Origin of the sequence: Ensifer adhaerens, assembly GCF_001270265.1 — a bacterium.
GTDB lineage: Bacteria > Pseudomonadota > Alphaproteobacteria > Rhizobiales > Rhizobiaceae > Ensifer > Ensifer adhaerens_B.
This window is the reverse complement of record NZ_LGAP01000014.1, coordinates 1-55,639: the sequence shown is the minus strand read 5'-3', so window position 1 is coordinate 55,639 and position 55,639 is coordinate 1. Positions and strand designations below refer to the sequence as shown.

Below are 55,639 nucleotides of genomic sequence, written 5' to 3'. Positions count from 1 at the left end.
GAAGTGACGTGTTCCGGCCGTGTAATGGCGGAGCCGACGACCACAGTGAAGGCGCCGGCCCGCAGGGCACGCGATGCCTGTTCCGGCGTCCGCACGCAGCCTTCCGCCACGACGAAGGGCGTAAGCTTGCGCATGGCGGCGATGAGCGCGAAGTCCGGTTCGGTCGGCTCGATCGGTCCGGTGTAGCCGGCGAGTGTCGAGCCGACGATTTCGGCGCCTTCACGCAATGCGTGCTCGGCGTCGCTGCCAACAGAGCAATCGGCCATGGCGATTTTTCCCGCCGCGTGGATGCGCTCGATCAGGCGCTTGGTCTCGACCGGGCGCGTCCGTTGGGTTGCGTCATAGGCGATGATGTCGGCGCCGGCTGCGGCCAACGCCTCGACGTCGTCAATGAGCGGCGTGATGCGAACGGGTGAGGTCGTCAGATCGCGCTTGACGAGGCCGATGATCGGCTGGTCGGTTGCCTGGCGAACGGCACGCACGTAATCGGCGGACTCGATCCTCAGCGCCGCCGCGCCGCCGTCGAGCGCTGCCAGGGCGAAGCCGACGACCATGGCTGCGTTGTCCATGACGCCGCCCTTGACCGGCTGGCAGGAAACGATCAGTCCGTTCTTGAGGCTTTGGATCTCGAATGTCACGCCGGCTCCTCTGGCGAGGGATGAGAAGTCCTGCGACCTCCACCTCTCCCCGCGCGCATTTTCTACTCGGCCGCGTCATGGCTGGGGGCTGGTTCAGCCCGGCACCGTTGCGACCCGATCAGGCCATTACGGTAGCAGGGCAAGACCAGATTGCAACAGGAATTAAACTGGTATTATCGCATCAATTCGATGACGAAGTCGTAGACGTCGCCGCGATACTTGGTCTGGGTGAATTCGACGATCTGGCCGTCGGCGAGGAAGCAGCGGCGTTCCATGATCAACAGGCTGGTGCCTTCGGGGGTGGCGAGCAGGCGGCGTTCCTCCTCGCTTGCCGGCTTTGCCTGCATGCGCTGCAGCGCCCGGACGGGAAGGGCGCCATGGGCGGCCAGATACTCGTATAGTGACGCGCCGATCGCCTCCGGATGAGGTACGAAACGGGCGGGAAGTGCCGCAGTTTCGATGGCAATCGGGGTGTTGTCGGCGGTGCGCAACCGCCGCAGGCGAACGATCTTTTCGCTGACGGGAATACCGAGCGCCATCATCTCGGCCGGTGACGGGCGGCTGATTTCCCGCGAAATCCATACGCAGCCGGGTTCAAGGCCGCGTGACCGCATGTCTTCGGAAAAGCTGGTCATCGTGGCCAAGGATTTTTCGACACGCGAGGAGACGACGGTTTTCGCACCCTGCCGCCGGTCCAGCAGCCCTTCGGCGACCAACCCTTCGATAGCTTTCCTCACTGTCACTCGAGATATCGCGAGACCCTCACTCAGGTCGCGCTCGCTTGGAATGACGGCACCATGCCGCAGAACGGAGGCGCCGATCGCCGCTTTGATCGCCTCCCCAAGCCGGCGGTAGAGCGGCTCGCCGCTCTCGCCGGACATGGTCTGCAACAGAAAGTCGAGAGTTGCCTGATCGCTCATGGAGACACCTGCTTGAGATGTCTCCTTATGCAATATTTTTCTCAGGTGTTAAACTGGTATTATTGTCGTCGCCTGTTTTTACCTTGAAACGCATGTCGCTAGCCCGGTTCGGACCGTTTGCGATCTCAGACTTAGCGCCGCGCTTGCGGCGGCTGCACTATTGCAGCGACGATCGCGCGAACCAGCGGCAGCACGAGCAGCAGGCTTGGAAACGCCACCAGCCACGAGATGCCCCAGGCTTTCATCCACAGGGAGAACAGACCGGCCCTGAGGCCGGTATTGGCTGCGGTCGAGACGGCCGAGACGAGGCTGGACATCAGAATCGAAACACCAGCGGCATGGCGATGGCGTTGTAGCGATGAGGAAGTTTCTTCGTTGGGCGGGCTCGTGTTCCGAGATTTCAGGAGTGGGGCCGAGGGCGGGGCCTGCTGCCGGCCGCTAGCTTTCGATGAAGGCCCGCAGGCTCCGGGGTTCCCGCCCAAGAGCGGCCCTGAGCGACAGGCCGCGAAGCCCGGCTTGAGGTGGCACAACGCCGGCTTGAGCCTTCAGGCGTGCTGCGGGTCGGTGCGCCGGCGCTGTTTGCCCCGCGCTTCCTGATGCCGATCGTTGCCGAATACATGCGGCAGCATCGGAAGGTCGAGGTTGAACTCGACCTTTCCGATGCATTTGTCGATCTCGCAGACGGCGGGCTCGACATGGTGGTGCGGATTGGAGACCTCGCCGACTCCGGCCTGATGGGAAAGCGACTGGGAGTTGTTCGCCGTGTTGTCTTCGGCACGCCATCCTATTTCGCAAACCATGGCCGGCCGAAGCATCCGCAGGACCTCAAGCAGCACAATTGCGTCGTTCGTTCCGGCGGCGACCGACCCGGCGCATGGATGTTCACGATCGACGGCAAGCCGCGTGAGATCAAGGTATCCGGCCCGCTGCGGGTGAGCGCCATGACCGCGGTCTACGCTGCCGTCAGCGAGGGGCTCGGTCTCGGCTACTCTCCGCTATGGCAGATCGAGCATCTGATCGCGGAGGGCCGGGTCGAGATCGTGTTTGACGAGTTTGATCCTGCGCCTGTTCCGATCCATGTGCTGTGGCGCGAAGGCAGGGCGCCCACCGCAAATGTCCGCACATTCATCGACCTCCTGAGCAAGCGGCTCAAGCTCGATCACCTCTGATAGCGGCGGTGGCCTTGCCGCCCATTTTTCGAACTTCTTGGCACCGGCGACGCACAGGACGATGGCGCCGGTAACAGTGAGCATGGCCCCGCTGACCGGTTCGTGGAGAAGCGCTGCGGCAAGGGCCAGGCCGAAGAACGGCTGCAGCAGTTGCAGCTGTCCGACGCCGGCGACGCCGCCGAGCGCCAGCCCGCGATACCAGAAGATGAAGCCGATCAGCATGCTGAAGACGGAGACATAGGCAAGTCCGGTCCAGGCGGCGCCGTTCACCAGTTCGAACGACGGCGGGTTGGTGAAGAGGCCGATGCCGACCATGATCGGCAGCGACAGCACCAGCGCCCAGCAGATGACCTGCCAGCCGCCGAGTTTGCGCGACAGGCTCGCCCCCTCGGCATAGCCGAGACCGCAGACGACGACTGCGGCAAGCATCAGAAGGTCGCCGATCGGCGAGGCCGAGAAGCCCTGCATCAGCGCAAAGCCGGCAACCAGCGCGCTGCCGAGGCAGGAAAACAGCCAGAAGGCCGGATGCGGCCGCTCGCCACCGCGAAGCACGCCGAAAACGGCGGTCGCCAAAGGCAGCAACCCGATGAAGACGATCGAATGGGCCGATGTCACATGCTCGAGCGCCAGCGCGGTCAGCAGCGGGAAGCCGAGAACAACGCCGAAGGCGACGATCGCCAGCGACACCAGATCGGCGCGCGTCGGCCTGGGCTGGCGAAAGACAAGCAGCAGGCAGAGCGCAAGCGCACCCGCAATCGCAGCCCGGGCGACCGTCAGGAATACCGGGTCGAAGTCCATGACGGCTGCCCGTGTCGCCGGCAGCGAGCCGCTGAAAATCAACACACCCAGAAAGCCGTTTATCCAGCCGGTCGTCGTTCTGTCCATTGTCGTCTCCTTTTTCACCTGTATCGGCCCGCTGCGATGGTTCTTCCAGAGACAATGCGGTACAGTTGCGCCAAACTGTCCTGCATGAAGGTCCAATACAGATGGCGTTTCAACTAACCGAGACCGGCGGCGAGACCTTGCTTGAGGGCGTCATGGGCACGATCCGGCAACGCATTGCCGGGCGGTCGTTGACGCCGGGCGCCAAGCTTCCCTCCATTCGGGCGCTTGCCACGACAATGCGTGTTTCCAAATCGACGGTCGTCGAGGCCTATGAGCGGCTGGCCGCAGAAGGTGTTATACGGTCGCGGCCCGGCTCCGGTTTTTTCGTTTCGGCGCCTCTGGCGCCGTTGTCACTCGCTGAGGTCGGTCCGCGGATCGACCGCGCAGTCGATCCGCTCTGGGTTTCGCGTCAGGCCCTTGAAACGGATGCCAAGGTGCTGAAGCCCGGCTGCGGCTGGCTGCCGGCGTCCTGGATGCCGGAGGCGGCGCTCAGGCGGGCGCTGCGCTCGATCGCGCGCGCGGATGCGACCAGCCTGACGGATTACGGCACGCCGCTCGGCTTGCGGCCGCTCAGGCAACTGTTGGCGCGACGGCTGGCCGAGCATGGTGTCGAGGCATCCCCCGACCAGATCATCCTGACCGAGTCTGGCACCCAGGCGATCGATCTTCTCTGCCGGTTCCTGCTCGAACCCGGCGATGCCGTCATCGTCGATGATCCCTGCTACTTCAATTTCCAGGCGCTCTTGCGGGCGCATCGCGTCAATGTCGTCAGCGTGCCCTATACGCCTGTAGGTCCCGATCTCGATCGGTTCGCCGAGGCGCTGGAGGCCTATCGTCCTCGCCTCTACATCACCAATTCCGCCGTCCACAATCCGACCGGCGCCACGCTCTCACCTGTTGTTGCGCACCGTCTGCTGCGGCTTGCCGAACAGGCAGGGTTGACGATTGTCGAGGACGACATCTTCGCCGATTTCGAGCATGCGCCGGCACCGCGGCTTGCTGCCTTCGATGGCCTCGACCGTGTCGTGCAGATCGGCAGCTTCTCCAAAACGCTCTCCGCCTCTGTCCGTTGCGGCTACATCGCAGCACCGCGAGGCTGGATCGAGGGGCTGACCGATCTCAAGATCGCGACCACGTTCGGCGGTCCAAGCCTTGCCGCCGAACTCGTGCTGACGCTGCTTCGAGACGGCAGCTACCGAAAGCACATGGAGGCCTTGCGTTTGCGCCTCACGCGGACGATGACCGAGACGGCCGCGCGCCTGGCGGCGGTCGGGATCACGCCCTGGATCGAGCCGCAGGCCGGCATGTTCCTCTGGTGTCGGCTTCCGGAGGGTCTTGATGCGTCGGAGCTGGCGCAGAAGGCGCTGGCACACGATATCGTTCTCGCACCCGGCAATGCCTTCAGCCATTCCGGCTCGGCAGCCGGGTTTCTGCGCTTCAACGTCGCCCAATCGACCGATGAGCGCCTGTTTCGCGTGCTCGCGGCGATTGCTCACTGATCACTCATGTCCACGGGGCCGTTTTGACGGAGCCGCGAGGCGGTGCTTGTTTTTCGAGCAGGCTTTCGGACGCCTGTCGTTGTCGATCCGACAAAGTCGCCCCAACCGTGTCGCTCCTATTCGCCAGTGTTTACGGCACTCCGACCGGCCCGTGCCGCAAAGTGCGGCTTCCCGTGCCTATTTTGTGTGCAATTCGCTTCATCCTTAGTCTTGGAGTGCTGCTCGGTCCGCTGCCGGGAATGCCGCGAGTATTGATTTTTTGTTCTTTGGCGGCGCAAACGCGAACTGGCACGATTAATGCTTTCTTGTGAGTACCGGTTGTTGAGCAATGGAATTGGATTGCCGGACCGCTTCGGAACTTAGCCAGATCATGGCGCCATGTGAGAGAACGCAATGACAAAGTATAAGCTCGAGTATATTTGGCTCGATGGGTACACACCGGCCCCGAACCTCCGCGGAAAAACCCTGATCAAGGAATTCGATGCCTTCCCGACGCTGGAGCAGCTTCCTTTCTGGGGCTTCGATGGAAGCTCGACGATGCAGGCGGAAGGCAAGAGCTCGGACTGTGTCCTGAAGCCTGTGGCCGTCTATCCCGACAGCGAACGCAAGAACGGCGTTCTGGTGCTCTGCGAAGTCATGATGCCCGATGGCAAGACGCCGCATCCGTCCAACACCCGCGCCACCGTGCTTGACGACGAAGGCGCCTGGTTTGGCTTCGAGCAGGAATACTTCTTCTACAAGAACGGCCGCCCGCTCGGCTTCCCGGAAACCGGCTTTCCCGCACCGCAGGGTCCGTATTACACCGGCGTCGGCTACAGCAATGTCGGCGATATCGCCCGCAAGATCGTCGAAGAACATCTCGACATCTGCCTGGCGGCCGGCATCAACCACGAAGGCATCAACGCCGAAGTGGCCAAGGGCCAGTGGGAATTCCAGATCTTCGGCAAGGGCTCCAAGAAGGCCGCCGACGAAATCTGGCTGGCGCGCTACTTGCTGCAGCGCCTGACTGAAAAATACGGCATCGACATCGAGTATCACTGCAAGCCGCTCGGCGACACCGACTGGAACGGCTCGGGCATGCATGCCAACTTCTCGACCGCTTACATGCGCGACGTCGGTGGCAAGGACTACTTCGAGAACCTGATGTCGGCTTTCGAGGACGCCTGCGCGGACCACATCGCCGTCTACGGCCCTGATAACCACATGCGCCTGACCGGCAAGCACGAGACGCAGTCGATCCACCAGTTCAGCTACGGCGTGGCTGACCGCGGCGCCTCGATCCGCGTTCCGCACAGCTTCGTCAACAACGACTACCGCGGTTATCTCGAAGATCGTCGCCCGAACTCGCAAGGCGACCCCTACCAGATCGCCTCGCAGATCCTGAAGACGATCTCGACCGTTCCGACGGATGTCGAAAAGCAGATGAAGGCGGCCTGAGCATGTGTCATGGCGTGCTGTAGCGGCACGCCATGCACGCTCCGCCAGCAAGGATATGCGATCGGCAACGGTTGCAAACAAAACGCCCCGCTCTCAATGAACTGACCCCCGAAAGTTGGACCTCCAACTTCGGGGGTTTTTGCATGAGCAAACACAGCACGGCGTTCAAGCGTTCTGTTGTGGCTTTTTATCTGAGCGCCGAACGGAGCTACCGGGAGGTGGGAGCGCGGTTCGGTATTGATCATTCGACGGCTCGCAAGTGGGTCCGTCTTCATGACGAGCATGGTTCGGCGGGCCTGTCGAAGAAGGTCAGTGCCTATGAGGCTGTGTTCAAGCTGTCGGTTCTGCAGCGGATGTGGGATGATGGGCTCTCTTACCGGCAGACAGCCGCAGTCTTCAACATTCGTAATGCAAGCTGCCTTTCGGATTGGGAGAGGCGTTATGAACAGGGCGGGATAGAAGCCCTGGCCCCGCGTCGGAAAGGAAGGCCGCGATCGATGCCCGAGCCACCAACCATCTCCGGCAAGACGAATGCTCCGCTGAACGATGACACCAGAAGCCGCGAAGAGCTTCTGGCGGAGTTGAACTATCTGCGCATGGAGAACGCTTACTTAAAAAAACTCGAGGCCTTAACGCGGGAGCATCAAGCACCGACAAGGCGCAAGCCGTCCAAGCGTTAAGGCCGTCCTATCCTTTCGAGGCGTTGCTGAAGCTTTCGGGCCTTGCGCGCAGCACGTTCTATTATCAGCAGAAGGCCCTGTCCCTGGCCGATCGGCATTCGGCACTGAAGGCGAGGATCAGATCGATTTTCGACGCCCACAAGGGCCGCTACGGTTATCGCCGTGTGACGGCAGCGATCCGTGGTTTCGGGGCGACAGTCAATCACAAGACCGTCCAGCGGCTGATGGTCGAGATGGGACTGAAGTCGATGGTTCGGCCCAAAAAATACCGCTCCTATAAAGGCCAGAGCGGGCACGTGGCTCCCGATCTGATCCAGCGCCAGTTTAGTGCCGAGCGCGCGAACCAGAAATGGGTGACGGACGTCACCGAGTTCAGCGTCGCCGGCGAAAGGCTCTACCTCTCACCGGTCATGGACCTCTACAACGGCGAGATTGTCGCCTTCGAGACGGCAAGACGTCCCGTCTTCAAGCTGGTTCAGGACATGCTGGCCAAGGCATTCGATCAACTTGGCGACACCGAAAGACCGATCCTGCATTCCGATCAGGGATGGCAATACCAGATGCCTGCCTGGCGGCGCATGCTTCAAAGCCGCAACATCACCCAGAGCATGTCACGCAAGGGCAACTGCCTCGACAACGCCGCCATCGAGAGCTTTTTTGCCACTCTCAAATCCGAGTTCTTCCACCCCAATCGCTTTGACGGCATCAGCAGCCTCAGACACGGTGTCGAGGATTACATCCACTACTACGACAACCACCGCATCAAACTGAAACTCAAAGGGCTGAGCCCTGTGCAATACAGAACCCAGCCCTTAAGTCGTCCCAGCCTGTAAACCGTCCAACTTTACGGGGTCAGTTCACAAGCGGGGCGTTTTGTTTTGCCGTCCTGGGAGGATAGCCGTGTGAAGGGCGGGAGCCGGTTCAGGCGGCGCGGACGAAGTGGTCGGTGTCCACTTCGACGATCTTGTCCTGCGTCATCGCCGACTTGCGCCTGATCTCTTCCACATCCTGAGGACGCAGCCGAACGCTCGGGTCGTCGAAGCGGATATCGGGATCGGGCACGGCGGAGAGCAGCAGCTTGGTATAGGGATGGGCGGGATTGTCGATCACCTTGCCGACATTGCCCCACTCGACGATCTGGCCGGCATACATCACGGCGATATCCTCGGCGACATAACGGGCGGTGGCGATGTCGTGGGTGATGTAAAGCAGCCCGAGTTTCATCTGCTGCTTCATCTCGCTGAGCAGATTGAGCACGCCGAGGCGAACGGAGACGTCGAGCATCGACGTCGGCTCGTCAGCGACGATCACTTCCGGCTTGGCGGCGAGCGCACGGGCGATGTTGACGCGTTGGCGCTGGCCGCCGGAAAGCTCGTGCGGATACTTTGGTGCGACGATGTCGGGGTCGAGCTTCACCTGTTGCAGCAGCGCACGCACCGTCGCGTCGATCTCGGAACGCTTGATATCCGGGCGGTGCAGCAGCAGCGGCCGCTTCAGGTGGTAGGCGATGGTATGGGCCGGGTTGAGCGAGGCGAACGGATCCTGGAAGATCATCTGCACCGCGCGGCGGTAGCGGACCGTCTCGGCGGGGCTAGCGCCGTCGACCGGCTCGCCCTTGAAGAGGATCTTCCCCTCCGTCGGCATATATTCGCGCATCGCCATGCGGGCGCAGGTGGTCTTGCCGCTGCCTGACTCGCCGACGAGCGCAAGCGCCCGGCCGGCATGGAGCGAGAACGAGATCGAACGGGCCGCATGGACTGCGCCCGGCCCATGGCCGAATGTCTTGGTGACCCGGTCGAGGGCAAGGATCGGGGTTGGCTGGCCGGTCATAGCAAAACACCTCCATGCAGGGACGGGAAGGAGGCCCAGAGTTGTTTGGTGTAGTCGTGCTGCGGCGACCCATAGATCGCCTCCGCCGTGTTCTGCTCGACGAGCTTGCCGGCGAGCATGATGCCGATGCGGTCGCAGAACTGCACCATCAGGCCGAGATCGTGGGTGATGAACAAGACGGCAAAGCCGAGGCTGCGCCGCAACTCGTTGATCCGCTGCAGGATTTCGCGTTGGACGACGACGTCGAGCGCCGTCGTCGGCTCATCCATGACCACCAGTCGCGGGTCGAGCGCCAGGCAGATGGCGATGACGATGCGCTGACGCATGCCGCCGGAGAACTGATGCGGGTAGTCGCGCATGCGGTCCGGTGCGATATCGACCAGCTTCAGCATTTCGGCGGTGCGGTCGCGCGCCTGCGTGCGGTTCATGCCCTTGTGGGTCTTCAGCACGTCATAGAATTGCTGCTCAATGCGCAGCACCGGATTGAGCGAATTCATCGCGCTCTGGAACACCATGGCGACCTCGCGCCAGCGGAAATCGCGAAGGCCTTTGTCATCGAGATCGAGCACGTTGCGGCCATTCAGCAGAATGCTGCTTTCACGCCGGATCAACGCCGGCGGCTTGTGCAATCGGCTGATGGCAAAGGCGATGGTGCTCTTGCCGCAACCGGATTCGCCGGCAAGGCCGAAGACCTCGCCGGGGGCGACGTCGAAGCTGACATTGTCGACGGCGCGAAAGTCCTTCTCCTCACCGATATAGTCGATCGTGAGGTTTTTCACCGATAGCAATGGCGCGGTCACAGGCGACCCTCCCCGGAGCGGATGAGAGCGGACCAGCGGCCGAGGCGATTGCCGGTGCGCAGCCGCGGATTGGCGATCTCGTCGACGGCAAAGTTGAGCAGTGACAGGCCGATGCCGAGAAAGGCGAGCGCAAAGCAGGGCGTGAGAATGTCCCACCAGGCGCCGACCGAAAGCGCCGACGCCTTCTGCGCGGCATAGAGCATGGTGCCCCAGGAGACGACCTTCGGGTCGCCAAGGCCGAGAAACTCGAGTGTCGCCTGGGTGATGATCGCGAAGATGACGCTACCGATGAAGTTGATACCGACGATCGAGATCAGGTTGGGGAAGATCTCGAAGGTCATGATGCGCCAGCGTGGTTCGCCCATCATCTCCGCGGATTTGACGTAGTCCTTCTGCTTGACGGAAAGCGTCTCGGCGCGGGTCACGCGGGCGCCCCAGGCCCAGGACGTTCCGCCAAGGATCAGCGCGATGACCCAGGGGCTTGCCTGGCCGATGAAGGCGGCGAGAACGAGCAGCAGCGGCAGGTTGGGAACGACCAGCACCATGTTGGTGAAGAAGCTGATGACCTCGTCGGCCTTGCCGCCGCGATAACCGGCAAGAATGCCGAGCGCCGTGCCGACCAAGGTGATCAGCAGTCCGGCGCCGAAGCCGACGGCAAGCGAGGTGCGGGCGCCGTAGATCAGCCGCGTGAACACATCCTGGCCGATGCGGGTGGTGCCGAGCCAGTGGGCAAGCGACGGCGCCTGGTGCGGCCGACCGACGCGGGCGCCCGGATCATAGGGTGTCAGCAGCGGTGCCGCGATTGCCACAAGGAGGATGAAGGCGATGATGGCGACGCCGACCAGAGCCTTGCGGTTGCGGATCAATCCGAAGGGTTGGGTTTTCATCTCACGCCCTCTTCAGCCGGGGGTCGAGCAGCACATAGCTGACATCGACGATGAAATTGGCGACGAGCATGGTCGCGGTCATGATCAGCAGTTGCCCCTGGATGACCGGATAATCTCGGGCGAGGATCGCCTGATAGAGAATGTTACCGAGGCCCGGATAGTTGAACACAACTTCGGTGACCAGCGAACCGCCGAGGATCGTGCCGATGGCGATGGCAAGGCTCGATACGGTCGGCAGCAGCGCATTGCGCGCCGCGTACCAGAGCATCACATGGCTGTCCGAAAGCCCCTTGGCGCGGGCCATGATGATATAGTCCTCGCCGAGCAGGTTGATCATGTTGTTGCGCATGGTGACGGCGAAACCGCCTGTTAGCACCGTGCAGAGCGTCAGCATCGGCAGGATGCCGTGATAGAGCACGCTGCCGAGATATTGCAGCGTAAAGGCCGGGTCGAGCGCCGGATCGGCGGCGTAGCCCGTCGGGAACCAGTTGAGCGTGAAGCCGAAGAAGAACACGACGATCAGCGAGGTGACGACGGCCGGAACCGAGGTTGCGAAGATCGCGCCGACCGAAACGATGACGTCAAACAGGCTGCCGCGGCGCCAGGCCGCGAGAATGCCAAGGAAGGTTCCAAGCGTGAAGCTGACGATCGTCGCCGTGCCCATCAGGCCGACCGTCCAAATCAGGGCGTTGCCGAGAACCGTCGTCACCGGCAGCGGGAAATACTTGATCGAGCGGCCGAGATCGCCGCTGAAGATGCTGCCGAGATAGGTCAGATATTGCTGCCAGAGCGGGCCGTCGACGAAGCCGAAGGTGAGTTTCAGCGCCTGCAGGCTTTCGGGCGGAAGTTCCGCACCCGCGCTCGAAAACATGATCTGCACGGGGTCGCCCGGCATCAGCCGCGGCAGGAAGAAGTTGATCGTTGCCGCCGCGAGGAAGGCTGCCAGATAAAAACATAGGCGGCGAAGCAGGAAAGCCATGGGGACTCCATCGACTGCGCCTTGACCCTGTTACCGGCAGGCAAGGCGGCAGAAACGCTTTGAAACGGCGCAAGCCTTTATCCTGGAGCAGATCTGCTGCAGAGGCCGGCGCGAAAACGGGAGCGGCCCGGTGATGAGCCGCTCCCGCCAGTCCTGGGGGTATTAGTTGACCGGCTCGAGCGCGAGCAGATGCAGCAGGCGCGCCGGATTGGTCCGCGAGATCGACGGATTGACGAACGGGGTCTCAGCCGTCACCCAGCCTTTGAAGCGCTTGGTGTTGTACTGGTACCAGTTCGGATTGTTGAAGACCGGCATGATCGGCAGGTTCTCGGCGACGATGCGCTGAGCCCTGTTCATGGCTTCCTTCTGCTTGGCGAGGTCAGCCGTGTGGGTGAACTCGGTCAGAAGCGTCTCGACGTCGGCATTGAACCAGCGCTGCGCGGTGAAGCGCGTCTTGCCCCTGTCCGAAGCGCTGAAGGCGCGCTTATAGGGATAGTAGGGCGAGGCGGACGCCGGCAGGCTGTTGATCGCCGCGTCGAACGTACCGTTGATGAGGTTGCCGGTCCAGACGGCTTCCTCTGGCGTTTCGATCTTGGCATCGAGGCCGACGGCCTGCAGGCCTTCGACGGCAATCGTCACCGTATCGATCCAGTCGGTCCATGCGCTCGGCACGATGATCGAGAAGGAGATCTTGCTACCGTCCGGATTGTCGCGGAAGCCGTCGCCGTCCTTGTCGACATAGCCGGCCTCGTCGAGCAGAGCCTTGGCGGCATCGGCGTCGTATTTGCCATAGGTGCCGAAGTCGGTCGCGACCGACGGATCAGCCCAGCTCTTATAGAGTTCGCCCATGCCGGCCGGGTCTTCGTTGAGCGTCGGATAGCCGTAGCCGGCCACGTCCACCATGGTGCCGCGATCGAGCGCCATGCTGGCCGCGCGGCGGAATTTTACGTCGTTGAAGGCCTTGCGGTTGTTCTCGTTGGCGGTTTCCTGGTTGAACAGGAAGGCCACCATGCTGCTCGGCGAGTACCAGAAATGGTAGTGTTCCGGGTCCTTGGCGACGTAGACATTCTCGATATCCGGGATGAAGGAAACACCCCAGTCGAGGGTGCCGGACGCGGTCGCGGTCAGGATCTGGTTGTTGTCGGCCAGCTGTGGGAAGCGCATGCAATCGACCTTCAGCGTCGCTGCATCCCAGTAGTGCGGGTTGCGGCACTGGTCATAGGTCTGGCCGGTGAAGCGCGGGATTTCCGTCATCGGACCGCTGCCGACCGGTGTCTCGTTGGCAAAGGTCACCGGCTCGGCGATATCCTTCCAGACATGCTCCGGCACGATCGGCAGCTGCGCCAGCTGTTCGCCGGCAAGCGAGCTCGGGTTAGCGAGCGTGAAGCGCACGGTCTGGCCGTCGACGGCCTCGACGCCGGTGATGAAGGTCCAGATGCTGACGAAATCGAGCGCGGGGAACTTCTTCAGGTAGTCGTAGGTGAACTTGACGTCGGCGGCCGTCAGCGGCTTGCCGTCCGACCATTTCAGGTTGGGGCGCAGCGTGAACTCGATGCTCTTCAGATCGTCGGCAAGCTTGAAGCTTTCGGCGAGGCGGAAGACCGGCTTGTTGTCGTCAAAGCGATTGAAGACGACCAGCGGCTCATAGATGAAATCGAGCGCGCTCTGACGCGCCGATGTCTGGTTGAACGGGTTGAAGTTGCGAACCCAGGTCGTGGCCGGCTCGATGTTGACCGTCAGGACCGACTGCGCCATGGCCGGTGCAGCGAAAAGGGTCAACGCGGTCGCTGCCCAGAGAATGGATTTTTTCATGATTTCTCCCCCCTTGCTTGGTGAAAGGCGTCCCGTCAGGCGACGAGGACGCTCTTGAACATTTCTTCGACTTCGGCGTGCGCCGCGCGAACATCGACCTTGAGCTTGCCGATCCGGCTCTGGCCGGCGGCGATGCGTCTCTGGGCGGCCTCTGTCAGCGGGCGGGCAGCCTTGGCGGCGGCCTCGCTCTCGGCAAGATCGCCGTGGCTGTGAAGTGCTACGTCCGAGCCGGCGTCGAGCACCTGCTTCACCCGCTCTGGCAGGGAGCCGCGTAGCGATTCCATGAAGATGCAATCGGAGACCAGCACGCCCTCGTAGCCCATGTCCTTGCGGATGACTTCGTGCATCGTCGGCGAGATCGAGGCCGGCAGCTCGTTGTCGTAGGCGGAGTAGACGACGTGGGCGACCATCGCCCAGGGCGTATCCTTAAGGGCAACGAAAGGCTTGAAGTCGGTTGCGACGAGCGTTTCGCGCGATGCGTCGACGACCGGGCGTTCCTTATGGGAATCGCGTGTCGCGCGGCCGTGGCCGGGGATGTGCTTCATCACAGGCATGTTGCCGGTCTCCAGCAGACCATCGACCACCTCGCGGCCGAGGGCGGCGATGAAATCCGGGTCCGAACCGAAGGAGCGCGCACCGATGACGGAACTGGTCGTTTCGAAGACGAGATCGAGAACCGGCGAGCAGCCGCTGGTGAGGCCAAGTTCGGTCATCATCGTTCCCATCGCCTGCGACGAAAGACGAAGCGCCTTTTTGCCGAGGGCAGGGTCATGGCGGGCAAGTTCGGCGAATTGACCGAAGCTGCGGAAAAGCGGCCAAGGACCGGCGTCGAGATGCTGAACACGGCCGCCCTCCTGGTCGGTGAAGACAGGCGCGTCTTCGCGGCCAACGGCCTCGCGGAAGCGTTCGATCAGGACCCTGACCTGACCGGGCTCGCGCAGGTTGCGCCGACCGACGAAGAGGCCCAGTGGATTGGTCTCGCGAAACAGGGCGAATTCGTCGCCCGAGAGTGTCGGGTTTGGAAGCCCGACGAAAAGGGCGAGCGGCGTCGATGCCATGGGAAAGCTCCGATGTTCAGGTGATTATTTGGATGGACTACGAAGCATGCCTTCGTAGATGCCTTTGTCGGCGGCGGGGATGGCAACGGCGCCGATGGTGTTGGCGTAGAAATCGACCGGACCGGCATCGCCGACGAAGGCATAGGCATGTCCAAGCGTCTTCATGGTCTCCAGCGATGCGGTCAGCAGATCGACGCCAATACCGCGGCCACGACTTTCGCCGGCGACCCCGGTCGGGCCGAAGAAGCCGCGCGCCGTCGTGTCGTAGCAGGCAAAGCCGAGCAGCTTTCCATCCTCCACTGCGATCAGGCAGGCGATCGGCCGGCGGGAGAACGCGACGGAAACCTCGCTTGCCCAATTGTCACTGAAGTTCTGCCTTACCCATTCGACGACGACATGCATTTCGGGCGGAAGCGCCGGGCGAATGCGAATGCCGGCCGCGTCGGTTTTCCGCTTGAGATTGGCGAGCGTCGGCGAATACAAGCTCACAAGCAAGTCCGGCACTCCTGATCCTCCGTATATTCCTTTATTAAGGAATTGATCCCTTTGTAATGCAATATGTGTCCTCATCTCAGGCTGGTTGTCAACCGGCAATCGTGGCGATGGGGCGCGACGGCTTGCGCACCACGATGACGGCGGTGAGAACGTTTGAAGGCACATAGTATTGTCGCGCTACAGCGCGTCGGCTTTGGCGAATGGTCCAGCGGCGAAACGACGAATCGTCGAGTTGCTCCCAAAAACCAATGGCTTCGAAGTCGACAAGGCGTGCACGGCTGGCATCCTCCTCAAGGTGCCGTCACCGGCGATCGTTCTTTCATTGTTCTCCTCATATTGTGATTTACGAAAATACTAAGTTTGGCCTTTGTTCTCTCTTCCCCAAAGAACCACTGTAATTCCTAGGGGAAATATCCCTTTGAATTGACAGATGTTATTTTTATTCTTGATTATAAAAGTACAGTTTGTTCCGCTTTATTTTCTGTCACGGGTTGTTACTATGCTTTCGGATCAACAAGATCGGGAGCCTGACGTGTCAGAGGTACCTCCACAGCACGTGACCGAGCAGGAGCCGCGATCTCGCCGGCGTCAGGAGCTTCTGACTTTCCTTGTCCTGGCCTTCGGCATCTGGCCGCTGGTTGCCGTCGGCGTGGTCGGCGGTTACGGCTTCATCATCTGGATGCTGCAAATCGTTTACGGCCCTCCGGGCCCGCTCGGGCATTGAGGTGATCGATGGGGGCGATGACAACCAGACGCGGATTATTCCTGGGCCGGCAGGCGGAGCGAAGGCGCATCCTGCCGCCGGGCGTCACGCTTGAAAGCTTGACATCATGTACCGGTTGCGGCCGTTGCGTAGAGCAGTGTCCCACGCACATCATCTCGCTTACGGACGAGCGTCCGTCGCTCGATTTTTCAGGCGGTGAATGCACGTTCTGCGGCGATTGCGCACGGGCCTGCCCGGAGCCGGTATTTGTGTTGGAGGGCGCGGCGCGCCTTGCCCATGTCGTTGCCATCGCCGACGGCTGCCTGGCGAAAAACAACGTCGCCTGCCAATCCTGCCGCGATGCCTGTCCTGAGCAGGCGATCCGCTTTCGGCCTCGGACCGGTGGGCCGTTTCTGCCGGAGGTGGACGTCGACAGTTGCAGCGGGTGTGGTGCCTGCGTCGGGGTCTGCCCGGTCGGCGCCATCGGTATTGCCCAGCGACTTGAGGAGAGCGTTCATGCCTGATGTCCCCCGGCAATATCATATCTCAAGCGCTGTCGTAGTCGCTCTTCCAGCGATGAAGGATGCCGTGCTTGCCGCGCTGGCGCGCATGGAAAATGTTGAGGTCTACGGGCATGAGGGCGGCAAGATTGTCGTCGTCATCGAGGGAACGAATACCGGCATGCTTGGCGAATGCTTGTCGACGATCTCCACGCTTGAGGGCGTGGTGGCGGCCAACATGGTGTTCGAACATGTCGAAACGGAAGGAGTGATGGACGATGACCACCGAACTGACGCGGCGTGACATTCTGAAGGCGCACGCGGCCGGCATCGCCGCCGCTACCGCCGGCATTGCATTGCCCGCAGCCGCTCAACCTGTGCCCGGAGGTATCAGCGCGCTCGAGATCAAGTGGTCGAAGGCGCCCTGTCGCTTCTGCGGCACCGGCTGCGGCGTGATGGTCGGGGTCAAGGAGGGGCAGGTCGTTGCGACCCATGGCGACATGCAGGCCGAGGTCAACCGCGGCCTCAACTGCATCAAGGGCTATTTCCTCTCCAAGATCATGTACGGCTCCGACCGGCTGAAGACGCCGCTGCTGCGCAAGCTGAACGGCGCCTACAGCAAGGACGGCGAGTTCGAGCCAGTGAGCTGGGACGAGGCCTTCAACGTGATGGCCGAGCAGTGCAAGAAGGTGCTGAAGGAAAAGGGACCGACGGCTGTCGGCATGTTCGGTTCCGGCCAGTGGACGATCTTCGAGGGCTATGCGGCAACGAAGCTGATGCGGGCTGGTTTCCGCTCGAACAATCTCGACCCCAATGCCCGCCATTGCATGGCCTCGGCGGCCTATGCCTTCATGCGCACCTTCGGCATGGACGAGCCGATGGGCTGCTACGACGACTTCGAGCATGCGGACGCCTTCGTGCTCTGGGGCTCGAACATGGCGGAGATGCATCCGATCCTGTGGACCCGGCTTGCCGACCGTCGGCTTGGGCAGCCGCATGTGAAGGTGGCGGTGCTGTCGACCTTCACCCACCGCAGCATGGACCTCGCCGACATCCCGGTGGTCTTCAAGCCCGGCACCGATCTGGCGATCCTGAATTACATCGCCAACTACATCATCGAGAAGGGCCGGGTGAACGAGGACTTCGTTCAGAAACACACCACCTTCATGCGCGGCGTCACCGACATCGGCTACGGCCTGCGTCCGGACAATCCGATCGAGGTCAAGGCGGCCAATTCATCCGACCCCGGCAAGATGGAGCCGATGGACTACGAGGCGTTCAAGGCCTTCGTCTCGGAATACACCCTGGAGAAGACGGCCGAACTGACCGGCGTCGATCCGGCTTTCCTAGAGGAACTGGCCGAGCTTTATGCCGATCCGCAGCGCAAGGTCATGTCACTGTGGACCATGGGCTTCAACCAGCATGTGCGGGGCGTCTGGGCGAACCAGATGGTCTACAACATTCACCTTCTGACCGGAAAAATCTCGGAACCCGGCAACAGCCCGTTCTCGCTGACAGGCCAGCCGTCCGCCTGCGGCACGGCGCGCGAGGTCGGCACCTTCGCCCATCGTTTGCCCGCCGACATGACCGTGACCAATCCGGAGCATCGCAAACACGCCGAGGAGATCTGGCGCATCCCGCATGGGATCATCCCGGAAAAGCCTGGTTATCATGCCGTCGAGCAGGACCGGATGCTGAAGGACGGAAAGCTCAGCTTCTACTGGGTCCAGGTCAACAACAACGTCCAGGCCGCCCCCAACACCAGCAACGAAACCTACCAGGGTTATAGAAATCCGGAGAATTTCATCGTTGTCTCGGATGCCTATCCGACGATCACGGCGATGAGCGCCGACCTCATCCTTCCGGCGGCGATGTGGGTGGAGAAGGAAGGCGCATACGGCAATGCCGAGCGGCGGACCCATGTCTGGCACCAACTGGTGCAGGCACCGGGCGAGGCCCGCTCGGACCTCTGGCAGATGGTCGAATTCTCCAAGCGCTTCATCACCGACGAAGTCTGGCCGGCCGAAATCCTCGCGGCCAATCCGCAGTTTAGGGGCAAGACCCTGCATGACGTCCTGTTCCAGAACGGCGAGGTCGATCGTTTCCCGTTGAGCGAAGTCAGCGGCGACTACGCCAACAACGAGGCCGAAGCCTTCGGCTTCTATCTCCAGAAGGGGCTGTTCGAGGAGTATGCCACCTTCGGTCGCGGCCATGGGCACGATCTGGCGCCCTACGACCGCTACCATGAGGAGCGTGGCCTGCGCTGGCCAGTGGTCGACGGCAAGGAGACGCGCTGGCGCTATCGCGAGGGCTACGACCCCTATGTCAAAGCCGGCGAGGGCGTCAAATTCTACGGCCGCCCGGACGGCAAGGCGATCATTCTCGCCGTGCCCTACGAGCCGCCAGCGGAATCGCCCGACGAGGAGTTCGACCTCTGGCTGGTGACGGGTCGCGTGCTCGAACACTGGCATTCCGGTTCGATGACGATGCGCGTGCCGGAACTCTACCGTGCGTTTCCCGGCGCCCGCTGTTTCATGAACGCGGACGACGCCCGCAAACGCGGCATCAATCAGGGGGCGGAAGTCCGGATCGTGTCGCGTCGCGGCGAAATCCGCTCGCGCATCGACACGCGTGGACGCAATCGCATGCCGCCCGGCGTGATCTTCGTGCCCTGGTTCGATGCTAGCCAGCTGATCAACAAGGTGACACTCGACGCAACGGATCCCATCTCCAAACAGACGGATTTCAAAAAATGCGCAGTCAAGATCGTCTCCGTCGCTTGAAGCGACCAGAATGGTTGGTTGTTGCCATCGGCCTCGCGCTGTTTGCCGCGACGACGGCGATTGCCCAGGTCGTCCAGCAAATGGTGCCGCAGCTTGAAGGTCCGACACCGCAGATGGAAACCGGGGCGGCCGCGACCTTGCCGAAATGGGTGGTCGACGACAAGCGCAAGATGCGCGCCTATCCGGACCAGCCGCCGATCATCCCGCATTCGATCGAGGGCTATCAGCTTTCGGTCAATACCAATCGCTGTCTCTCCTGTCACAAGCGCGAGTTCACGCAGGATAGCGGCGCGCCGATGATCAGCGTGACGCATTACATGACGCGCGATGGGCAGATGATCGCCGACGTTTCGCCGCGGCGCTATTTCTGCACGGCGTGCCATGTGCCGCAGGCGGATGTTCGCCCGCTGGTCGACAATGTCTTCAAGGACATGAGCGAACTCGGCGTCAAGCCGGCCGGAAGCGAGTGAGCCCATGGAGCGGATCCGAAGACTTATCCTCTGGGCGTGGCGACTTGTCAGCACGCCGGCGGGAACGCTGAGCCTTGGCTTTCTGACGCTGGGCGGCTTCATTGGCGGCGTGATGTTCTGGGGTGCCTTCAATACGGCGCTGGAGATCACCAATACCGAGAAGTTCTGCACCTCCTGTCACGAGATGAAAGACAACGTCTATGAGGAGCTGACGCGCACGATCCATTTCTCCAACCGTTCCGGCGTGCGCGCATCCTGTCCCGACTGCCATGTACCGCACCAGTGGACCGACAAGATCGCCCGCAAGATGCAGGCGTCGAAAGAGGTCTGGGGCAAGATCTTCGGCACCATCAACACACGCCCCAAATTTCTCGAAAAGCGGCTCGAGCTGGCCCAGCACGAGTGGGCCCGGCTAAAGGCGAACGACAGTCTGGAATGCCGCAACTGCCATTCCTCCGTTGCCATGGACTTGCAGAAGCAGACGGAGCGTGCGGCCAACATTCACACGCGCTATCTGCTGTCCGGCAAGGCGACCTGCATCGACTGCCACAAGGGCATCGCACACGAACTGCCGAACATGCAGGGCATCGATCCCGGCTGGAAGATGCCGAAGGAGCTTGAAGGCACAAGCACGACGGGCATGACGCCGATCGACGATCTTCGCCGAGCGATGATGGCGCTTCACGCCAGCAATCTCTGATCGTCGCTTCCGGCAAAAGCGCCGAGAAGGGATTGATCCCTCAGGCGGTTGGCCGGGTGATGATGAAGAGCGCCGGGAGCAGCATTGCCCCGGCGACGACCGCCGCGAGGGACAGGCTCGGTTTGCTGACGATGCAGAAAAAGACGAAGCTCGTGACCATCAGGGCGATGGCGGCGGTCTTTGCCCGTGCCGGTATCGCACCTTTATCCCGCCACAGCCGCAAGGAGGGGCCGAAGTTCGGGTGCTCCAGCAGCCAGCGTTCAAGTCGCGGCGACGCGCGCGCAAACAGGCCCGCCGCCAGGAGCAGAAAGGGTGTGGTTGGCAAGACGGGCAGAAAAATGCCGGCGACGGCAAAGCCGACCATCAACCATCCGAGACCAAGGCAGAGCAGCCGAAGAGGAAGTTTCATATGTGCTCTCCGCGCCAGTTCAGTTTTCGGAACACGTTGATATCGCCGCCGCTTCGTTTTGGCCGGGTACCGGATCCTGCGGCCAGCGCCGAAGCGCTTCCGCCCCCAGCTCGGTCAACGCATAGACGCCGCGGTCGACACGTTCGAACCATCCATAGACGTTGCCGAGCAGGATCTTGGCCGCATCGGGCGCGGCTTCGCGCAGGTCACGCGGTCGCAGCTGCCCGTTCTGCAACGCCGCAGCGCAGGCAAGCGCCTGTTGGCGGTAGGCGGTCATGATCGGCGCACGCGAGCCGCCGCCGAGCGTCGGATCGCCCTTGCGACGACGGTGCTCCTTGATGAGGCGCGCTCTCTTTTTCAGGTTCTTGCGCGGCATGGCAGCGGATGCTGCGACAATCACATCGACCGCACCATTGTCGGCGACGGCGAGCATGCCGAAACCGAGCCGGCGGCAGAGATCGCGAAAGCGGCGGTCGCTCTCCCGTCCTTTGCCCTTGGCCGAGACACGCGCTGCGATCCAAACTTCGTCACCGGCATTGGCTCGATCCACTGCCTGTAGCACCAGTTCCAGATTGAACGTCAGCTTGAGCTCGCAGATGACGACGAGCGGTGGCTCGTCGTCGTTGAGCGCAAGGATATCGCAGCCCCCGACCTCGCCCTTTACGGAGTATCCCGCTTCTTCGAGGAAGCGCTTGATCGGAAGATAGAGTGTTGTCTCCAAGCGGATGGGTTCCTGGCAAGATCGGAGGCGGTTCGTCTTGGCAAACGCCGCCATCGTCGTTTATTTCGGCAGGGCAGAGCGGTTGCCCCGCCATGCAGATACCCCCGATCCGGAACTTTGTCATCCGGTTGGCTGTTCGCAGCGCGGTGGTACGTTGTGCTTCGTCTTAACTTTATGGTGTGCTAATATTGCTCTGTGGGAGGCCTTCGCCGGAAGGCGCCCGGTATCCGAGGCTTTGACGACAGATGTTGCGAATCCTCACGTTGTTACTGTCGCTGATTTCGATATTCGTGTTTCCAGCTGCGTCCGCGCCAGAAACCGAGCGGGTTGTCTTGGTGCTGCATCTCAAGGGCGCGATCGGCCCGGCAACGGCTGAATATATCAGGCGTGGATTGCAGAAGGCCAATGATCGGCACCTGCCGCTTGCCGTTCTTGAAATGGATACGCCCGGTGGTCTCGATACCTCGATGCGCGAGATCATCCAGGCGATTCTCGCATCTTCGGTGCCGGTGGCGAGTTTTGTTGCCCCAAGTGGAGCGCGCGCCGCAAGCGCCGGTACCTATATCCTCTATGCAAGCCATATCGCCGCCATGGCGCCGGGAACCAATCTCGGAGCTGCGACACCTATAGCCATCGGCGGAGACATGTTCGGCGGACAAAAGGATGAGCGCTCCGACGAGAGCGACAAAGACACAGCCGCTAAGCCGCAGCCAACGCAGACCGCGAGCGAAGCCAAGCTCGTCAACGATGCTGTGGCCTATATCCGCGGACTTGCCGAGTTGCGGGGGCGCAATGCCGATTGGGCCGAGCGGGCCGTCCGCGAGGCGCAAAGCCTGTCGGCAGCGGCTGCCGTTCAACAGAAGGTCGTCGATTTCACTGCCGTTTCCGTCGACGATCTGCTGAAGCAGGCACAGGGACGGACTGTCCACATCGGGGAAACGGATGTGGTGCTCGAGACCGCAGGTCTCATTTCAGAGGATTTCGTGCCGGATTGGCGCACGCGCCTGCTTGCGGTCATCACTGATCCGAACATCGCGATCATTCTGATGATCATCGGCATCTACGGACTGATCTTTGAGTTCCTGACACCCGGATCCGTCGTGCCCGGCACCGTTGGCGGGATCAGCCTGCTGCTCGGTCTTTACGCACTGGCCGTCCTGCCGGTCACCTATGCCGGCGTCGGGTTGATACTGCTCGGCATGGGCCTGCTGGTTGCGGAAGCACATGCTCCCTCTCTCGGTGTGCTCGGCGTGGGCGGCGCCCTGGCGCTGGTGCTCGGCGCGGCAATTCTCTTCGATACCGAGACACCGGGGCTGCAGGTGTCCTGGCCCGTTCTGACCGGGCTTGGCATTGCCAGCCTCGGCTTCAGCGCATTGGTCGGTCGTCTTGCCTTCGGTTCCCGCCGTCGTGCGGTCGTCACCGGCGGTGAGCAGATGATCGGAATCCCGGGCAAGGTCGATAGTTGGGCCGGCGCCAGCGGCTATGTGCTCGCCCACGGCGAACGGTGGCAGGCCGTCAGCAGCCAGGCGTTGGACGCGGGAGAAAATGTGAAAGTTATAGGCCGTAACGGGCTGACGCTTGAGGTCGCGCGCGACGAGGCAAAGACCTGACGCACGCGGTAGAAGGAGCAAAAATCATGGACATCCTCGGGAGTCTTGCTCCCTATCTCGCGATCCTGTTTTTCGTCCTGATCGTCATCGCCTATGCGATCAGGATTCTGCGTGAATACGAGCGCGGTGTCGTCTTTACCCTCGGCCGCTTCACGGGCGTGAAAGGGCCGGGGCTCATCCTGCTTCTTCCCTATGTCCAGCAGATGGTGCGGGTGGATCTGAGAACCCGCGTGCTAGACGTTCCAAGCCAGGACGTCATCTCGCACGATAACGTTTCGGTCCGCGTTAGCGCAGTCATCTACTTCAGGGTGATCGATGCCGAAAAATCGACGATCCAGGTCGAGGATTTCATGATGGCGACGAGCCAGCTCGCCCAGACGACGTTGCGCTCGGTGCTTGGCAAGCACGACCTCGACGAGATGCTGGCGGAGCGCGACCGGCTGAATGAAGATATCCAGAAGATCCTTGACAGCCAGACCGATGCCTGGGGCATCAAGGTGGCCACGGTCGAGATCAAGCATGTCGACATCAACGAAAGCATGGTCCGCGCCATCGCACGCCAGGCCGAGGCCGAACGGGAACGTCGCGCCAAGGTCATCAACGCGGAAGGCGAGCAGCAGGCGGCGACCAAGCTGCTCGAGGCCGCCGAAATCCTTGCCCGGCAACCTCAAGCCATGCAACTGCGCTATCTCAGCACCTTGAACGTGATCGCTGGGGAAAAGAACTCGACGATTGTGTTCCCGTTCCCGATGGAGCTCGTCAATCTGTTGATGACCAAGGCCGACAAGTCGGCGAGCTAATCGCGTTCGGAGCGTCGATCGTCAGGCTGCCTTGCTTTCCAGTTGTGCGACCTTGAGCAGGTCTTCGATCGCACCCGGTGCCGCGACCAGGACGGCGCTTCCCCGGGTCAGGGCTTCGCCCTGTGTCGGGAAGGGCAGCGACCAGCCGCCCGCTTCGTTGACCAGGCAATAGCCGGCCAGGCAATCCCAGGCATGCATGTAAGGCTCGTAGTAGCCGACGAGCCGACCGGCGGCTACATAGGCAATCATCAGCGCGCCCGAACCGTTGCGCATGAAATTGCCGCCGGCTGCAAGAAGGCGCTCGACGATGCCTGCGACCTCGGCCGGCGTCACGTGATTGTTGGCGCCAAGGCCGGTCACCGCGTCGCGGATCGTCCGTGTCGCGTCGAGGCGCAGGCTCTTGCCGTTGAGCGTCGCACCGAGGTCGGCCGCGGCCGCATAGAGTTCATCGTGGCACGGCGACTGGATCACGCCGATCACGGGTTTGTCCGCATGCAGCACGGCGATCGAGATGCACCAGTTGGGCATGCCGTTGACAAAGGGTGTGGTTCCATCGATCGGATCGATCACCCAGGTAAAGCCCGAAGTGCCGCTGACAAGGCCGTGTTCCTCGCCGAGCGCGCCGTCGTCGGGGAACGCGGCGCTGATGCGGTCACGGATCAGCGTCTCGACGTTCCGGTCGGCGATCGAGACGACGTCATGGGCGTCGGCCTTGGTCTCGATCACCAGCGTCTCGCGCTGCAGGAAGTAGTCGTGTGCAAGCCGTCCGGCTTCTTTGGCAATGGTCTTTGCGAGCGCGAAGCGGGATTCTAGGCCCGCGATTGGCGATGTCATGCAATGGTCCTTCCTGTGTCGGTCTCGAAAAATTATACGTCAATCAAAGCAAGGCCGCGGTTGCGGAAGCCGATGGCGACTTCGGTCGCGGGAGATAACATCTCCTCGATCGCCTCATCGACTACGAATAGCAACCCCGTCGGCGTTTCAACCTCATACTCGATGTGGCCGCCGAGATAGGCCGCAGTGCTGATGGTGCCGGGCAGCGCCGCGCCTGTCGCCGGCGTCAACGTCACAGCATTGGGGCGCACGGCGAGCTTCGACGGACCCGGCTGGGCATTGCGCGATGGCAGCCGATGTTCGAGCGCGCCGACGCGGATGGTGGCAAGGCCGGCTTCTGAGGCGGTGATCTCGCAAGGCAGCACATTGGCCTCACCCATGAAGTCGGCGATGAAGGCGGATGCCGGTGCCTCGTAGAGTTCGCGCGGCGCGCCCTCCTGGGCAATCTCGCCATCCTTCATCACGATGATCCGGTCGGAGACGACAAGCGCCTCGTCCTGGTCGTGGGTGACGTAGACCGCGGTAAAGCCGAGCCGCTGCTGCAACTCACGGATTTCCGTGCGCACCCGCCGGCGCAGCCGCGCGTCGAGATTGGAGAGTGGTTCGTCAAGCAGCAGCACCTGCGGCTCGAGCACCAGCGCGCGGGCGACGGCGACCCGCTGCTGCTGGCCGCCGGACAGTTCGGCTGGCAGCCGCTGGCCGAGGCCGCCGAGGCCGACGAGCTTCAGGCCTTCTTCGGCCCGATCGCGTGCCTCCTTCTTCTTCATGCCGGAGGATTCCAGGCCGTAGGCGACGTTGTCGAGCGAGGTCATGTGCGGGAAGAGCGCGTAGGACTGGAACACCATCGATACGTCGCGCTCATTGGCCGGCAGCATGGTCACGTCCTTGCCGCCGATCAGGATCCTGCCGGCGGATGGATGCTCCAGACCGGCAAGCATGCGCAGCGTGGTGGTCTTGCCGCAGCCGGACGGACCGAGCAGGGTGACAAGGGTGCCGGGTTCGATAGTCAGCGAAAGGTCGTGGATGGCGGTGAAGGCGCCGAACTGCTTGCGCACGTTCTGGAAGACGACCGAGCCGGTGCGTGGGGTGCTCATGCGGGGTTCTCCTGGGAAAGGGTCTTGGTGACAGCGCGGGCCGGAGCCGCGCCGAAGACGCGGTTCTCCCTTCGAAGCTTACGCTCGCCGACAAGCAGTTGCAGGCCGGTGATGACCGTGATCATCACCACGATGAGGGCCGACGAATAGGCGATCGCCACGCCGAACTCGCCGTTTTCGACGAGGCCGACGATATAGGAGGTCGCCATGTTGTATTCGGCGCTGACGAGGAAGACGACAGCACTGATCGACGTGATCGCCCGGACGAAGGAGTAGACGAGAGCCGCAACGATCGCCGGACGCAAGAGCGGCAGGATCACCTTGCGCAGCGTGCGGAAGCTGGTTGCCCGCAGCGTCAGCGATGCCTCGTCCAGGCTCTTGTCGAGCTGGCTCATCGCAGCGATACCGCCGCGAACGCCGACCGGCATGTTGCGGAAGACGAAGCAGGCAACCAAGATCAACGCCGTGCCGGTCATTTCGAGCGGTGGCAGGTTGAAGGCGATGATGTAGCTGATGCCGATAACTGTGCCGGGAATGGCAAAGCTCAGCATCAAGGCGAACTCGAAGATATCTCGGCCGGCAAAACGCTGTCGGACGATCAGGTAGGCGGTCAACAGTCCGACCAGGGCCGTCAGCGGCGCCGAGATCAGCGAGATCTCCATCGTCGTCCAGAAGGAGTTCCAGGCGACACCGGTCCAGGCGATGGCGCCATCGGTGATCGAGATCGAGAATGCTTTGACGTAGTGTTCGAGCGTCAGCGAATTGTCGAGACCCCAGGTCTTCACGAAGCCGCCGAACAGGATCATGCCGTAAACGACGAGCGTGAAGATCATCCACGGAATGACGACGGCATGGACGGCGATCGACAGCGGACGCGGCAGGGCGATATGGGATCCGGAATCGCCCTTGCCGGTGACGGTCGAGTAATTTTTGCCCGCGAGCCAATAGCGCTGGGCAAGGAAGGCCGACAGAGTGAAGCACAACAGGATGATGGCGAGCACGGCGGCCCGTGACGGGTCGTTCTGCGCACCGACGACGGCGAAGAAAATTTCGGTCGAAAGCACGCCATGGCTGCCGCCGAGCACGAGCGGATTGCCGAAATCGGCCATGCTCTCGATGAAACCGATCAGGAAGGCGTTGGCGAGGCCCGGCTTCATCAGCGGCAGCGAGACGTTCCAGAATGTCCGCCAACGGTCGGCCCGCAACGTCTGCGATGCCTCTTCCATCGACGGGCTGACGCCCTCGACGACGCCGATCAGCACGAGGAAGGAAATCGGGGTGAAGGAAAGGACCTGCGCGATCCAGATGCCGGTCAGGCCGTAGAGCCAACGCCCCGGTTCGATGCCGAAGGCGTCGGACAAAAACTCCGTAATGACACCGGCGCGACCGAAGAGCAGGGTCAGTGCCAGACCGATGACGAAGGGCGGCGTGATGATCGGCAGGATCGTCAACAGGCGCATGCCCTTCTTGAAAGGAAAGCGGGTGCGCGTTGCGACAAGCGCAAAAGCGAGGCCGAGCACGGTCGAGCCGGACGCAGTCATCAGTGCCAGCCATAGGGTACGCCAGGCAACGCCGCAGCGCTCGCCGCCGGTGATGCAGCCAAGGCTCCAGATCGAACCGTCCTGGATGTTGCGCAGGAATCCGTCCGGCTTGAACGAACCGTCAAAATCCTGAACGGAGGCTGCAAACATGCTGCCGACGGGATAGAAGACGAAGACGACGACGAGGCAGACGAGCAGCGAGATGGATGCGACAATGAAGGCATCGCCCTTCATGACGCCGCGCTCCGCCAGTCCAAATGCGAAGATGAGGATGAAGGCGAGGGAGGCGAGGACCGCGCCGGCGCCCATCGAGGGCTGTCCGTCGGCAAGCGGACCGAAAAGGGTTTCGCTGATCGTCCAGGTCCAACCGGTAAAGCCGATCGCCAGACCCTGGACGGCGATGAAGACAAGGCCGATTGCACCGGCCGACGCCAACACCAGACCGCGACGGGCCGGGTCGCGAAAGAACCGGGCGGCCGCACAGACACCAAGCAGTACGAGCGCGACGACGAGCCACGGTCGTCCGTGGGCAAAGATTTGCGCAAGGCCGGGCGCCACGGCAGCATCGGAGGGAAAGCTGGAAAGCCAGCCGAGGCCGAAGAAGCCTCCCTCGATGCGGTACCAGGGCACAGCCATGAATGCGGCCAGCCCAAGCCCAAGTGTGAGGTCGAGCCTACGGTTGCGATGTTCCATCACGGTCCTCGCGTCTCTTCAAAATTGGAATGTCGATCTGTTGCAGGGTCGGCTGCGGGCAGCCGGAAACGCCTGCGGTCTTTCGAGATGCGACCGGCCGGATCGTTCGACCCGGCCGGTCGCAAGTCGAATGGCGTCAGTTGGCGCTGGCGCCGACTTCGCGGTCCCAACGCTCGAGCAGAGCTTTGCGCTTTTCGGAAGCGCCATAGGTGGCGAAGTCGTAGTCGATCAGCTTGATATCCTCGAACTTCGGTGCTTCCTTCGGCACTTCCGCGCTCTTGTTGGATGGCAGCTGGAAGGACTTGGCATCCTTCATGCGCGACTGAACCTCCGCCTTCAGCGCCCAATCGTACCAGGCCTTGGCATTGTCCAGGTTCTTGGCGCCACGGATGATCGACATCGAGCCGATCTCGTAGCCGGTGCCTTCGCACGGCGCGATCGCTTTGATCGGGAAGCCTTCGGCTGTCTGGGCGACAGCGTCATGCATGAAGACGATGCCGAGGCCGGCTTCGCCACGCGCGGCCGACTTGACCGGCGCCGAGCCCGACTTGGTATATTGCGCGACGTTGGCGTTGAGCTTCTTCAGGTAGTCGAACGCCTGGTCTTCACCCATGATCTGCACCAGGGATGCGAGTGCCGTATAGGCGGTGCCTGACGAGTTCGGGTTCGCCATCTGGATCTCGCCCTTCAGCGAAGCGTCCAGCAGATCGGCCCAGCATTTCGGCTCCTTGAAGCCTTTTTTCTGGAAGATTTCGGTGTTGTATCCCCAGCCGAGCGCGCCGGCATAGACGCCGACCGTGCGGTAGCCCGAGCCTTCGGCCTGCTTCTTGGCCCAATCCTGCAATTGGTCGAGCATCGCCGACTTGTATTCAAGCGTCAGGCCGTCGGATGCCGCCTGCAGATGCGGGTCGCCGGTGCCTGCCCACCAGATATCGGTCTTGGGGTTGCGCGCCTCGGCGCGAACCTTGGCATAGGTCTCGCCGGAAGACAGGCGAACCATGTTGACCTTGATCCCGCTTTCCTTCTCGAAATCGGCGGTCATCTGCTCGCAAATGACGACGTCTGCCGAGCAAATAAGATTGAGACTGCCAGCTGCCTGCGCCTCAGGCGCCGCGAATGCTAGGCCGGTTGCGGCGAGCGCAACCGAAATGGATACAGCTTTCATATTTTCCTCCCAATGGTGCGATGCCTCCACATCGCAGTAATGCAAGCGCGTGCAAGGTGTCATATGGATCGGAATGTTGTCAATCCGGGTCAAATGAAAAGCTGAAAGTTTAACAGTCTGGGTTTGATCAAGCTTGCACAGGCCTGGGATTTGTTGCAAGAAGTTTGCAAAGCCGTGCAAGAGTGGTTCCCGATGAGCGACAAGATATTCGTCAGTGCGGAGGAAGTGGCAAGGAAGGCCGGCGTTTCCCGGTCCGCCGTTTCGCGCGCGTTCACAGCGGGCGCGAGCATCGCGCCGGAGACGCGCCGCAAGGTCATGGAAGCGGCCGAAGCGCTCGGCTATCACGTCAATCATCTCGCTCGCGGGCTGATGCGCAACGAAAGCGGCATCGTCTGCCTCGTCGTTTCCGACATGGGCACGCCTTACCGTTCGGCGTTGATCAAGGCCCTGACCCAGCAACTGCAGAACGCCGGCAAGATCGCGATGATCGTCAACACGGATCGATCCGACGAGCGCGTCGACATGGCGTTGCGTCAGGCGATCCGGTATCGGGCCGATGCCTCGATCGTGCTGTCCGGCATGCCGGACAAATCGCTGGTCGATCTCTGCGTCAGAAACGGTCAGCGCCTGGTTCTCATCAATCGCGACGATGAGCATCAGGGACCGCTCAGGATCAACCTCGACGAGGAGGACACGGCGCAGAGCGTCGTGACCGCATTCCTGCGGGCGGGCTGTCGCCGGCTCGCCTTTGCCAATTCGGAAGCGGGAACGCCAAGCCTCATGGCGCGCGAAGTGGGCTTCGTCGCCGTCGCGCGGGAGCAGGGGCTCGACGTGACCGTCGAGCGTTTCGGCCCGACAGGTTACGAAAGCGGCAAGGTCCTGGCGCAACGGCTGATGACCCGCCGCGAGCGCCCGGATGCGGTCTTTTGTGTCACCGATCTCGTTGCGCTCGGCTTCATGGACGCAGCCCGGCACCAGTTTTCGCTGTCGATTCCGCAGGATCTCTGCGTCGTCGGCTTCGACGACATTCCGCAGGCTGCCTGGAATTCCTATGATCTGACGACATTTTCCCAGCCGATCGAGGAGATCGCGACGGCGGCGGTGGCGTGGCTGATGAGCGACGACGTCGGACAATCGCAATCTCTGCGGCTCAACGCCCCCTTCGTCTGGCGCCGGTCCGTGCGCAGCGCCTGATCGGGCAGAGACCGGCCAGCGGCAAGGCGCCGCCGAAATCAGCTTTCGATAGGGCGTCGACCACGCGTCAGAGCGGTATCGATGCGTGCGCCATGGGCTGCAAACACCGACCATAGCCACAGCATGATCCAAAGCATCAGCAGCCAGGCGAGTACGACGTCCGAGAGGAAATGCGCGCCGAAGGCGATGCGGTTGAGCGAGAAGGCAAGCACGACAGGGATCAAGGCGAGGATCGCCGTCCGGCGCCATCTCACCGGTAGCAGCGGCGCCAATGTAATCAAGGCAATCGCTGTCGCCGACTCGCCGGAGGCAAACGAACAGCTACGCGAGCAGGCGCCGGAGACCTGCCAGGCCGGCGTAAACGGCAGGGTTCCGCCAAATTCGACGATCTCGGACGGGCGGGCGCGACCGACCAGCCTTTTCAGAAGCTGGATGGCAAGGCCCGGGCCGAGCGCATAGAAGGTCAGGAAAAACAGCATCTTGTGCGGACGCGGCAGCCAGGCGCGCGGCGCTGCAATTTGTGCAGCAAGCATGGTCGCGACAGCGGGCAGGATCAAAAGCGGGATAACGCGGTTGAAATCACGCAACAGACGCAGCGCGTGTTCCCGTGACAGCGGAAAATCTGCGTCACCGGCTGCCGCCCAGCGAGACACAGCGAGATCGATACCGGGAAAGGCCATGAAGATGAAGCCGGCAAAGATCGTCGCGGAGGAGGCCGCCTGGATCGGGTGCTCCTGGATGTGAACGCGCGTGTGGGCAAACCATGTCCGGGGATTGGCAACCCGCCACCGGGTGCCGGCAGTAGGTGTCGTGGTGGATTGCAGGATGCTGGACATTCCGAATGCTCGCGATGAGAAAATATGAGGAGGTGCGAGCGGAAGAGTTGCGGTTGACTGTCAAGGACCGGCGGGGAACTGGAGAAGGCTCGGAGCGGAACGCAAATCAGCCTTTCGACGTGTTGCTTGGAGCCGTTGGGCAGGCATTTTTTTCCCGAGCAGCCGTAGATGGGCTGCGGCACTGAGAGCCGAAGCGGCTGCAAAAACGGACACCCTGCGTCAATGGGAAACGAGCGACCGACCGGATCGCCACGCGCCACGGACAAGGCAAGGCTACGCCGCTGCTTCCGGTTGCTGTTTCTCCGTTTCCAGGAACGCCGAAATCTCGGCCTCGGCAACGAGCGCGCCATCCACCAGCGCCTCGCCGCGATAGCGCCAGACATTGCGGCGATAGGCGAGCTTCGTCATGTGATATTCGAGAACATCGCCGGCCAGAACAGGCTTGCGGAACCGAGCCCCATCCACGGTCAGCATGTAGATAATCTTTGGCCTCAATCCCTGAGCAAGCTTGGAGGCGGCACACATGACGCCAGCGGCTTGTGCCATGCCTTCAATGATGAGCGCGCCGGGGAATATGGCATTGCCAGGGAAATGCCCCTGAAACTTGGGTTCGTTGATCGAAACGTTCTTGATCCCTATGCAGCTTTCTTCGCCGCAGATCGAAACCAGCCTGTCGACGAGTAGGAAGGGATAGCGATGCGGGATGCATTGCAGAATCCTGGCGATGTCGGCTGACGCAATATCGGTCGTTTCAAACACCATGAGATTTCCTTTGTAACTTTGACGTGGCCCGGAACGGGCCATCGAGCGAGAAGGGGTGGCTCTTCCTTCATGGGGCGAGATCCGGATGAATGTGTCAGGCGTGTGCCATTCCGATCGGTAGAGTTGGATGGGGCCGCAAAATCAGCCGTCAACGGCACAGGCTTCTTGCTCGACAGCGATGGGTCCGAGGGCGCCTCGCAGGGACACTCGGTTTGCTTTGTCAAGAAATGGCGGAGAAACGAAGAACGCTTGATGCGGAACGCTCGGTGACGGCGCCAAGGCCACCCGGATGAATTGCATGCCGGATTTTTTCGTCCCATAAGCTCGGTGCCACAACATATGCGCGAGGAGTTTGCAGATGATCGACAAGGGTCTCATCCTTTTGGTCGAGGACGAGCCGGAGATTGCGCAGATCCTCGATGCCTATCTCGTGCGCGACGGCTTCCGGACGGTGCGGGCTGCCGACGGCGAAACGGCGCTCACCCATCACTCGGTGCTTTCGCCCGACCTCGTTCTTCTCGACGTGCGTATCCCGCGGCTCGACGGCTTCGAAGTGCTGGCGCGCATCCGCCGCGAGAGCAATACGCCGACGATCATGGTGACGGCCCTTGCCGAAGATCTCGATCGGCTCGCGGGCCTGCGGCTCGGCGCGGATGACTATGTCGTCAAGCCGTTCAACCCGCAGGAAGTCGTGGCCCGCGTCAATGCGGTGCTGCGGCGCGTGCGGCAGCACGATCGGCGCTATCGATGATGCGCCCGTCGTGGCTCTGGTTCTTGGCAGTTTCGACAATACCAATGCCGTCGATCTCATCCCGGTGTCGCACAGCTTTCGTGGCGGCCGGCCAAAATGGTGGCATGTCGAATGCATCAAGCCGTCGGCAGAATAGCCGTCGTCCGCCGCCGGCCAGGGCTTTCGCCCGCCCCGATCAGATAAGGCTCACCCCGACCGAGCCGATGGCGATGACACCGAACGCAATCAGGACGAGGCCCGAAAGACGCGACACCCAGTTGACAAAACTGTCAGGCAGGCGTGTGTGGGCAAGAGCCACCCCGCCGCTCAAAAGCATCCACCAGGCGAGCGAGCCGAGGAATACGCCGGCAACGACGATGGCGGCGTTCGCAAGCCCTCCGGCCTTCGCCAGGCCGAGGACGGCGAAGAACGCGGCAAACGACAGGATCGTCAGAGGGTTGGCGATCGTCAGCAGGAAGGTTGCTGCTGTCGTCCGGATGAGGTCGCCCGCGCCGACCTTCGCTGCGGTTGCGATCGGGCTCGGTCGAAGTCCTCGCCAGCCAAGCCAGATCATGAAGGCACCGCCGAGCAGGCTGAGCGGCGTCGATATCGTGGCGAGCAGGGTTGCGAAAGCGGCGAAGCCGGCGGCCGCCAGCAGCGCATAGCTGGCGTCGGCAAGCGCCGTCCCCAACCCGCCGGCGACACCGGCCCAGAAGCCGCGCTCGAGCGTGCGACTGATGCAGAGCGCGCCGATCGGGCCGAGAGGGGCGGCGATGGCCAGGCCGAGCAGCAGGCCTTTTCCAAACAACAATGCAGACATCGGTTCAGCGCTCCGGGCTGGTGAATTGGTTGTCCCTGACGGTGGACAAGGCAATCACCGTCTCGCTTCGGGCGAGAAAACGGCGGCGCTTGAGCTCTGCCAGGAAAGGCTCGATATCGCCGAGGGATGGCATGCGTACCTTGACGCAATAGGACCAGGCGCCGGTGACGTGATGGCACTCCGCGACCGCGGGATGATCGGCCATGAAGGTGCGAAACGCAGCTTCATCCGCATCGGGGGAAAGGCCAACCCAGACAAAGGCGAGCACATCGAGCCCGAGCGCACGATGGTCGGCATCGATCGTGAAACGGCGGATCACCCCGCTTGCGACGAGCCGGCGGATCCGTTCGTTGACCGAGGAGGGTGACAGCTCCACTGCCGCACCGATATCGGTCAGTGACCGGCGGGCGTCCTGCGCCAGAATTCCAATGATTTTTCTGTCAGTCTCATCCATTTCCAATGAATACGTGGAAAATGTTGAAATGTACAGGAAAATAATTGGTAAGAACTTGACGCTGCCGAAAAATCAACGGTGTCGCTCAGTCGATATCCCTAAGAGCGTCGAGCGGGCCGGTCAGCGCCGTGCGCGGCTGGACGAGCTCCGGGCTGATCAGGTGAATGCGCGGCTGGGGCCGCCCCTCCTCGATGACCTCGAACGCCTTGGTGATCATGCCCTCGACATCCTGCCTGATCATGATGACCGGGAAGGGGAGGAACGAGGCGAAGGGGTCGTAGTCGTAGCAGCCGACGACGAGGTCGGCGAAGTTCTCGTGCGGGTGGCCTGCCATGAAGCGCAAAAGACCTTCGAAGTTGATCGAGGAGTTGACGAACAGTCCGCGCGGCAGCTTGCCGTGTTTTTCATAGAAAGCTTCGAAGGCGAGCCTTGCATTGTTGGGGGCATAGCCGGTCGGCTGGATGCAGCCGTCCGGATCGTCTTCCAGAAGCTCGCGCTTCACGGCGCGGAAGCCGCGGATACGTTCACGGCTGGCATGGTCGTCACGGCCGCCGAAGAGGTAGAGTTCGTCCGCTCGAAGCGGCTGATCCGCCGGAAAATGCCGGATGATCGCCTCCGTCAGCATCCGGCCGCCCTCGTAGTTGTCGCTGATGACGGACGGGACCTTGGTGCCCGGCAGGTCTATATTGATGTGTTTCAGGCCAACGGTCTCGCAGACTTCGTGCACGCCGTCCGGGTCGGTCGCGCCACAGATGAACAACTCGTCGATCGAGTAGGAGATCAGCGTTTCGGCCGTCTTGCGCTCCTCTTCCGGGTCGCGGCTGGCGCTGACGACGATCGGGCATTGCCCCTTGCTTCTGACATGGGCCTCGAAGGTCTGCGCCATCGAGGAGAAGTAGCGGTTGTCATGGACGGGCAGCAGCAGGCCGATGAGGCCGGAGCGCGAACTGCGCAATCCGCGCGCCTGGCGGTTGGCGGTATATTGGTGAGTTTCCGCCAGGTCCCGGATCAGTGCGGCCGTGCTCTCCTTGATCCGCCGCTTCTGCCAGGTGCCGTTCAGAACCGCACTCACGGTTGAAGGCGAACTGCCGGACAGTACCGACAAGTCGTAGATCGTCGCCTTCTTCTTGCTGCTCTTCGTCATCCACGTGCCTCCCCCATCGTCTTAGTGCCGATTTCCCCTTGACGAAAGATTAAGTCTGCACAATAGTCTGTGCACCATCGATTGTGCAAACAAGAAATATCGATTGTGCATGCGATGGGGTCGTCTGAGGAGGCGGCGATCAGGGAGGCGGGAATTCGTTCCCTGCCAGTTGCGATTTGAAACTGGAGGCCGGCGCTTTTGCAGCCGGGCGTGTTCCCTATGGGGAACGAGTGGAGGAGAGACATGATCAAGAAAATTCTGGTCGCCGCTCTGGCGACATCGCTTTCGCTTGCCGGCGCGGCTGCCGCATTCGCTCAGGACGCCGGAAAGGTCGGCGTCGTGGTCAAGATCGGCGGTATTCCGTGGTTCAACGCCATGGAAGCCGGTATCAAGGAGCGTGGCCAAAAGCTCGGCATCGACGCCTTCATGGTTGGCCCGACGAGTGCCGATCCGGCGCTGCAGGTGCGCGCCATCGAGGATCTGATCGCCCAAGGCGTGAAGGTCATCGGCGTCGTGCCGAACGATGCCAAGGTTCTGGAACCGGTTCTGACCAAGGCGAAGGAAAAGGGCATCATCGTCATCACCCATGAATCGCCGAGCCAGAAGGGCGCCGATTGGGACTTCGAGCTGGCGTCGTCGACCGGCTTCGGCGAGGCGCATGGCAAGCTGCTTGCTGAGAAGATGGGTGGCAAGGGCGAATATGCCGTCTTCGTCGGCTCGTTGACCGTGCCGCTGCACAATGCCTGGGCCGATGCGGCGATCGCCTACATCAAGAAGAACCACCCTGATATGACCCTGGTCGGCGAACGCTACGGCGTTGCCGAAGACGTCGACAAGAGCCGTTCGACCGCGCTCGATCTGATCTCCGCCCATCCGGGCCTCAAGGGGTTTCTTGCCTTCGGCAGCCAGGGACCGATCGGAGCCGGGCGTGCCGTGGAAGAGCGCCGCAAGGTTGGCGAGATCTTCGTGCTCGGCCCGTTCTCGCCGGGCCAGGGGCAGAAGCTGGTGAAATCGGATGCGATCTCCGGCGGCTTCATGTGGAATCCGAAGCAGGCGGGTGAGGGGTTCGTGGCGCTCGCCGGCAAGCTGATGAAGGGGGGGGAAGTCAAGGGCGGCGACGAGATCGAAGGGCTGGGCAAGGTCAAGCCGGACTTCGAAAACCGCAATATCATCGTCGATCAACTCGTGCCGATCAATAAGGATACGGTCGCGGACCTCGCGGCCATGGGGCTCTGATCCGCTACAGCGCTGCGCGTCCTATTGGACGCGCAAAGGCCGCTGCAGCACTTTGAATTGCTGCATGTTTTTGTCCCAAAATCGGCTTCGATTTAAGGAAACATGCAGTGGGTTCTCCCGGCTGCTGGGCCGGCTTCGGCCGGCCTGGCATGTCCCTTCAAAACGGTATCGGGCATACGTTCATGCACCAGCTTGCGACCACGGGAGGCAGCGAAAAGCCGCTTCTGTCCCTGCACGACATCAACATGACCTTCGGTGGCGTCAAGGCGCTTAGGAATGTGAGCTGCGACGTTCGCCCGGGCGAGGCCCATTGCCTTGCCGGCGAGAGCGGCTGCGGCAAGAGCCCCCTGATCAAGATCACCCCCGGCGTTTCCCGCCCCGCCGACGGCGCCTCGATCGAGTATGACGGCGAGACCTATTCCCATATGTCGCCGGTGACCGCCCAGGATCGCGGCATCCAGGTCATCTGGCAGGATCTGGCGCTTTTCCCCGAAATGAGCGTCGCCGAGAATATCGCCTTCCAGACCGTTCTCGGACGGTGGCCGAAGCCGGTCGATTATGGCCGCATGCGAAAGATCGCGACGGATGCGCTGGAGCGCCTCGGCATCACGCTCGACGTCGACCTGCCGCTCAAGGAATATGCGATCGCCCAGCGCCAGATCGTGGCGATTGCCCGCGCGCTTGTCGGCGAAGCGAAGCTCGTCTTCATGGATGAGCCGACCGCATCGCTGACCCAGTCGGAAACCGATCATCTACTCGACATCGTTCGCGGACTTTCGGCCGCCGGCGTCGCCGTCGTCTTCGTCAGCCACCGCCTTGCCGAAGTCCTGGAAATTTCAAGCCGCATCACCGTGCTGCGCGACGGCGCGCTGGTCGGCGTCTACCCGGCAGCCGGCATGACGCAATCGCGCATCACCGAGCTGATGACGGGCAAGACCTTCGACCAGCAGGTTCGCGCCAAATCCAGGCAGGATCAGCCTGTGGTGCTCGAGGTAAAGGGTTTGAGCCGGCCCGGCCAGTTCGACGACATATCGCTGACCGTCAGGCGCGGGGAGACGCTGGGGATTACCGGTCTTCTCGGGGCCGGGCGGACCGAACTCGCGCAGACGCTTTTCGGCATGCTGCAACCGGCGGCCGGCACGATAATGCTCGACGGCAAGCCGGTCCGTTTCTCCTCCAACCGCGATGCCATCAAAGCGGGTGTCGCCTATCTCTCCGAGGACCGCCTGTCGCTCGGGCTCATTCAGCCACAGTCGATCTCCGACAATCTGGTCATCAGCTCGCTTGGCAAGATCGTTTCGGGCAGATTCCTGTCGGATGAGCGCAAGCGCAAGCTCGTTGCCGGATGGATCACCGATCTCGGTGTGAAGATCGGTCTGCAGGGCGACGCGATCTCGACCCTTTCCGGTGGCAACCAGCAGCGCATCGCCATCGCCAAGTGGCTGGCGACCGACCCGAAGCTGCTCATCCTCGACGCTCCGACGGTCGGCGTCGATGTCGGCGCGCGTGCCGGCATCTTCGACATCGTCGCCAAGCTCGCCGACACCGGGCTTGCGATCATTCTGATCTCCGACGAGGTCCCCGAGGTCTATTTCAATGCCGATCGCGTCCTGCACATGGCGCAGGGCCGCATCGTCGGCAGCTACGATCCCCGCAGCGTTTCGCTCGCCGAAATCGAGGGAGCGGTCTATGCGTAGTTTTACCCGCACCCATGCGACGGAAGTCGCGCTGCTCGCCGTCATCGCCGTCATCTGCACGGTGCTGTCGTTTGCCACCGCCAATTTCTTCTCGCTCGGCAACGCCTTCGATCTGTTGAACACCAGTTCGGTCAACATCATCTTCGCCGTCGGCCTGCTCGTCGTCCTCGTCGCCGGAGGCATCGACATCTCCTTCGCAGTCGCCGCCTCGGTGGTGCAGTACGGCACGGCGATCGCGCTCGGCTGGATCGGTGGCGGCGGCTGGGTCTCCGGCCTCGTCATCGCCGGGTCGCTCGGCATTTGCCTCGGCGCCATCAACGCGCTCCTGATCCACCGCTTCCGCATCATTTCGATCGTCGCGACGATCTCTACCTTCAACATCTATTTCGGCCTGCTGATGTTCTTCACCAAAGGCGTGTCGATCTACGACCTGCCGGAGTGGCTGACGGATCGCGTTGTGTTGTTCGAACATGAAATGGCCGACGGCAGCTGGATCGAGATCACCCTTCCCGTGCTGGTGATGGCGCTGTGCGTCATCGCCACCTGGGTGCTGATCACCCGCACGACCACCGGTCGGCAACTCTATGCCTTCGGCGACAACCCGGAAGGTGCGCGCCGCTTCGGCATCAACATCGGTGCCATGCAGTTCATCGCCTTCGGCTGGCTCGGACTGATGGCCGGTATCGGCGGGCTGGTGCAGGCGCACTACGCACAGGAAGTCGTGCCGAACGCACTCTATGGACGCGAGCTGGATGTGCTGGCCGCCGTCGTTCTCGGCGGCGCAAGGCTTGGTGGCGGCAAAGGCTCGGTGCTCGGCTGCGTGCTCGGCGTGCTCCTGATCGCGATCACACAGAACGGCTTGAACCTGATGGGCGTTTCCCCCTTCGCGTTCAAGATGATCGTCGGTGCCATCATCCTGATCGCCATCACCCTTTCCAACACCAGCATCGAACGGCTTCTGCCCTTCGTGAGCCAGAAAGGTGCACGCCGATGACAAGCTTTTCGGATCGCCTGAAGGCATGGTTCGGACCCGAGATGGCGGGGCCGGGGTTGGCGCTGGTCGCTGTCATCCTGGTGTTCGGTCTCGCCTCGCCGCAGTTCCTGAGCGCCGCGACCTTCGGCTCGGTTGCGTTCCAGCTTCCCGAACTTGGGCTCCTGACGCTTGCCATGCTGCTGCCGATCCTGACCGGCGGCCTGAACCTTGCCGTGACTTTCACCGCCAATATCGCCGGGCTGACACTTGCCTGGGTGCTGCAGGCGAATGGCGGAGCCGATGCCGGCGCCGGTGCTTTCGCTCTCGGTTGTATCCTGGCCGTGATAGTCGGGGCCGCAAGCGGCATCGTCATGGGCCTGGTCATTGCTTTTACGCGCGCGCACCCGATCCTCGTCTCGCTGTCTATGATGATCTTCCTGCGCGGTCTCGGTGAATTTCTGACGCGCGGCGGCGATGTCTCCGGCTTCCCGGCCTTCATCGGTCCGCTCGGGCATGGTTCGATCGCCGGCATACCGGTGCCGCTGATCGTCTTCATCGTCTGCGTGCTGGCCTGGCATGTGCTGCTGACCCGAACCAAGCTCGGCTTCAACACCTATATGATCGGCTCCAACCTCGAGGCGACGCGCTATTCCGGCATCAATACCCGCAAGGTGATTGTGCTCGTCTACACCCTTTCAGGAGCCATGTGCGCCATTGCCGGCATCATCATGCTGGCGCGGTTCAACTCTGTGCGCATCGGCCATGGCGAATCCTATCTCCTGATCACGGTGCTGGCCTGCTTCCTCGGCGGGGTCAATCCGTTCGGCGGCTTCGGCCGGGCCATTCCGGTATTCGTCGCGCTCGTCGTGCTGCAATTGCTGTCGTCCGGACTCAATCTTATCGGCGCCAACCAGCATCTCGCCACCGCCGTTTGGGGCCTGCTGCTCGTCGGAGTGATGGTGCTGCGCTTCGCCGCCTCCAAGTTCAAGAGTTCATTTGTCAGAAAAGGAACGTGATCATGCAGGGTTTTGGCGTCCATACGAGCATGTGGACCATGAATTGGGATCGGCCCGGTGCCGAGCGGGCAGTCGCTGCCGCGGTCAAGTACAAGGTCGATTTTATCGAGATCCCCATGCTCAATCCGCCGGCGGTCGACACCGCCCACACCAAGGCGCTCTTGGAAAAGAACAAGCTGCGCGCGGTTTGCTCGCTCGGTCTGCCTGAACGCGCCTGGGCTTCCGTCCGGCCGGATGCTGCGATCGAACACCTGAAGATCGCGATCGACAAGACGGCCGATCTCGGCGGCGAAGCGCTGTCCGGGGTCATCTATGGCGGCATCGGCGAGCGCACCGGCGTTCCGCCGACCGAGGCTGAATACGACAACATTGCCCGCGTGCTGACGGCGGCGGCAAAACACGCCAAGACGCGCGGTATCGAACTCGGCGTCGAGGCGGTGAACCGCTACGAGAACCATCTGATCAACACCGGCCGGCAGGCCGTCGATATGATCAAGCGGGTCGGTGCAGACAATGTCTTCGTGCATCTCGACACCTACCACATGAACATCGAGGAAAAGGGCATCGGCACCGGCATTCTCGATGCGCGCGAGCATATCAAATACATCCACCTCTCCGAGAGCGATCGCGGCACGCCGGGCTATGGCAACTGCGCCTGGGACGAGATCTTCGCGACGCTTGCCGCCATTGGCTTCAAGGGTGGCCTTGCCATGGAGAGCTTCATCAACATGCCGCCGGAAGTCGCCTATGGCCTCGCCGTCTGGCGCCCCGTTGCCAAGGATGAGGAAGAGGTGATGGGCAACGGCCTGCCGTTCCTGCGCAACAAGGCAAAGCAATACGGGCTGATCTAGAACGGCGGCGATCCGGCCTTTGGCGGCCCGGAAAGTGACGGGAGGCGCTGCATCATGCCAGCATCACGCAATGAGCAGGGCACGATCGCGGTGCTCGACGTCGGCAAGACCAACGTCAAGCTCAATGCCGTGACGGCAGATGGTGTCGTGCTTGAAACGCTCAGCATCCCCAACCCCGTGTTGCCGGGGCCGCCTTGGCGCCATCATGATCTCGGCGCGATCGGCGAGTGGGTTTTTTCCGGCCTGGGACAACTTGCCCGGCGTCACCCGCTTTCGGCCTTCGTTGCCTCCGGACATGGTTCCGGAGGTGTCCTCGTCGGTGACGACCCGGAAAGCGGTGACGGTACGGCCCTGCCGATGATCGACTACGAACAGCCCCTGCCGGAGGCGGTCAATGCCGGTTATATCCCGCTATCCGGCTCGTTCTTCGATCGCGGCAGCGCGACGATGCACGCAGCGACCCATCAGGCCCGGCAACTCTACTGGATGCAGGAGCGCGAACCGGAAGCCTTTTCACGGGCACGCTGGTATCTCGGCCTGCCGCAATACTGGGCCTGGCGGCTCTCCGGCGTGGCGACCGCGGAGACGAGCCTGCTCGGCGCGCAGTCGCATCTCTGGAACGTGGCGGAACGGCACTTCGCGCCGATCGTCGAGGCGCGTGGCTGGCGCAGGTTGATGCCGCCCTTTGCCGATGCCTGGCAGGACCTCGGGCCGGTGCGCGCCGCTTTGGCACGGCGTTATGCTCTGCCGGAAGAATTTCGCGTCCTTGTCGGCGCTCACGACAGCAGTTTGAATCATTACCGTTATCACGCTGCCGGACTGAGCGATTTCATCGTCATTTCCACCGGCACCTGGATTGTCGGCTTCTCCGGGCAGACGGCGCTCGACCGGCTCGACGAAGACAGGGGCATGACCCTGAACAGCGACGTTTTCGGCAATCCGCTCGGCGGCGTATTGACCATGGGCGGACGCGAATTCTCATACGTGGCGGGTCAGGAGCCGCCGGACGGGCCTGTGCCCGAACAGATCGTCCGGCGGTTGATCGGCGGCAGAACCATGGCGCTGCCTTCCTTCGGCGACGACAATGGCCTGTTTCCCGGCAGTGCCGGACATGGGCATATCACCGAGCCGAAGCCCGAGACTGCGATGGAGCGCAAGGCACTGGCGCTGCTTTATTGCGCGCTCTTGACCGCCGAATGCGTCGAGGCTTTGGGGGCAGGGCCATCGGTTGTGCTGGACGGCAGCTTCCTGCGCGATCCGCTCTATGCCCGCCTCGTCGCCGCGCTGCTGCCAGAGCGGCAGGTGCGGTTCAATCTCGACGCCTATGGCGTCGCGTCCGGTGCGGCCCTGCTCGCCGGACAACGCACACGGACAGGGCCGGCGCCGCTTTCCCTGGCCGAGGTTGCCGATATCGCACCGCTGACCGCGGCAATTTCCGACTACGCCGCCCGATGGCGCGCGACTGCGCGTCGGCAAGCCGAACCTGTTTTCACTGACACTTCGAAAGGAAAGTCCGATGAGCCAGCCCGACATTCTCACTCTTCGCCATGAGATGGTAGATATCTGCCGCAGGATGAATTCGAGCGGTATCAACCAGGGGACAGCCGGCAACCTTTCGGTGCGGATCGGCGATGGCTTCCTCGTCACGCCATCGTCGCTCGCCTACGACACGATGCAGCCGGAAGATCTGGTCGAGATGGATTTTGAGGGCAACTACACCGGCCCTCGTCCGTCATCGGAATGGCGGTTCCACCGCGACATCCTGCGCGAGCGCACGGATATCAACGTGGTTCTTCATTGCCACTCCATCTATGCGACCACGCTTGCCTGCCACCACAAGACGATCCCCAGCTTCCACTATATGACCGGCATTGCCGGTGGAACGACGATCCGCTGCGCCGAATATGCGACCTTCGGAACCCAGGCACTTTCCAACAACGCGCTCGTGGCACTCAAGGACCGCACCGCCTGCCTTCTCGGACAGCATGGTCAGATCTCGCTCGGCAAGACACTGGAATCGGCGCTGTGGATGGCGATCGAAATCGAGACCCTCTCGCGCATGTATGTCCAGGCTTTGACGCTCGGCGAGCCTCCGGTCCTGCCCGACGACGAGATGGAGCGGGTGATCGCCCAGATGCGCCGGATGAGCTATGGCCAGGCCCCGGACGACGAGGGCGTCAACGATATCGCCCGTCCGAAGGTCGCAAGCTAGCGTTGGACCCGTCTTGTCTCGTTGCCGATGCGGCGCTATCAGCGACGTCAGTCGCAATCAGGCACCGGAGAGACGAGCGTTCCATGGCGAGCCCCGACAGGTCACCCCTTGGCCATGTGCCGAAATTCCCTGGCTCGATCGTCGTCATGGGCGTTTCCGGCAGCGGCAAGACCTCTGTCGGCGAGGCGGTTGCTGCGGCTTGCGGTTATCGCTTCATCGAAGGCGATGCCCTGCATCCGGAGGCCAACATCGCGAAGATGTCCGCCGGCATCCCGCTCACGGATGAGGACAGATGGCCCTGGCTCCGGGAAATCGGCCGGCAGCTTTCCTCGAGCACTGAGCCGCTCGTCGTTTCGTGTTCGGCACTGAAGCGGAGCTATCGCGCTTTGTTGCGCGACAGTGCGGGTGGGGATCTGGCCTTCGTCTATCTCCATGGCAGCCGCGACGTTCTCGCAGGCCGAATGCAGCACCGCGAAGGGCATTTCATGCCGGCCTCGCTGCTCGACACGCAGTTGGCGACGCTTGAAGAGCCGATCGGCGAGCCTTTGACGGTTGTCGTCGATGTCGATCAATCCGCCACCGACGTGATTAAGGCAACGCTGGCCGCGCTCGACGGCTTGGCACGCTGATGCGGTTGAAAATTTCACCAATGTTTCCATAGCCTTAAAGCGAATGTCGGGGTAGCGATGTGCCCGAGGGTCATCGCAATGGACGACATCCGCAACGAGCGGCTGGTCGCACCGATGGGCTTCACGCCCGATGGGTCCGAGTATGGCCTCATTCAATCGGCGTTGAATCCCGAAGCGCCGCACGCCTTGCTGTTCAGGACCTGGCTGCAGGCGCAGATCGCATAAGCCGACCTGCGGCTTGCGCTATCGGCGAAGCGGCCATGGCGCCCGGCGCCTTGTGGCCGATACGTTTATAGGACGCAGGAGCAGTTCGAGCCGGAGCGCCGTTGGTGCGCCTTGCTAGAGGATGCGGCCAAAAAATGAACCGTAGACGATGATCGCAATTGCGAGGGTAAACCCGGCAACCACGAACATGGGGCTGAAATCGTAAGCGTGAAAACGGGCGGGAAGTAAGCTTTTCATGACGAGCTCCAATTTTTCACTCTGCTTGCGACGGTAGCCGGACGCTGCCGGCTGCACGTTGCGATGACGAAAAGGCCTCAAAGGAACCCGCAGCAGAGGCATTGGCTCGTTCAAGAATTCGATCAGACGGATCAAATCTATTTCCAGCGTAAATCTTGGGACGCTCGCCTGTCGCAGATGAGATTCGTCAAAGAGTTTGAACGCAGAAAGGTTTTATATCTTGCGCTTCGGATTGTGATAAGTAAACGGCTGGCTATGGGAAATCATCCTGGATTGCATAATGGCTGCTGATTTCTATTATTACCTATTCCGCAAAAGAATTCCCTCAGAGATTTTCTCGAATTTCGACCATGTATTGCTTGGGATCTGCGATAGTTATGCGGAGGCAGTCTTGTTTATGTCGCCTTTTTCAGCATACCGACAGGTTCGTGGCCGTTGATTTGAAATCCGTCTGACGATGAAGGATGCGCCGGATTGAGCATGCTGGTGATCGTTAATGGATGCGTTTTCGCGGGCCACCACTGTGCCAATCAACGCCTATCTCAATCTCAAGCGCTACACCGAAGCCCGGCGTATCTTTGAGGCGGTCCTTGCCATCGGCAATCGCGGCGCAGCGTGGCTTGGCCGACGTCGGTGTCTAGCAAGAGATATGGCCGCGCAATTAGCGCGCTCTGCCGACGAATCCATAGTGACGGTGGAGATGCTGCCAGCCTCATCGGCTGAAACGGGTTCGCGCAGTGGATGCATCGCCAAATGCTCCTAAACTTTGCAGATCGTGCTTCCCGGATTTCCTCTTTGGAAGGAAATTAGCGGGACGCAGTGTTATCGTCGCTCGACATCGCGGCGTTGATATCATTGCAATCGGCGCGTTGCGCGTAGAGGATGGAGCGCAGACGACCCGGTCAGTGATGAGGAGATCACGAACGGGTCGAGGGGAGGAGACGAGAGATGTTTCAGGGCGGATTGAGCTTCGCGCTCGGCGAGGACATTGATGCATTGCGCGACAGCGTGCGCCGCTTTGCGGCCGAACGTATCGCGCCGCTGGCGGCGGAAACCGATCGCAGCAACGCTTTCCCGACGCCGCTCTGGCGTGAGATGGGAGATCTCGGCCTGCTCGGCATCACCGCTGACGAAGCCTATGGCGGTGCGGGAATGGGCTATCTCGCCCATTGCGTCGCCATGGAAGAAATCAGCCGCGCATCCGCTTCTGTGGGCCTGAGTTACGGCGCCCATTCCAACCTCTGTGTCAACCAGATCAGCCGTAACGGCAACGAGGCGCAGAAGGCGCGCTACCTGCCGAAGTTGATTTCAGGCGAACATGTCGGCGCGCTCGCCATGTCCGAACCGGGTGCGGGCTCCGACGTCGTTTCCATGACGCTTCGGGCCGAGAAACGCGGCGATCGCTACGTCCTCAATGGCGGCAAGATGTGGATCACCAACGGACCGGATGCAGACGTGCTGGTCGTCTACGCCAAGACGGATCCAAGTGCTGGCCCGCGCGGGATTACCGCCTTCCTCGTCGAAAAGGGTTTCGCCGGTTTTTCCACCGGCCAGAAGCTCGACAAGCTCGGCATGCGTGGCTCCAACACCTGCGAGCTGATCTTCCGCGATTGCGAGGTGCCGGCGGAAAACGTTCTCGGCAATGAAGGCGGCGGCGCCCGCGTGCTGATGTCCGGCCTGGACTACGAGCGTGTCGTCCTGTCCGCCGGGCCGCTTGGCATCATGGCGGCTTGCCTCGACGTCGTCGTCCCCTATCTCCACGAGCGCAAGCAGTTCGGCCAGGCAATCGGCGAGTTCCAGCTCATGCAGGGCAAGCTTGCTGACATGTATGTGACGGCGAATGCTGCGCGTGCCTATGTCTATGCGGTGGCCGGCGCGTGCGACCGCGGCGAGACCACGCGCAAGGATGCGGCCGGCTGCATCCTCTATGCGGCGGAGAAGGCAACAGCGCTGGCGCTGGAGGCAATCCAGGCGCTCGGCGGCAATGGTTACACCAACGACTACCCGGCCGGCCGGCTGCTGCGTGATGCTAAGCTCTATGAGATCGGCGCCGGAACCAGCGAAATCCGCCGCATGCTGATCGGACGCGAACTGTTCACCGAGACCAGATAGGTGTCCGAGCGGGTGGCTGATGCCGCAATCAGGCTCGATCGAATGAGGACTTCATGACTATTCTGAAATCCCACATCTCGCCCTCATCAGACGTGTTCAGGGCCAATCAGGCGGCGATGGCGGAGGCGATCGCAACCGTCGAGGACGCCGTCAAGCTTGCGGCCGGAGGCGGCGGCGAGACGGCGCGGGAACGCCATGTCAGCCGTGGAAAACTGTTGCCGCGCGACCGGGTAGCCTCGCTGATCGACCCCGCGACGCCGTTCCTCGAAATCGGTTCGACGGCCGCCCACGGCATGTATAATGGCGATGCGCCGGCGGCGGGCCTCATCACCGGCATCGGCCGGGTGTCCGGCCGCGAATGCATGATCGTCTGCAACGACCCGACCGTTAAAGGCGGGACCTATTATCCGATGACGGTCAAGAAACATCTGCGGGCGCAGGAGATCGCCGCCGAGAATCAATTGCCGTGCATCTATCTGGTCGATTCCGGCGGTGCCAACCTGCCGAACCAGGACGAGGTCTTTCCCGACCGGGAGCATTTCGGCCGGATCTTCTACAACCAGGCCAACATGTCGGCTGCCGGAATTCCGCAGATCGCCGTGGTGATGGGATCGTGCACGGCCGGCGGGGCCTATGTCCCTGCGATGTCGGACGAAACGATCATCGTGGAAGGTCAAGGCACGATCTTCCTGGCCGGTCCACCGCTGGTGCGCGCGGCGACCGGCGAAGTGGTCTCGGCCGAGGATCTTGGTGGGGCGGACGTGCACACGCGCCTCTCCGGGGTCGCCGATCATATGGCGCGCGATGATGCGCATGCGCTGGCGCTTGCCCGCCGTGCGGTCGCCGCGCTCAACCGGCGCAAGCCGACCTCGGTGGAACTGCAAAGCCCGGAGCCGCCGCTTTACGATCCGCAGGAGATCGCCGGCATCGTGCCGGCTGACCTGCGCACCCCCTACGATATCCGCGAAGTCATCGCCCGGCTTGTCGACGGCTCCCGCTTCGATGAGTTCAAGGCGCGCTACGGCACCACGCTCGTCTGTGGTTTTGCGCATGTGCACGGCGTTCCCGTCGGCATCATCGCCAACAATGGCGTGCTGTTTTCGGAATCCGCTTTGAAGGGCACGCACTTCGTCGAGCTTTGCGCTCAGCGCAAGATCCCGCTGGTATTCCTGCAGAATATCACCGGCTTCATGGTTGGCCGCAAATATGAAACCGAAGGCATCGCCAAGCACGGCGCCAAGCTGGTGACGGCCGTGGCGACAGCGCAGGTGCCGAAGATCACCATGCTCGTCGGCGGATCGTTCGGTGCCGGCAACTACGGCATGTGCGGCCGGGCCTTCTCGCCGCGGTTCCTGTGGACCTGGCCCAACAGCCGGATTTCGGTGATGGGTGGCGAACAGGCGGCAGGCGTGTTGTCGACGGTTCGCGGCGAGGCACTCAAGCGGGCTGGAACGCCCTGGAACGAAGAAGAAGAGGCCAGGTTCCGACAACCGGTTCTCGACCTCTTCGAGCGCCAGAGCCATCCGCTCTATGCCTCCGCCCGGCTCTGGGACGACGGCGTCGTCGATCCGCGCAAGAGCCGTGACGTGCTGGGATTGTCACTGTCGGCGGCGCTCAACGCGCCAATCGAAGATACGCGTTTCGGCCTGTTCAGAATGTAGGGAGATCGCGATGAAGCGCGAAAACGTCAACGCCAAGAATGCGCCGCAACCCCGTGGCGGCTACTCGCAGGCCGTGCGGCTCGAGAACTTCGAGCGGCTGGTTTTCGTCAGCGGCCAGGTGCCGCTCAATTCGGACGACGAATTGCCCGACGGCTTCGAGGCGCAGGCCCGCCAGGTTTGGCTGAACATCGACGCCCAATTGAGGGCTGCCGGCATGAGCAAGGCCGATATCGTCAAGGTGACGACCTTTCTCGCCGACCGGCATCACACCATGGCCAACCGCGAGGTCCGCAACGAATATCTCGGCCCGCTTGCTCCGGCGATGACGGTGGTGATTGCCGGCATCTTCGATTCCGGCTGGTTGCTCGAAGTCGAAGTGATCGCGGCGCAATAGGGCGGGCCATATGCCGATGTTTTCGAAGCTTCTGATTGCCAATCGCGGTGAAATCGCCTGCCGCGTCATCCGCACGGCTCGGCGCCTGGGCATCCGCACCGTCGCGGTCTATTCCGACGCCGACGTCGACGCATTGCATGTGACGCTGGCCGACGAAGCAATCCGCATCGGCCCGGCGACAGCATCCGAAAGCTATCTCTCGATCGAACGGATCGTTGCCGCCGCCAGATCGGCCAATGCGGATGCCATTCACCCAGGCTACGGCTTCCTGTCGGAAAACGCCAATTTTGCCGAGGCGGTCGAAGCGGCGGGCATGACCTTCGTCGGTCCGTCGCCGGGGGCAATTCGCGCGATGGGATTGAAGGACGCGGCCAAGGCGCTGATGGAGCGGGCCGGCGTGCCCGTCGTGCCCGGCTATCACGGCGACGAACAGCAGCCATTCTTCCTGGCGGACCGGGCAGCTGAGGTCGGTTTTCCGGTGCTGATCAAGGCGCGCGCCGGCGGCGGCGGCAAGGGCATGCGCAAGGTCGAGCAGCCGCACGAGTTTGCCGCGGCCCTTGAAGCAGCGCGCCGCGAAGCCGAAGCCGCCTTTGGCGACGGCGCGGTGCTGATCGAGAAATATCTGACCAAGCCGCGTCATATCGAAGTCCAGGTCTTCGGCGACCGCCACGGCAACATCCTGCATCTGTTCGAGCGCGACTGCTCACTTCAACGACGCCACCAGAAAGTGATCGAAGAGGCACCGGCGCCCGGCATGACGGCGGAGGTTCGCCGCGCTATGGGCGAGGCCGCGGTCAAGGCTGCGCGCGCCATCGGCTATGTCGGCGCAGGCACGGTCGAATTCATTGCGGACGTTACCAACGGGCTCTGGCCGGACCAGTTCTATTTCATGGAAATGAATACTCGGCTTCAGGTCGAGCATCCGGTGACCGAGGCGATCACCGGCGTCGATCTTGTCGAGTGGCAGTTGCGCGCGGCCGTCGGCGAGGCCCTGCCCAAGCGACAGAACGAAATCGCCATCGACGGCTGGGCGTTCGAGGCCCGGATCTATGCCGAGGACCCGGCGCGCGGGTTTCTGCCGGCGACCGGGCGGCTCGCGACCCTGGACTTTCCAAGCGACGGCGTGCGCGTCGATGCCGGCGTCCGGCAGGGTGACGTCATCGCCCCCTATTACGACCCGCTGATTGCCAAGCTGATCGTGCATGGGTCAAGCCGCTCGTCAGCGCTCGCGCGACTCGAGAGCGCGCTCAAGGCCTGCCGGATCGGCGGCACGATCACCAATCTCGATTTTCTCGCTCGGCTTGCCGCCGAGCCGGAGTTTCGCGCCGGGCGGCCTGATACCGGTCTTATCGACCGGGCGATCGATCAACTAACGACACCTTTGGTGCCGGGAGACGAGGCGTTGGCGCTGGCGGCCATCGCTGCCACCGGCGTGTTGCAGCCGATAAAATCCAACGATCTCTGGTCGTCCCTCGGTCATTGGCAGATCTGGGGAGATGCCCATCGAAGCGTGTCCGTCGAACATGCCGGCGGGCGATCGGTCGTCACACTCGCGGCGCGTGGGCGCGATCAGTTTGCGGTGCGGGCGGGCGAAAGCACCTTTCCGGTGTTGGTGCTCGATCGGTTCGATGATGGCGCCCGAGTGGAAATCTCAGGCGAGCAACGCACCTTCCGCTTCCTGCGCGAGCAGGAAACCATCACGCTTTTCGTCAGTGGCGAGACCTTCGTTCTGCGCCTTCCCGATGCACTCGCTGCGGCTCACGCCGCTGAGACGGCGGCCGACGAGCTCGCCGCTCCGATGCCCGGCATCGTCAAGCTCATTCATGTTCGCGCCGGTGACACGGTGGTGAAGGGCCAACCGCTCGTGGTGATGGAGGCGATGAAAATGGAGCTGACGCTGGCGGCGTCGCGCGCCGGTGTCATCGAGAGCACGCTGGTATCGCCAGGCGAACAGGTGAGCGCCGGAGCGATCCTCGTCGTGCTTAAGCCGGAGAGCGGCGAATGAGTGTGCCGGCGCCGCAGCATGTCACGCTTGTCGAAATGGCGCCGCGCGACGGTCTTCAGAACGAAAAACGACTTGTCGATACCGCCGACAAGATCCGCCTCGTCGATCTGCTGTCTGGCTGCGGCTATCAGCGCATCGAGGTGACGAGCTTCGTCAGCCCGAAATGGGTGCCGCAGATGGCGGATGCATCGGCGGTCATGGCCGGAATCCGGCGCCGGCCGGGCACACGCTACGCCGTGCTGACGCCGAACATGCAGGGATTTGATGCGGCCCTTGCCGCCAAGGCCGACGAGGTGGCGATCTTCGCTTCGGCGTCAGAGACGTTTTCGCAGAAGAACATCAATTGTTCGATCGCCGAGAGCATCGAGCGCTTTCGCCCGGTCGCAGAGGCCTGCCGCGCAAACGCAGTGCCGTTGCGGGGCTATGTCAGCTGCGTTGTCGAGTGCCCCTATGAGGGGACGATCGCGCCGGACAGTGCTGCACGGGTCGCCGCCGCGTTGATGGCGCTCGGTTGTTATGAGGTCAGCCTCGGAGATACGATCGGGCGTGGTACGCCGGAGGCTGTCGATGCGATGCTGGCAGCCGTGCTGGCGGATGTGCCGGCCGAACGATTGGCGGGCCATTTTCACGACACGTCCGGGCGGGCGCTCGACAATATCGACGTCGCGCTCGAGCGCGGCTTGCGCGTCTTCGATGCGTCGGCTGGTGGTCTTGGCGGCTGCCCTTATGCGCCGGGTGCGGCTGGCAATGTCGATACGCTTGCGGTCAACGCCTTTGTCACCGGGCGCGGATATTCGACGGGGTTGGATGCGGCGAGGCTTGAAGAGGCCGCCGCCTTCGCTCGATCGCTGAGGAGTGCTACCTGATGTTCGAAACGATCCGATACGTCGTCGATGCGAAGGGCGTCGCCCGTCTGACGCTGGCACAGCCGCAAAAGCACAACGCCCTTTCCGCAACCATGATCGGCGAACTGACTGAGGCGGCGGAGCGGTTGTCGGCGGATGCGGCGGTCCGCGTCGTGGTTCTCGATGCCGAAGGCCGCAGCTTCTGCGCCGGTGGCGATCTTGGCTGGATGCGCGAGCAGTTCGATGCGGACCGGCCGACGCGTATCGCCGAGGCGACGCGGCTGGCGCTGATGTTCAAGGCGCTGAACGAGATCGAAAAACCGGTGATCGCGCGGGTGCACGGCAATGCCTTCGGTGGCGGCGTTGGTTTGATGAGCGTCTGCGATGCGGTCATCGCGTCGTCTGATGCGCGGTTCGGCCTGACCGAAACCCGGTTGGGCCTCATTCCGGCGACCATCAGCCCCTATGTGGTCGCCCGTATCGGTGAGGGCCGGGCGCGGCCTTTGTTCATGTCGGCACGCCTGTTTGGCGCCGAGGAGGCAAGGGATGCCGGGCTGGCGACGGTGATTGCGGCCCCCGACGGGCTGGATGCGGCAATAGCGGCGGAGGTCGAGCCCTATCTCCAGACGGCGCCCGGCGCGACCGGACGGGCGAAACGGCTTGCCCGTTCGCTCGGACAGCCGATCACCGAAGCGACCATCGCCGCCACGATCGAGCAACTTGCCGATTGCTGGGAGTCCAACGAGGCGCGCGAAGGCGTTGCCGCCTTCTTCGAGCGGCGCGAGCCTTCGTGGCGACAGCCGCCGCTTCCTTGATTTGGGCGGATTTTGAGCCTATTTTGATCGAGTGATGATCAAGATGAGATCGGAATTCGCCATGTCTGCCGTCGGCTTCAACATCTCTGCCTCGCATTTCGGGGAAAGCCAGTCGTCCTTTCTGTCTGCGCGGCTGGTCGCGGATCGTCTCGGTGTGACACTCGCCGAACTGGCCAAGCTGATCGGTGTCGCACGCAACACGCTGACGGCGAAATCGAGCGCGCGCAAGGTCGATTCAGCACTCAGCAATGTCGTGCGGATCCTGGCGATGGCTGCCGAAATGGCAGGCGACGAGAGCCGGGCGGTCATCTGGTTCAAGCACCAGCCGATCCCCGGATGGGCGGGAAAGACCGCCTATGACCTTGTCGGGGAGGGCAAGGCCGACAAGGTGCTTGCCTATCTCGAGGCCGTGCGTTCGGGTGTCTACGCCTGATGTCGGAGGTGGAGCCGGTGCGCCTTTGGCGCGCCTATGTGCCGCGTTGGGCCCATGCTCCGCTTTCGGGTGACGGTGCCGCGCGTTTCGGTGGCCGCTGGAACCCGGTGGGCCTGCCGACGATCTACGCTGCGCGCGAATTATCGACGGCCTGGGCCGAATATAATCAAGGCTTTGTCCAGCATCCCGCCCTGATCGCCCAGCTTGAACTGCGGCATGCGCGTTTGGCAGACACAATGGACCCGGCCCTACTTGCGGATCTCGGCATCACCGAGGATATCCATCGGGAGGAGTGGCGCGACGTTTTGGATCGCGGCGTCGTGCCGGCGACGCATCGTCTGCAGGCGGAGCTGGCCACCCGTGGTCACGATGGCCTGATCTATCCGTCCTTCATGTCTCCGGGCGGCAGTTGCGTCGCGCTCTGGCGCTGGAATGCCGGCGGGGCGGAGCTGACCGTGGTCGATCCGGAAAGCCGGCTGCCGAAGACGCCGGCTTCCTGGCTGTGAGGCCGATACGCCTGCATCAAAGGACCTTGCCGGGGTTCAGGGTGCCCTTCGGGTCGAGCGCGTGCTTGATCCGGCGCATCACCTCAAGTTCGGCCGCACTTCGTGAATGGCTAAGGAATTCCCGCTTCAAGGTGCCGATACCATGTTCGGCGGAGATCGAGCCGCGATAGTGCCGGACGATGTCATAGACGATGCCGTCGACCGCATGCTGTGTGTTCTCGTCGCTTCCGGGCGTGGAAAAGGCGATGTGCAGATTGCTGTCGGCAACATGACCGAAAAAGGAGATGTGCGCCTGCGGAAAGCGGGCGGCGAGTGCGGGGCCGCATTCGGCCGCGAAGCGGCCGATTTCGCCGATCGGCAGGCTGACGTCGAGATTGATCAGTGCCGGCAGCAGGCGGTCCATCGCGTGGCCCTCGCGTACCTGCCAGAACAGGCGGCTTTCCTTTTCCGACTGGGCGATCAGAGCATTGGCGATGAGATCGTCTTCAAGCGCGGCGCCGAGGAAGTTCTCGAAGTCCTCGCCCTCGTTGTCATCGCCCTGGACATCCTGTTCCAGGATCACCGCAAAGGCGGGGAATGTCTCGAAGAAGCGCTGCCCTTCCGCCTCGCAGTTGAAGCGAAAATAATCTTCCCACATGGCCTCGAAAGCGGAGAGGCCGGGCAGTCCTCGCTGCGCCCGCGCCAGCAAGGCGACGACCTGATCATAGCTATCAAGCGCACAGAGCGCCGTCAGGCGGCCTGACGGTCGCGGTTTCAGCCGCAGGACGGCGCGGGTGATGACGCCGAGCGTGCCTTCGGAACCGATGAAATACTGGCGCAGATCATAGCCGGTGTTGTTCTTGATCATCTTGTTTAGTGACGAGAGGATGGTGCCGTCGGCAAGCACGGCTTCGAGCCCCAGCACATTGTCGCGCGTGACGGCATGACGGATGACGCGGATGCCGCCGGCATTGGTGGCGAGATTGCCGCCGATCTGGCAGGAGCCGCGGGCGCCGAGATCTATCGGCAACAGGAAGCCTGCGTCGTCAGCGGCGCGCTGGGCCACCTCGAGCGGCGTGCCGGCAAGGACGGTCATGGTTGCGGCCAGCGGATCGATTTCCTCTATGCCAGTGAGGCGCTCGAGCGAGAGGGAAACCGCGTCCTCGTCCGGGTTGGCGCCACCGGCAAGGCCGGTCAGGCCGCCCTGCACGACGACGGTCTGGCCATGAGCGTTGCAGATGCGAAGGGTTGCTGCGACTTCCTCTGTGTTCGCAGGGCGGATGACGGCCTTCGGGAGATAGCGCCCGGTGAGGCTGGCGTCGCTGCGATAGCGCTCGCCGATCTGCGTGCCGATCAGTACGGCATCGCCGAGTGCCTGTTTCAGATCTTCAAAGACGGACATGCGCCAAGTCTCCCGCTTCTACCACCGCATGAGGTGCTGTAGCGCATCTCGGCAGAAACTGGAAACGGCTCGATGCAAGGGTGTGGAACGGACGGAGGAGAAACCGTCAGGTGCCGGTGCGCGCCAGTTCGAACGGTTGGGCCTGTGCCTCGGCCTCGACGTCTGGGCTTGCAACCTCGGGGCCTGCCTTTTCGTCCCTGAACAGTTTCCATTTTGTCGGCCGGAAGGCGACCCTGGCGCGATCCTGGGCTGTGGAGCGTTCGGGCGGCAGCTCGATTTCGGCATGCGGGTGGTTGCGGCCGAGGTCGAGTTCGAGATGGCGGGTGCCGGCGACGCGGCGGCTGGCGGTGACCAGGCCGGCGAGACAGCCGCCGCAGCCGTCGATCAGTTCGATGTCGTGCGGGCGGAAGTAGAGGGTGGCGGGGCCATCGGGCTCGGTCGGGGCGCGCAGGCCGATCGGCCGGTCCTCAAACCAGATCTCGCCGTTCGACAGCGTCACGGACAAAGCGTTCGACTGGCCGATGAAGCCGTAGACGAAGGGCGAGACCGGATGGTCGTAGATCTCGTCGGGGGTGCCGACCTGTTCGATCGCCCCCTTGCTCATGACCACGACCCGGTCGGCCAGTTCCAGCGCCTCTTCCTGGTCATGGGTGACGAAGATGGTGGTGTGGCCGGTGCGGTCGTGGATCTCGCGCAGCCAGCGCCTGAGTTCCTTGCGCACCTGGGCATCAAGCGCGCCAAAAGGCTCGTCGAGCAAAAGCACGTTCGGCTCGACCGCCATGGCACGCGCGAGCGCGACGCGCTGGCGCTGGCCGCCCGACAGCTGCGCCGGGTAGCGCTTCTCCAGCCCGGAGAGCTGGACGAGATCGAGCAGATCCAGGGCGCGCTTGCGGATGTCGGCGGCCGGCGGCCGGCGGTTGGCCGGGCGCACCTTCAGCCCGAAGGCGACGTTGTCGAGCACCGTCATGTGACGGAACAGGGCGTAGTGCTGGAAGACGAAGCCGATGTTGCGCTGCTGCACGGTCTTTTGCGAGGCATCGTCGTCGCCGAAGAAGATCGTGCCGGCGGTCGGGCTTTCGAGACCGGCGACCAGCCTCAACAGCGTCGTCTTGCCCGAGCCGGACGGGCCCAAGAGCGCGATCAGCTCGCCCGAGCGGATGTCGAGCGAGACGTCGTCGAGCGCTGGAAAGCGGCCGAATTCCTTGCGTATGTTCTGAACGCGGACTTCCATAACGATCCGGACCTTTCAATGCCTGCGGCTGGCGGCGATCTCGGCGCTGTAGCGAAGCTCGAGCGCCGTTTTCAAGACGAGGGTGACCAGCGCCAGCAGCGCCAGCAACGTCGCAACCGCAAAGGCGG

55 protein-coding genes and 4 pseudogenes (1 of these 59 cut by a window edge) are annotated in these 55,639 nt (G+C 62.5%); 33 read left to right on the top strand and 26 right to left on the bottom strand.

Going from position 1 to position 55,639, the window contains the following annotated elements; genetic code table 11:
• The 3 genes and pseudogenes from AC244_RS19910 to AC244_RS19900 form a co-directional block, all read right to left on the bottom strand.
• On the bottom strand, positions 1 to 638 hold the 5' portion of the coding sequence (locus AC244_RS19910; RefSeq protein WP_053250560.1) for an N-acetylmannosamine-6-phosphate 2-epimerase. The gene continues 49 nt to the left of window position 1, outside the view; 638 of the gene's 687 nt are visible here — the first part of the coding sequence; its start codon is at positions 636 to 638; its stop codon lies beyond the left edge, outside the window.
• Positions 639 to 811: 173 nt separating this feature from the next.
• The gene (locus tag AC244_RS19905; protein WP_053250559.1) at positions 812 to 1,558 is read right to left on the bottom strand and encodes a GntR family transcriptional regulator; all 747 of its coding nucleotides are present in this window, start codon (positions 1,556 to 1,558) and stop codon (positions 812 to 814) included.
• Between the two features lie 131 nt (positions 1,559 to 1,689).
• Positions 1,690 to 1,898, bottom strand: a pseudogene (locus AC244_RS19900) (DUF2798 domain-containing protein).
• A gap of 181 nt (positions 1,899 to 2,079) precedes the next feature.
• On the opposite strand from AC244_RS19900, the gene AC244_RS35535 reads away from it, so the two are divergent.
• On the top strand, positions 2,080 to 2,727 hold the full coding sequence (locus AC244_RS35535) for a substrate binding domain-containing protein (protein ID WP_082366950.1): 648 nt from the start codon (positions 2,080 to 2,082) through the stop codon (positions 2,725 to 2,727).
• Between the two features lie 24 nt (positions 2,728 to 2,751).
• Here AC244_RS35535 and AC244_RS19890 read toward each other — a convergent pair.
• A pseudogene (locus AC244_RS19890) lies at positions 2,752 to 3,612 on the bottom strand (DMT family transporter); the annotation flags it as partial.
• 101 nt (positions 3,613 to 3,713) lie between these two features.
• On the opposite strand from AC244_RS19890, the gene AC244_RS19885 reads away from it, so the two are divergent.
• The 3 genes from AC244_RS19885 (at position 3,714) to AC244_RS35530 (ending at position 8,061) form a co-directional block, all read left to right on the top strand.
• A complete protein-coding gene (locus AC244_RS19885; RefSeq protein WP_053250557.1) occupies positions 3,714 to 5,111 on the top strand; it encodes a PLP-dependent aminotransferase family protein in 1,398 nt (465 codons plus the stop codon).
• Between the two features lie 393 nt (positions 5,112 to 5,504).
• Positions 5,505 to 6,548: a glutamine synthetase beta-grasp domain-containing protein gene (locus AC244_RS19880; RefSeq protein WP_053250556.1), complete on the top strand. Its 1,044-nt coding sequence runs from the start codon at positions 5,505 to 5,507 to the stop codon at positions 6,546 to 6,548.
• Positions 6,549 to 6,691: 143 nt separating this feature from the next.
• Positions 6,692 to 8,061 (top strand): IS3 family transposase gene (locus AC244_RS35530; protein ID WP_234716987.1). Its coding sequence is split into 2 segments (ribosomal slippage): positions 6,692 to 7,169 and positions 7,169 to 8,061, totalling 1,371 coding nucleotides; the frame shifts between segments, so codons are not numbered across the junction.
• Positions 8,062 to 8,149: 88 nt separating this feature from the next.
• Here the strand turns inward: AC244_RS35530 and AC244_RS19865 are convergent.
• From AC244_RS19865 to AC244_RS19835, 7 genes are all read right to left on the bottom strand, one after another.
• A complete protein-coding gene (locus AC244_RS19865; RefSeq protein ID WP_053250553.1) occupies positions 8,150 to 9,058 on the bottom strand; it encodes an ABC transporter ATP-binding protein in 909 nt (302 codons plus the stop codon).
• On the bottom strand, positions 9,055 to 9,858 hold the full coding sequence (locus tag AC244_RS19860) for an ABC transporter ATP-binding protein (protein ID WP_053250552.1): 804 nt from the start codon (positions 9,856 to 9,858) through the stop codon (positions 9,055 to 9,057). The genes AC244_RS19865 and AC244_RS19860 overlap by 4 nt, the downstream gene beginning before the upstream one ends.
• On the bottom strand, positions 9,855 to 10,745 hold the full coding sequence (locus AC244_RS19855) for an ABC transporter permease (protein ID WP_053250551.1): 891 nt from the start codon (positions 10,743 to 10,745) through the stop codon (positions 9,855 to 9,857). Before AC244_RS19855 ends, AC244_RS19860 begins: the two co-directional genes overlap by 4 nt.
• Position 10,746: 1 nt before the next feature.
• Entirely contained in the window at positions 10,747 to 11,724 is a 978-nt protein-coding gene (locus AC244_RS19850; RefSeq protein ID WP_053250550.1) for an ABC transporter permease, read from the bottom strand.
• A gap of 162 nt (positions 11,725 to 11,886) precedes the next feature.
• On the bottom strand, positions 11,887 to 13,536 hold the full coding sequence (locus AC244_RS19845) for an ABC transporter substrate-binding protein (RefSeq protein WP_053250549.1): 1,650 nt from the start codon (positions 13,534 to 13,536) through the stop codon (positions 11,887 to 11,889).
• A gap of 35 nt (positions 13,537 to 13,571) precedes the next feature.
• The gene (locus tag AC244_RS19840; protein ID WP_053250548.1) at positions 13,572 to 14,594 is read right to left on the bottom strand and encodes a glycoside hydrolase family 3 N-terminal domain-containing protein; all 1,023 of its coding nucleotides are present in this window, start codon (positions 14,592 to 14,594) and stop codon (positions 13,572 to 13,574) included.
• A 24-nt stretch (positions 14,595 to 14,618) separates the two neighbouring features.
• Positions 14,619 to 15,098 carry a GNAT family N-acetyltransferase gene (locus AC244_RS19835; protein ID WP_053250547.1) on the bottom strand — a complete coding sequence of 160 codons (480 nt, stop codon included), beginning with the start codon at positions 15,096 to 15,098 and terminating at the stop codon, positions 14,619 to 14,621.
• A 523-nt stretch (positions 15,099 to 15,621) separates the two neighbouring features.
• Between AC244_RS19835 and napE the strand changes: the two genes are divergently transcribed.
• From napE to AC244_RS19805, 6 genes are read left to right on the top strand one after another with little or no spacing between them, the layout of a single operon-like run.
• Positions 15,622 to 15,813, top strand: coding sequence for a periplasmic nitrate reductase, NapE protein (napE, locus tag AC244_RS19830; protein WP_053250626.1), 192 nt, complete (start codon positions 15,622 to 15,624; stop codon positions 15,811 to 15,813).
• Between the two features lie 8 nt (positions 15,814 to 15,821).
• The gene (napF, locus tag AC244_RS35525; RefSeq protein ID WP_082366947.1) at positions 15,822 to 16,316 is read left to right on the top strand and encodes a ferredoxin-type protein NapF; all 495 of its coding nucleotides are present in this window, start codon (positions 15,822 to 15,824) and stop codon (positions 16,314 to 16,316) included.
• Positions 16,309 to 16,596 carry a chaperone NapD gene (locus tag AC244_RS19820; RefSeq protein WP_053250545.1) on the top strand — a complete coding sequence of 96 codons (288 nt, stop codon included), beginning with the start codon at positions 16,309 to 16,311 and terminating at the stop codon, positions 16,594 to 16,596. The genes napF and AC244_RS19820 overlap by 8 nt, the downstream gene beginning before the upstream one ends.
• Positions 16,571 to 19,075 carry a periplasmic nitrate reductase subunit alpha gene (napA, locus tag AC244_RS19815; RefSeq protein WP_053250544.1) on the top strand — a complete coding sequence of 835 codons (2,505 nt, stop codon included), beginning with the start codon at positions 16,571 to 16,573 and terminating at the stop codon, positions 19,073 to 19,075. The genes AC244_RS19820 and napA overlap by 26 nt, the downstream gene beginning before the upstream one ends.
• On the top strand, positions 19,045 to 19,545 hold the full coding sequence (locus tag AC244_RS19810; RefSeq protein ID WP_053250543.1) for a nitrate reductase cytochrome c-type subunit: 501 nt from the start codon (positions 19,045 to 19,047) through the stop codon (positions 19,543 to 19,545). Before napA ends, AC244_RS19810 begins: the two co-directional genes overlap by 31 nt.
• A gap of 4 nt (positions 19,546 to 19,549) precedes the next feature.
• Entirely contained in the window at positions 19,550 to 20,245 is a 696-nt protein-coding gene (locus tag AC244_RS19805; RefSeq protein ID WP_053250542.1) for a NapC/NirT family cytochrome c, read from the top strand.
• A gap of 40 nt (positions 20,246 to 20,285) precedes the next feature.
• Here AC244_RS19805 and AC244_RS19800 read toward each other — a convergent pair whose 3' ends face one another.
• Positions 20,286 to 20,654 (bottom strand): YbaN family protein, encoded by a 369-nt coding sequence (locus AC244_RS19800; protein WP_053250541.1) that lies wholly within the window; start codon positions 20,652 to 20,654, stop codon positions 20,286 to 20,288.
• Between the two features lie 19 nt (positions 20,655 to 20,673).
• Positions 20,674 to 21,375 carry a DUF2161 domain-containing phosphodiesterase gene (locus tag AC244_RS19795; RefSeq protein WP_053250625.1) on the bottom strand — a complete coding sequence of 234 codons (702 nt, stop codon included), beginning with the start codon at positions 21,373 to 21,375 and terminating at the stop codon, positions 20,674 to 20,676.
• 245 nt (positions 21,376 to 21,620) lie between these two features.
• Here AC244_RS19795 and AC244_RS19790 point away from each other — a divergent pair, with 245 nt between their 5' ends.
• Both AC244_RS19790 and AC244_RS19785 read left to right on the top strand, forming a co-directional pair.
• A complete protein-coding gene (locus AC244_RS19790; protein ID WP_053250540.1) occupies positions 21,621 to 22,985 on the top strand; it encodes an NfeD family protein in 1,365 nt (454 codons plus the stop codon).
• 26 nt (positions 22,986 to 23,011) lie between these two features.
• On the top strand, positions 23,012 to 23,785 hold the full coding sequence (locus AC244_RS19785; protein ID WP_053250539.1) for a slipin family protein: 774 nt from the start codon (positions 23,012 to 23,014) through the stop codon (positions 23,783 to 23,785).
• Between the two features lie 21 nt (positions 23,786 to 23,806).
• Here AC244_RS19785 and AC244_RS19780 read toward each other — a convergent pair whose 3' ends face one another.
• The 4 genes from AC244_RS19780 to AC244_RS19765 form a co-directional block, all read right to left on the bottom strand.
• Positions 23,807 to 24,619: an inositol monophosphatase family protein gene (locus AC244_RS19780; RefSeq protein ID WP_053250538.1), complete on the bottom strand. Its 813-nt coding sequence runs from the start codon at positions 24,617 to 24,619 to the stop codon at positions 23,807 to 23,809.
• A 32-nt stretch (positions 24,620 to 24,651) separates the two neighbouring features.
• On the bottom strand, positions 24,652 to 25,713 hold the full coding sequence (locus AC244_RS19775) for an ABC transporter ATP-binding protein (RefSeq protein ID WP_053250537.1): 1,062 nt from the start codon (positions 25,711 to 25,713) through the stop codon (positions 24,652 to 24,654).
• The gene (locus AC244_RS19770) at positions 25,710 to 27,947 is read right to left on the bottom strand and encodes an ABC transporter permease (RefSeq protein WP_053250536.1); all 2,238 of its coding nucleotides are present in this window, start codon (positions 27,945 to 27,947) and stop codon (positions 25,710 to 25,712) included. The genes AC244_RS19775 and AC244_RS19770 overlap by 4 nt, the downstream gene beginning before the upstream one ends.
• Positions 27,948 to 28,083: 136 nt before the next feature.
• Entirely contained in the window at positions 28,084 to 29,112 is a 1,029-nt protein-coding gene (locus AC244_RS19765) for an ABC transporter substrate-binding protein (RefSeq protein WP_053250535.1), read from the bottom strand.
• Between the two features lie 192 nt (positions 29,113 to 29,304).
• Here AC244_RS19765 and AC244_RS19760 point away from each other — a divergent pair, with 192 nt between their 5' ends.
• Positions 29,305 to 30,306 carry a substrate-binding domain-containing protein gene (locus tag AC244_RS19760; protein ID WP_053250624.1) on the top strand — a complete coding sequence of 334 codons (1,002 nt, stop codon included), beginning with the start codon at positions 29,305 to 29,307 and terminating at the stop codon, positions 30,304 to 30,306.
• Between the two features lie 38 nt (positions 30,307 to 30,344).
• On the opposite strand, the gene AC244_RS19755 is transcribed toward AC244_RS19760, so the two are convergent.
• Both AC244_RS19755 and fabZ read right to left on the bottom strand, forming a co-directional pair.
• Positions 30,345 to 31,142, bottom strand: coding sequence for a phosphatase PAP2 family protein (locus tag AC244_RS19755; protein WP_053250534.1), 798 nt, complete (start codon positions 31,140 to 31,142; stop codon positions 30,345 to 30,347).
• Between the two features lie 273 nt (positions 31,143 to 31,415).
• On the bottom strand, positions 31,416 to 31,904 hold the full coding sequence (gene fabZ, locus AC244_RS19750; RefSeq protein WP_053250533.1) for a 3-hydroxyacyl-ACP dehydratase FabZ: 489 nt from the start codon (positions 31,902 to 31,904) through the stop codon (positions 31,416 to 31,418).
• 361 nt (positions 31,905 to 32,265) lie between these two features.
• On the opposite strand from fabZ, the pseudogene AC244_RS19745 reads away from it, so the two are divergent.
• A pseudogene (locus AC244_RS19745) lies at positions 32,266 to 32,631 on the top strand (response regulator transcription factor); the annotation flags it as partial.
• 34 nt (positions 32,632 to 32,665) lie between these two features.
• Positions 32,666 to 32,791 carry a hypothetical protein gene (locus AC244_RS38620; protein ID WP_268750770.1) on the top strand — a complete coding sequence of 42 codons (126 nt, stop codon included), beginning with the start codon at positions 32,666 to 32,668 and terminating at the stop codon, positions 32,789 to 32,791.
• A 39-nt stretch (positions 32,792 to 32,830) separates the two neighbouring features.
• Here AC244_RS38620 and AC244_RS19740 read toward each other — a convergent pair whose 3' ends face one another.
• The 3 genes from AC244_RS19740 to AC244_RS19730 form a co-directional block, all read right to left on the bottom strand.
• Positions 32,831 to 33,454 carry a LysE family translocator gene (locus tag AC244_RS19740; protein ID WP_053250532.1) on the bottom strand — a complete coding sequence of 208 codons (624 nt, stop codon included), beginning with the start codon at positions 33,452 to 33,454 and terminating at the stop codon, positions 32,831 to 32,833.
• A gap of 4 nt (positions 33,455 to 33,458) precedes the next feature.
• A complete protein-coding gene (locus tag AC244_RS19735; protein WP_053250531.1) occupies positions 33,459 to 33,908 on the bottom strand; it encodes an Lrp/AsnC family transcriptional regulator in 450 nt (149 codons plus the stop codon).
• An 85-nt stretch (positions 33,909 to 33,993) separates the two neighbouring features.
• Positions 33,994 to 35,052 (bottom strand): LacI family DNA-binding transcriptional regulator, encoded by a 1,059-nt coding sequence (locus tag AC244_RS19730; RefSeq protein ID WP_053250530.1) that lies wholly within the window; start codon positions 35,050 to 35,052, stop codon positions 33,994 to 33,996.
• Between the two features lie 243 nt (positions 35,053 to 35,295).
• Between AC244_RS19730 and AC244_RS19725 the strand changes: the two genes are divergently transcribed.
• From AC244_RS19725 to AC244_RS35520, 9 genes are all read left to right on the top strand, one after another.
• The gene (locus AC244_RS19725) at positions 35,296 to 36,288 is read left to right on the top strand and encodes an autoinducer 2 ABC transporter substrate-binding protein (RefSeq protein ID WP_053250529.1); all 993 of its coding nucleotides are present in this window, start codon (positions 35,296 to 35,298) and stop codon (positions 36,286 to 36,288) included.
• Between the two features lie 182 nt (positions 36,289 to 36,470).
• A complete protein-coding gene (locus AC244_RS19720; RefSeq protein ID WP_053250623.1) occupies positions 36,471 to 37,985 on the top strand; it encodes a sugar ABC transporter ATP-binding protein in 1,515 nt (504 codons plus the stop codon).
• Complete coding sequence (locus AC244_RS19715; RefSeq protein WP_053250528.1) at positions 37,978 to 38,979, top strand: ABC transporter permease; 1,002 nt, start codon at positions 37,978 to 37,980, stop codon at positions 38,977 to 38,979. Before AC244_RS19720 ends, AC244_RS19715 begins: the two co-directional genes overlap by 8 nt.
• Positions 38,976 to 39,974, top strand: coding sequence for an ABC transporter permease (locus AC244_RS19710; protein ID WP_053250527.1), 999 nt, complete (start codon positions 38,976 to 38,978; stop codon positions 39,972 to 39,974). The genes AC244_RS19715 and AC244_RS19710 overlap by 4 nt, the downstream gene beginning before the upstream one ends.
• Before the next feature lie 2 nt (positions 39,975 to 39,976).
• Positions 39,977 to 40,825 carry a sugar phosphate isomerase/epimerase family protein gene (locus AC244_RS19705; protein ID WP_053250526.1) on the top strand — a complete coding sequence of 283 codons (849 nt, stop codon included), beginning with the start codon at positions 39,977 to 39,979 and terminating at the stop codon, positions 40,823 to 40,825.
• 54 nt (positions 40,826 to 40,879) lie between these two features.
• Positions 40,880 to 42,376 (top strand): FGGY family carbohydrate kinase, encoded by a 1,497-nt coding sequence (locus AC244_RS19700; RefSeq protein ID WP_053250525.1) that lies wholly within the window; start codon positions 40,880 to 40,882, stop codon positions 42,374 to 42,376.
• Positions 42,342 to 43,037, top strand: coding sequence for a class II aldolase/adducin family protein (locus AC244_RS19695; RefSeq protein WP_053250524.1), 696 nt, complete (start codon positions 42,342 to 42,344; stop codon positions 43,035 to 43,037). The genes AC244_RS19700 and AC244_RS19695 overlap by 35 nt, the downstream gene beginning before the upstream one ends.
• Positions 43,038 to 43,120: 83 nt before the next feature.
• Positions 43,121 to 43,666 (top strand): gluconokinase, encoded by a 546-nt coding sequence (locus AC244_RS19690; RefSeq protein ID WP_053250523.1) that lies wholly within the window; start codon positions 43,121 to 43,123, stop codon positions 43,664 to 43,666.
• Between the two features lie 78 nt (positions 43,667 to 43,744).
• Positions 43,745 to 43,891: a hypothetical protein gene (locus AC244_RS35520; RefSeq protein ID WP_234716986.1), complete on the top strand. Its 147-nt coding sequence runs from the start codon at positions 43,745 to 43,747 to the stop codon at positions 43,889 to 43,891.
• Between the two features lie 114 nt (positions 43,892 to 44,005).
• Here AC244_RS35520 and AC244_RS37615 read toward each other — a convergent pair whose 3' ends face one another.
• Complete coding sequence (locus tag AC244_RS37615) at positions 44,006 to 44,263, bottom strand: hypothetical protein (protein ID WP_053250522.1); 258 nt, start codon at positions 44,261 to 44,263, stop codon at positions 44,006 to 44,008.
• Positions 44,264 to 44,624: 361 nt separating this feature from the next.
• Here AC244_RS37615 and AC244_RS37610 point away from each other — a divergent pair, with 361 nt between their 5' ends.
• The 9 genes from AC244_RS37610 to AC244_RS19640 all read left to right on the top strand — a co-directional run bounded on the left by AC244_RS37610 (position 44,625) and on the right by AC244_RS19640 (position 52,899).
• The gene (locus tag AC244_RS37610) at positions 44,625 to 44,891 is read left to right on the top strand and encodes a hypothetical protein (RefSeq protein ID WP_053250521.1); all 267 of its coding nucleotides are present in this window, start codon (positions 44,625 to 44,627) and stop codon (positions 44,889 to 44,891) included.
• Between the two features lie 185 nt (positions 44,892 to 45,076).
• Positions 45,077 to 46,240: an isovaleryl-CoA dehydrogenase gene (locus tag AC244_RS19675; protein ID WP_053250520.1), complete on the top strand. Its 1,164-nt coding sequence runs from the start codon at positions 45,077 to 45,079 to the stop codon at positions 46,238 to 46,240.
• Positions 46,241 to 46,293: 53 nt separating this feature from the next.
• Positions 46,294 to 47,901 (top strand): carboxyl transferase domain-containing protein, encoded by a 1,608-nt coding sequence (locus AC244_RS19670; RefSeq protein WP_053250519.1) that lies wholly within the window; start codon positions 46,294 to 46,296, stop codon positions 47,899 to 47,901.
• A 10-nt stretch (positions 47,902 to 47,911) separates the two neighbouring features.
• On the top strand, positions 47,912 to 48,295 hold the full coding sequence (locus AC244_RS19665; RefSeq protein WP_053250518.1) for a RidA family protein: 384 nt from the start codon (positions 47,912 to 47,914) through the stop codon (positions 48,293 to 48,295).
• Between the two features lie 16 nt (positions 48,296 to 48,311).
• Entirely contained in the window at positions 48,312 to 50,300 is a 1,989-nt protein-coding gene (locus AC244_RS19660; RefSeq protein ID WP_053250622.1) for an acetyl/propionyl/methylcrotonyl-CoA carboxylase subunit alpha, read from the top strand.
• The gene (locus AC244_RS19655) at positions 50,297 to 51,166 is read left to right on the top strand and encodes a hydroxymethylglutaryl-CoA lyase (protein ID WP_053250517.1); all 870 of its coding nucleotides are present in this window, start codon (positions 50,297 to 50,299) and stop codon (positions 51,164 to 51,166) included. The genes AC244_RS19660 and AC244_RS19655 overlap by 4 nt, the downstream gene beginning before the upstream one ends.
• Complete coding sequence (locus AC244_RS19650; RefSeq protein WP_053250516.1) at positions 51,163 to 51,960, top strand: crotonase/enoyl-CoA hydratase family protein; 798 nt, start codon at positions 51,163 to 51,165, stop codon at positions 51,958 to 51,960. The genes AC244_RS19655 and AC244_RS19650 overlap by 4 nt, the downstream gene beginning before the upstream one ends.
• 61 nt (positions 51,961 to 52,021) lie before the next feature.
• Positions 52,022 to 52,393 (top strand): MbcA/ParS/Xre antitoxin family protein, encoded by a 372-nt coding sequence (locus AC244_RS19645; RefSeq protein ID WP_053250621.1) that lies wholly within the window; start codon positions 52,022 to 52,024, stop codon positions 52,391 to 52,393.
• Positions 52,393 to 52,899, top strand: coding sequence for an RES family NAD+ phosphorylase (locus AC244_RS19640; RefSeq protein WP_053250515.1), 507 nt, complete (start codon positions 52,393 to 52,395; stop codon positions 52,897 to 52,899). Before AC244_RS19645 ends, AC244_RS19640 begins: the two co-directional genes overlap by 1 nt.
• A 16-nt stretch (positions 52,900 to 52,915) precedes the next feature.
• On the opposite strand, the gene AC244_RS19635 is transcribed toward AC244_RS19640, so the two are convergent.
• The 3 genes and pseudogenes from AC244_RS19635 to cysW all read right to left on the bottom strand — a co-directional run.
• Positions 52,916 to 54,280 (bottom strand): FAD-binding oxidoreductase, encoded by a 1,365-nt coding sequence (locus tag AC244_RS19635; RefSeq protein ID WP_053250514.1) that lies wholly within the window; start codon positions 54,278 to 54,280, stop codon positions 52,916 to 52,918.
• A 106-nt stretch (positions 54,281 to 54,386) separates the two neighbouring features.
• On the bottom strand, positions 54,387 to 55,511 hold the full coding sequence (locus AC244_RS19630) for a sulfate/molybdate ABC transporter ATP-binding protein (protein ID WP_053250513.1): 1,125 nt from the start codon (positions 55,509 to 55,511) through the stop codon (positions 54,387 to 54,389).
• A 15-nt stretch (positions 55,512 to 55,526) separates the two neighbouring features.
• Positions 55,527 to 55,639: pseudogene (gene cysW / locus AC244_RS36595) on the bottom strand (sulfate/thiosulfate ABC transporter permease CysW); the annotation flags it as partial.

Bases quoted from the DNA above. Each gene is read 5' to 3' on its own strand.
- AC244_RS19905 (WP_053250559.1), bottom strand. From the start codon at position 1,558: ATGAGCGATCAGGCAACTCTCGACTTTCTGTTGCAGACCATGTCCGGC.
- AC244_RS19885 (WP_053250557.1), top strand. From the start codon at position 3,714: ATGGCGTTTCAACTAACCGAGACCGGCGGCGAGACCTTGCTTGAGGGC.
- AC244_RS19880 (WP_053250556.1), top strand. From the start codon at position 5,505: ATGACAAAGTATAAGCTCGAGTATATTTGGCTCGATGGGTACACACCG.
- AC244_RS19865 (WP_053250553.1), bottom strand. From the start codon at position 9,058: ATGACCGGCCAGCCAACCCCGATCCTTGCCCTCGACCGGGTCACCAAG.
- AC244_RS19855 (WP_053250551.1), bottom strand. From the start codon at position 10,745: ATGAAAACCCAACCCTTCGGATTGATCCGCAACCGCAAGGCTCTGGTC.
- AC244_RS19850 (WP_053250550.1), bottom strand. From the start codon at position 11,724: ATGGCTTTCCTGCTTCGCCGCCTATGTTTTTATCTGGCAGCCTTCCTC.
- AC244_RS19845 (WP_053250549.1), bottom strand. From the start codon at position 13,536: ATGAAAAAATCCATTCTCTGGGCAGCGACCGCGTTGACCCTTTTCGCT.
- AC244_RS19840 (WP_053250548.1), bottom strand. From the start codon at position 14,594: ATGGCATCGACGCCGCTCGCCCTTTTCGTCGGGCTTCCAAACCCGACA.
- napF (WP_082366947.1), top strand. From the start codon at position 15,822: ATGGGGGCGATGACAACCAGACGCGGATTATTCCTGGGCCGGCAGGCG.
- AC244_RS19820 (WP_053250545.1), top strand. From the start codon at position 16,309: ATGCCTGATGTCCCCCGGCAATATCATATCTCAAGCGCTGTCGTAGTC.
- napA (WP_053250544.1), top strand. From the start codon at position 16,571: ATGACCACCGAACTGACGCGGCGTGACATTCTGAAGGCGCACGCGGCC.
- AC244_RS19810 (WP_053250543.1), top strand. From the start codon at position 19,045: ATGCGCAGTCAAGATCGTCTCCGTCGCTTGAAGCGACCAGAATGGTTG.
- AC244_RS19805 (WP_053250542.1), top strand. From the start codon at position 19,550: ATGGAGCGGATCCGAAGACTTATCCTCTGGGCGTGGCGACTTGTCAGC.
- AC244_RS19800 (WP_053250541.1), bottom strand. From the start codon at position 20,654: ATGAAACTTCCTCTTCGGCTGCTCTGCCTTGGTCTCGGATGGTTGATG.
- AC244_RS19790 (WP_053250540.1), top strand. From the start codon at position 21,621: ATGTTGCGAATCCTCACGTTGTTACTGTCGCTGATTTCGATATTCGTG.
- AC244_RS19785 (WP_053250539.1), top strand. From the start codon at position 23,012: ATGGACATCCTCGGGAGTCTTGCTCCCTATCTCGCGATCCTGTTTTTC.
- AC244_RS19780 (WP_053250538.1), bottom strand. From the start codon at position 24,619: ATGACATCGCCAATCGCGGGCCTAGAATCCCGCTTCGCGCTCGCAAAG.
- AC244_RS19775 (WP_053250537.1), bottom strand. From the start codon at position 25,713: ATGAGCACCCCACGCACCGGCTCGGTCGTCTTCCAGAACGTGCGCAAG.
- AC244_RS19770 (WP_053250536.1), bottom strand. From the start codon at position 27,947: ATGGAACATCGCAACCGTAGGCTCGACCTCACACTTGGGCTTGGGCTG.
- AC244_RS19765 (WP_053250535.1), bottom strand. From the start codon at position 29,112: ATGAAAGCTGTATCCATTTCGGTTGCGCTCGCCGCAACCGGCCTAGCA.
- AC244_RS19760 (WP_053250624.1), top strand. From the start codon at position 29,305: ATGAGCGACAAGATATTCGTCAGTGCGGAGGAAGTGGCAAGGAAGGCC.
- AC244_RS19755 (WP_053250534.1), bottom strand. From the start codon at position 31,142: ATGTCCAGCATCCTGCAATCCACCACGACACCTACTGCCGGCACCCGG.
- fabZ (WP_053250533.1), bottom strand. From the start codon at position 31,904: ATGGTGTTTGAAACGACCGATATTGCGTCAGCCGACATCGCCAGGATT.
- AC244_RS19740 (WP_053250532.1), bottom strand. From the start codon at position 33,454: ATGTCTGCATTGTTGTTTGGAAAAGGCCTGCTGCTCGGCCTGGCCATC.
- AC244_RS19735 (WP_053250531.1), bottom strand. From the start codon at position 33,908: ATGGATGAGACTGACAGAAAAATCATTGGAATTCTGGCGCAGGACGCC.
- AC244_RS19730 (WP_053250530.1), bottom strand. From the start codon at position 35,052: ATGACGAAGAGCAGCAAGAAGAAGGCGACGATCTACGACTTGTCGGTA.
- AC244_RS19725 (WP_053250529.1), top strand. From the start codon at position 35,296: ATGATCAAGAAAATTCTGGTCGCCGCTCTGGCGACATCGCTTTCGCTT.
- AC244_RS19720 (WP_053250623.1), top strand. From the start codon at position 36,471: ATGCACCAGCTTGCGACCACGGGAGGCAGCGAAAAGCCGCTTCTGTCC.
- AC244_RS19715 (WP_053250528.1), top strand. From the start codon at position 37,978: ATGCGTAGTTTTACCCGCACCCATGCGACGGAAGTCGCGCTGCTCGCC.
- AC244_RS19710 (WP_053250527.1), top strand. From the start codon at position 38,976: ATGACAAGCTTTTCGGATCGCCTGAAGGCATGGTTCGGACCCGAGATG.
- AC244_RS19705 (WP_053250526.1), top strand. From the start codon at position 39,977: ATGCAGGGTTTTGGCGTCCATACGAGCATGTGGACCATGAATTGGGAT.
- AC244_RS19700 (WP_053250525.1), top strand. From the start codon at position 40,880: ATGCCAGCATCACGCAATGAGCAGGGCACGATCGCGGTGCTCGACGTC.
- AC244_RS19695 (WP_053250524.1), top strand. From the start codon at position 42,342: ATGAGCCAGCCCGACATTCTCACTCTTCGCCATGAGATGGTAGATATC.
- AC244_RS19690 (WP_053250523.1), top strand. From the start codon at position 43,121: ATGGCGAGCCCCGACAGGTCACCCCTTGGCCATGTGCCGAAATTCCCT.
- AC244_RS35520 (WP_234716986.1), top strand. From the start codon at position 43,745: ATGGACGACATCCGCAACGAGCGGCTGGTCGCACCGATGGGCTTCACG.
- AC244_RS37610 (WP_053250521.1), top strand. From the start codon at position 44,625: ATGGATGCGTTTTCGCGGGCCACCACTGTGCCAATCAACGCCTATCTC.
- AC244_RS19675 (WP_053250520.1), top strand. From the start codon at position 45,077: ATGTTTCAGGGCGGATTGAGCTTCGCGCTCGGCGAGGACATTGATGCA.
- AC244_RS19670 (WP_053250519.1), top strand. From the start codon at position 46,294: ATGACTATTCTGAAATCCCACATCTCGCCCTCATCAGACGTGTTCAGG.
- AC244_RS19665 (WP_053250518.1), top strand. From the start codon at position 47,912: ATGAAGCGCGAAAACGTCAACGCCAAGAATGCGCCGCAACCCCGTGGC.
- AC244_RS19660 (WP_053250622.1), top strand. From the start codon at position 48,312: ATGTTTTCGAAGCTTCTGATTGCCAATCGCGGTGAAATCGCCTGCCGC.
- AC244_RS19655 (WP_053250517.1), top strand. From the start codon at position 50,297: ATGAGTGTGCCGGCGCCGCAGCATGTCACGCTTGTCGAAATGGCGCCG.
- AC244_RS19645 (WP_053250621.1), top strand. From the start codon at position 52,022: ATGTCTGCCGTCGGCTTCAACATCTCTGCCTCGCATTTCGGGGAAAGC.
- AC244_RS19640 (WP_053250515.1), top strand. From the start codon at position 52,393: ATGTCGGAGGTGGAGCCGGTGCGCCTTTGGCGCGCCTATGTGCCGCGT.
- AC244_RS19635 (WP_053250514.1), bottom strand. From the start codon at position 54,280: ATGTCCGTCTTTGAAGATCTGAAACAGGCACTCGGCGATGCCGTACTG.
- AC244_RS19630 (WP_053250513.1), bottom strand. From the start codon at position 55,511: ATGGAAGTCCGCGTTCAGAACATACGCAAGGAATTCGGCCGCTTTCCA.